The sequence below is a fragment of the Kallipyga massiliensis ph2 genome (genome assembly GCF_000311985.1).
Taxonomy (GTDB): Bacteria; Bacillota; Clostridia; order Tissierellales; family Peptoniphilaceae; genus Kallipyga; species Kallipyga massiliensis.
In genome coordinates this window covers 1-57671 of sequence record NZ_HE978585.1, presented here as the reverse complement: position 1 = coordinate 57671, position 57671 = coordinate 1, and the positions used below count along the sequence as shown (strand labels likewise).

General features: G+C 54.0%; 44 protein-coding genes, 1 tRNA gene, 1 rRNA gene and 1 other RNA gene (1 of these 47 running past the window's edge). 43 read left to right on the top strand and 4 right to left on the bottom strand.

Annotated features, from left to right (window positions below):
* From clpP to HGKM_RS00205, 6 genes are all read left to right on the top strand, one after another.
* Positions 1–272, top strand: partial view of an ATP-dependent Clp endopeptidase proteolytic subunit ClpP gene (clpP, locus tag HGKM_RS00230; protein ID WP_034578832.1) — the 3' portion only. The gene continues 310 nt to the left of window position 1, outside the view; only the last 272 of its 582 coding nucleotides appear in the window; its start codon lies off the left edge, out of view; it ends in the stop codon at positions 270–272.
* A 19-nt stretch (positions 273–291) separates the two neighbouring features.
* Positions 292–1563, top strand: coding sequence for an ATP-dependent Clp protease ATP-binding subunit ClpX (gene clpX / locus HGKM_RS00225; protein ID WP_019133291.1), 1272 nt, complete (start codon positions 292–294; stop codon positions 1561–1563).
* Positions 1564–1667: 104 nt separating this feature from the next.
* Positions 1668–4118: an endopeptidase La gene (lon, locus tag HGKM_RS00220; RefSeq protein WP_019133290.1), complete on the top strand. Its 2451-nt coding sequence runs from the start codon at positions 1668–1670 to the stop codon at positions 4116–4118.
* A gap of 35 nt (positions 4119–4153) precedes the next feature.
* A complete protein-coding gene (gene yihA / locus HGKM_RS00215; RefSeq protein ID WP_019133289.1) occupies positions 4154–4768 on the top strand; it encodes a ribosome biogenesis GTP-binding protein YihA/YsxC in 615 nt (204 codons plus the stop codon).
* Positions 4769–4780: 12 nt separating this feature from the next.
* Positions 4781–6100 (top strand): glycosyltransferase, encoded by a 1320-nt coding sequence (locus tag HGKM_RS00210; protein WP_019133288.1) that lies wholly within the window; start codon positions 4781–4783, stop codon positions 6098–6100.
* Complete coding sequence (locus HGKM_RS00205; RefSeq protein WP_019133287.1) at positions 6097–6825, top strand: TVP38/TMEM64 family protein; 729 nt, start codon at positions 6097–6099, stop codon at positions 6823–6825. Before HGKM_RS00210 ends, HGKM_RS00205 begins: the two co-directional genes overlap by 4 nt.
* A gap of 73 nt (positions 6826–6898) precedes the next feature.
* On the opposite strand, the gene rd is transcribed toward HGKM_RS00205, so the two are convergent.
* Entirely contained in the window at positions 6899–7060 is a 162-nt protein-coding gene (rd, locus tag HGKM_RS08400; RefSeq protein ID WP_019133286.1) for a rubredoxin, read from the bottom strand.
* Positions 7061–7347: 287 nt separating this feature from the next.
* Here rd and HGKM_RS00200 point away from each other — a divergent pair, with 287 nt between their 5' ends.
* From HGKM_RS00200 to HGKM_RS00085, 24 genes are all read left to right on the top strand, one after another.
* Entirely contained in the window at positions 7348–7743 is a 396-nt protein-coding gene (locus HGKM_RS00200; RefSeq protein WP_019133285.1) for an ATP-binding protein, read from the top strand.
* 144 nt (positions 7744–7887) lie between these two features.
* The gene (typA, locus tag HGKM_RS00195; RefSeq protein ID WP_019133284.1) at positions 7888–9711 is read left to right on the top strand and encodes a translational GTPase TypA; all 1824 of its coding nucleotides are present in this window, start codon (positions 7888–7890) and stop codon (positions 9709–9711) included.
* A 19-nt stretch (positions 9712–9730) separates the two neighbouring features.
* On the top strand, positions 9731–11212 hold the full coding sequence (gene cls / locus HGKM_RS00190; RefSeq protein WP_019133283.1) for a cardiolipin synthase: 1482 nt from the start codon (positions 9731–9733) through the stop codon (positions 11210–11212).
* A gap of 25 nt (positions 11213–11237) precedes the next feature.
* Positions 11238–11705 carry a hypothetical protein gene (locus HGKM_RS00185; RefSeq protein ID WP_019133282.1) on the top strand — a complete coding sequence of 156 codons (468 nt, stop codon included), beginning with the start codon at positions 11238–11240 and terminating at the stop codon, positions 11703–11705.
* Complete coding sequence (locus HGKM_RS00180) at positions 11702–12340, top strand: redox-sensing transcriptional repressor Rex (protein ID WP_019133281.1); 639 nt, start codon at positions 11702–11704, stop codon at positions 12338–12340. The genes HGKM_RS00185 and HGKM_RS00180 overlap by 4 nt, the downstream gene beginning before the upstream one ends.
* Positions 12341–12362: 22 nt before the next feature.
* Entirely contained in the window at positions 12363–14297 is a 1935-nt protein-coding gene (gene abc-f / locus HGKM_RS00175) for a ribosomal protection-like ABC-F family protein (protein WP_019133280.1), read from the top strand.
* Positions 14294–15229, top strand: a complete 936-nt coding sequence (locus HGKM_RS08100; protein ID WP_019133279.1) for a glycerophosphodiester phosphodiesterase — start codon at positions 14294–14296, stop codon at positions 15227–15229. The genes abc-f and HGKM_RS08100 overlap by 4 nt, the downstream gene beginning before the upstream one ends.
* Positions 15230–15407: 178 nt before the next feature.
* Positions 15408–16367, top strand: coding sequence for a DnaJ C-terminal domain-containing protein (locus HGKM_RS00165; protein WP_019133278.1), 960 nt, complete (start codon positions 15408–15410; stop codon positions 16365–16367).
* A 9-nt stretch (positions 16368–16376) separates the two neighbouring features.
* The gene (clpB, locus tag HGKM_RS00160) at positions 16377–18959 is read left to right on the top strand and encodes an ATP-dependent chaperone ClpB (protein ID WP_019133277.1); all 2583 of its coding nucleotides are present in this window, start codon (positions 16377–16379) and stop codon (positions 18957–18959) included.
* Positions 18960–19151: 192 nt separating this feature from the next.
* Positions 19152–20420: an MFS transporter gene (locus HGKM_RS00150; protein ID WP_019133275.1), complete on the top strand. Its 1269-nt coding sequence runs from the start codon at positions 19152–19154 to the stop codon at positions 20418–20420.
* A 46-nt stretch (positions 20421–20466) separates the two neighbouring features.
* On the top strand, positions 20467–21474 hold the full coding sequence (gene asnA / locus HGKM_RS00145) for an aspartate--ammonia ligase (RefSeq protein WP_019133274.1): 1008 nt from the start codon (positions 20467–20469) through the stop codon (positions 21472–21474).
* A gap of 11 nt (positions 21475–21485) precedes the next feature.
* Positions 21486–21971, top strand: a complete 486-nt coding sequence (locus HGKM_RS00140) for an LURP-one-related/scramblase family protein (protein WP_019133273.1) — start codon at positions 21486–21488, stop codon at positions 21969–21971.
* Between the two features lie 37 nt (positions 21972–22008).
* Complete coding sequence (locus HGKM_RS00135; protein ID WP_019133272.1) at positions 22009–23328, top strand: ABC transporter substrate-binding protein; 1320 nt, start codon at positions 22009–22011, stop codon at positions 23326–23328.
* 21 nt (positions 23329–23349) lie between these two features.
* Complete coding sequence (locus tag HGKM_RS00130; RefSeq protein WP_019133271.1) at positions 23350–24954, top strand: helix-turn-helix transcriptional regulator; 1605 nt, start codon at positions 23350–23352, stop codon at positions 24952–24954.
* Positions 24955–25171: 217 nt separating this feature from the next.
* Positions 25172–26707 carry a TFIIB-type zinc ribbon-containing protein gene (locus HGKM_RS00125; protein WP_154645887.1) on the top strand — a complete coding sequence of 512 codons (1536 nt, stop codon included), beginning with the start codon at positions 25172–25174 and terminating at the stop codon, positions 26705–26707.
* A gap of 36 nt (positions 26708–26743) precedes the next feature.
* The gene (locus HGKM_RS00120) at positions 26744–27127 is read left to right on the top strand and encodes a hypothetical protein (RefSeq protein ID WP_019133269.1); all 384 of its coding nucleotides are present in this window, start codon (positions 26744–26746) and stop codon (positions 27125–27127) included.
* A gap of 41 nt (positions 27128–27168) precedes the next feature.
* Positions 27169–28362, top strand: coding sequence for an SHOCT domain-containing protein (locus HGKM_RS00115; RefSeq protein WP_019133268.1), 1194 nt, complete (start codon positions 27169–27171; stop codon positions 28360–28362).
* A 16-nt stretch (positions 28363–28378) separates the two neighbouring features.
* Positions 28379–29875 carry a hypothetical protein gene (locus HGKM_RS00110; RefSeq protein ID WP_019133267.1) on the top strand — a complete coding sequence of 499 codons (1497 nt, stop codon included), beginning with the start codon at positions 28379–28381 and terminating at the stop codon, positions 29873–29875.
* Positions 29876–29905: 30 nt separating this feature from the next.
* Positions 29906–30430, top strand: a complete 525-nt coding sequence (locus tag HGKM_RS08095; RefSeq protein WP_019133266.1) for a hypothetical protein — start codon at positions 29906–29908, stop codon at positions 30428–30430.
* A gap of 28 nt (positions 30431–30458) precedes the next feature.
* Positions 30459–33065 carry a cell wall-binding repeat-containing protein gene (locus tag HGKM_RS08090; protein ID WP_081585051.1) on the top strand — a complete coding sequence of 869 codons (2607 nt, stop codon included), beginning with the start codon at positions 30459–30461 and terminating at the stop codon, positions 33063–33065.
* Positions 33066–33206: 141 nt separating this feature from the next.
* Positions 33207–33293, top strand: a tRNA-Ser gene (locus tag HGKM_RS00095).
* Positions 33291–33558, top strand: an RNA gene (gene ffs / locus HGKM_RS08395) — signal recognition particle sRNA large type. The genes HGKM_RS00095 and ffs overlap by 3 nt, the downstream gene beginning before the upstream one ends.
* 53 nt (positions 33559–33611) lie before the next feature.
* The gene (locus HGKM_RS00090; RefSeq protein WP_034579093.1) at positions 33612–35078 is read left to right on the top strand and encodes an alpha-amylase; all 1467 of its coding nucleotides are present in this window, start codon (positions 33612–33614) and stop codon (positions 35076–35078) included.
* A 20-nt stretch (positions 35079–35098) separates the two neighbouring features.
* The gene (locus HGKM_RS00085; RefSeq protein WP_019133263.1) at positions 35099–35722 is read left to right on the top strand and encodes a ribonuclease H1 domain-containing protein; all 624 of its coding nucleotides are present in this window, start codon (positions 35099–35101) and stop codon (positions 35720–35722) included.
* Positions 35723–35775: 53 nt separating this feature from the next.
* Here the strand turns inward: HGKM_RS00085 and mscL are convergent, their stop codons facing one another.
* Positions 35776–36180, bottom strand: a complete 405-nt coding sequence (gene mscL / locus HGKM_RS00080; protein ID WP_019133262.1) for a large conductance mechanosensitive channel protein MscL — start codon at positions 36178–36180, stop codon at positions 35776–35778.
* A gap of 277 nt (positions 36181–36457) precedes the next feature.
* On the opposite strand from mscL, the gene HGKM_RS00075 reads away from it, so the two are divergent.
* Positions 36458–38452 (top strand): sodium-translocating pyrophosphatase, encoded by a 1995-nt coding sequence (locus HGKM_RS00075; RefSeq protein ID WP_019133260.1) that lies wholly within the window; start codon positions 36458–36460, stop codon positions 38450–38452.
* 111 nt (positions 38453–38563) lie between these two features.
* Positions 38564–39952, top strand: a complete 1389-nt coding sequence (locus HGKM_RS00070; RefSeq protein WP_019133259.1) for an alanine/glycine:cation symporter family protein — start codon at positions 38564–38566, stop codon at positions 39950–39952.
* A gap of 58 nt (positions 39953–40010) precedes the next feature.
* Here the strand turns inward: HGKM_RS00070 and ychF are convergent, their stop codons facing one another.
* Positions 40011–41105: a redox-regulated ATPase YchF gene (gene ychF / locus HGKM_RS00065; protein WP_019133258.1), complete on the bottom strand. Its 1095-nt coding sequence runs from the start codon at positions 41103–41105 to the stop codon at positions 40011–40013.
* Between the two features lie 226 nt (positions 41106–41331).
* On the opposite strand from ychF, the gene mgtE (HGKM_RS00060) reads away from it, so the two are divergent.
* From mgtE (HGKM_RS00060) to whiA, 10 genes are all read left to right on the top strand, one after another.
* Positions 41332–42660 (top strand): magnesium transporter, encoded by a 1329-nt coding sequence (mgtE, locus tag HGKM_RS00060; protein WP_019133257.1) that lies wholly within the window; start codon positions 41332–41334, stop codon positions 42658–42660.
* Between the two features lie 74 nt (positions 42661–42734).
* Complete coding sequence (mgtE, locus tag HGKM_RS00055) at positions 42735–44081, top strand: magnesium transporter (protein ID WP_019133256.1); 1347 nt, start codon at positions 42735–42737, stop codon at positions 44079–44081.
* A gap of 94 nt (positions 44082–44175) precedes the next feature.
* The gene (locus tag HGKM_RS00050) at positions 44176–45966 is read left to right on the top strand and encodes a M24 family metallopeptidase (RefSeq protein ID WP_034579086.1); all 1791 of its coding nucleotides are present in this window, start codon (positions 44176–44178) and stop codon (positions 45964–45966) included.
* A gap of 18 nt (positions 45967–45984) precedes the next feature.
* Positions 45985–47850: an excinuclease ABC subunit UvrC gene (gene uvrC / locus HGKM_RS00045; RefSeq protein WP_019133254.1), complete on the top strand. Its 1866-nt coding sequence runs from the start codon at positions 45985–45987 to the stop codon at positions 47848–47850.
* Positions 47850–48794, top strand: a complete 945-nt coding sequence (hprK, locus tag HGKM_RS00040; RefSeq protein ID WP_019133253.1) for an HPr(Ser) kinase/phosphatase — start codon at positions 47850–47852, stop codon at positions 48792–48794. The genes uvrC and hprK overlap by 1 nt, the downstream gene beginning before the upstream one ends.
* 159 nt (positions 48795–48953) lie before the next feature.
* Complete coding sequence (nifJ, locus tag HGKM_RS00035; protein ID WP_019133252.1) at positions 48954–52487, top strand: pyruvate:ferredoxin (flavodoxin) oxidoreductase; 3534 nt, start codon at positions 48954–48956, stop codon at positions 52485–52487.
* Between the two features lie 110 nt (positions 52488–52597).
* On the top strand, positions 52598–53521 hold the full coding sequence (gene murB / locus HGKM_RS00030; RefSeq protein WP_034578827.1) for a UDP-N-acetylmuramate dehydrogenase: 924 nt from the start codon (positions 52598–52600) through the stop codon (positions 53519–53521).
* Positions 53522–53533: 12 nt separating this feature from the next.
* On the top strand, positions 53534–54403 hold the full coding sequence (rapZ, locus tag HGKM_RS00025; RefSeq protein ID WP_019133250.1) for an RNase adapter RapZ: 870 nt from the start codon (positions 53534–53536) through the stop codon (positions 54401–54403).
* Positions 54404–54445: 42 nt separating this feature from the next.
* On the top strand, positions 54446–54844 hold the full coding sequence (locus HGKM_RS00020) for an NUDIX hydrolase (protein WP_034578825.1): 399 nt from the start codon (positions 54446–54448) through the stop codon (positions 54842–54844).
* The gene (gene whiA / locus HGKM_RS08085) at positions 54841–55788 is read left to right on the top strand and encodes a DNA-binding protein WhiA (RefSeq protein ID WP_019133248.1); all 948 of its coding nucleotides are present in this window, start codon (positions 54841–54843) and stop codon (positions 55786–55788) included. The genes HGKM_RS00020 and whiA overlap by 4 nt, the downstream gene beginning before the upstream one ends.
* A 58-nt stretch (positions 55789–55846) precedes the next feature.
* Here whiA and HGKM_RS00010 read toward each other — a convergent pair whose 3' ends face one another.
* The gene (locus tag HGKM_RS00010) at positions 55847–56890 is read right to left on the bottom strand and encodes a hypothetical protein (protein ID WP_154645886.1); all 1044 of its coding nucleotides are present in this window, start codon (positions 56888–56890) and stop codon (positions 55847–55849) included.
* Between the two features lie 630 nt (positions 56891–57520).
* On the opposite strand from HGKM_RS00010, the gene HGKM_RS00005 reads away from it, so the two are divergent.
* Positions 57521–57671: ribosomal RNA gene (locus HGKM_RS00005) — 16S ribosomal RNA — on the top strand; the annotation flags it as partial.

Below are 57671 nucleotides of genomic sequence, written 5' to 3'. Positions count from 1 at the left end.
TGGCCGCCGGTGAGAAGGGGAAGCGGTTCGCCCTCCCCAATTCGGACGTCATGATCCACCAGCCTTCGGGCGGAGCCCAGGGAATGGCTTCGGATGTCGAGATCACGGTCAAGAAGATTTTGGAAACCAAGAAGATCCTGAACAAGATCCTTTCGGATCGGACGGGTCAGCCCCTAAAGAAAGTGGAAAGGGATACCGACCGTGACCGCTGGCTGACCGCCAAGGAGGCCAAGGAATACGGCTTGATCGACGACGTGATTGAGTCCATGTGAGTTAGGGATCGGAGGAAAAATGGCCGATTACCATGATGAAACGATCCACTGCTCTTTTTGCGGAAAGAGTTCGGATGAAGTTGAAAAGATGATCGCCGGACCGGAGGGAAGCTTCATTTGCGATGAATGCATTGCCCTCTGCGGAGAGATTATCGAAGAAGAAAAGGCAGACCGCTATCCGGCCCGGGATTCGGGAATCCAGCTTCCCACACCCAAGGAAATCAAGGCCGTCCTGGACGACTATGTCATTGACCAGGAGGAGGCAAAAAAGACCCTCTCCGTAGCGGTCTACAACCACTATAAGCGGATTTACCGGGGTCATGAGACGGAGGTGGACATTCAAAAGTCCAACATCTGCCTGATCGGACCGACAGGTTCCGGGAAGACCCTCCTGGCCCAGACCTTGGCAAAGACCCTCCGGGTTCCCTTCGCCATTGCCGATGCCACCACTTTGACGGAAGCCGGCTATGTGGGCGAGGATGTGGAGAACATCATCCTCCGCCTCCTCCAAGCTGCCGATTTCGACGTGGAGTTGGCTGAGCATGGGATCATTTATATTGACGAAATTGATAAAATCGCCCGGAAGTCGGAGAACCCCTCCATCACCCGGGATGTTTCCGGAGAGGGGGTCCAGCAGGCCCTCCTTAAGCTGATCGAAGGGACGGTGGCCGGTGTCCCGCCCCAGGGCGGCCGCAAGCATCCCCGCCAGGAGATGATCCAGGTGGATACCAGCAACATCCTCTTCATCGTGGGCGGAGCCTTCGACGGAATCGAAAAAGTGGTGGAAAAGAGGAAGGGGGAGAACCCCATCGGCTTCAACCAGGAGAAGGTGGACCACTCCCAGGAATCCCTATCCGACACCCTTAAAGATGTGATACCCGAGGACCTGATGAAGTTCGGTCTAATTCCGGAACTCATCGGCCGTCTCCCGGTCCTGGTCGCTCTCCAGGAGCTTTCGGTGGATGCCCTCCAGCGGATCCTCCTGGAACCCAAGAACGCCCTGGTTAAGCAGTATAAGGAGCTCTTCCGCCTAGATGGGGTGGACCTCCTCTTTGACCAGGATGCCTTGGAGGCCATCGCCCGGGAATCCTTTGAACGAAAAATGGGGGCCCGAGGCCTCCGGTCAATCATGGAGAAGCTCCTCCGCCAACCCATGTTTGACATTCCCGACCTGGATGATATCCGGCAGTGCGTCATTACCAAGGATGTGGTAGAAGGGGAGGCCGAGCCCGACCTCCTCAGGCAGACGGAAATGGTCGGCCAGCAGTCCATGCCCTTGAATGTTCGCTGAATGGTAATTCGACAGCCGGCCCTGGCCGGCTGTCCTTTATTTCATAACCAACCGGTGGATGATCGTCCTTTGCTTGTCGCCAGGCCCAGGACACAGGAGGAAGTATGACGAAAAAATATTACCATGTCGAAAAAACGGTCTGTCCCGTTCTCTTAGCCCGCACGGAGATCGTCTTTCCCGGCGGGGCCCTGACCTTTGACCTGGAGAGTGAGCGGGAAGAAGCCGTTCTCGACCAAGCTGTAAAAAACAACCAGGAGGTCCTCCTCCTGGCTCTACAGGATCCTTCGGTGGATAATCCCGGCCTGGAGGACTACATGACCATGGGGACCATGGTGGCTGTCCGCCAGAACTTCCAGCTCCTGGGCGGGAATTCCAAGGTCATTGTGGAGGGACTCTGCCGGGCGGAGATCCAACGCTTTATCCGGACCTCCCCCTATGTGGAAGCGGAAGTGGTCAAGTACCACTACGACCCGGATGAGTTGGAGGAAAATGACAACCGGGCCCTTCTTGCCCGTCTGGTTTCTTCTTCCGCCCTCTCCTTCTTCCGGACCTCCATGGGGATCCCGGACTTTCTTCTCTTGCCCCGCCTCCAGTCGGACGACCCCGGGGCCCTGGCGGATGAGGTGGCTTCCCATTTGGACCTCAGCTATGAGGAGGCCCAGGATATCCTGACCGAGCTCAATGTCGATGAGCGCCTGGTCATGGTCCAGTCCGCCTTGGACCTCCAGGCCAAGCTGACCGTTCTGGAGCAACAGATTTCAGAAGAAGCCCAGGACCGGGTCAAGAAGAATCAGAAGGATTTCCTGATTCAAGAGCAGATCCAGATCCTCCGGGAGCAGATGGATGATGACGGGTCCGACCCCCTCTCCATCGCTGAAAGCTATGAGGAAAGGGTCAAGGCTCTGAAGATGCCGGAAGAAGCCCGGGAGGTGGTTCTCAAGGAGGTGGAAAAGCTCACCTATCTTTCGCCCATGTCGCCGGACGTCAATGTCTCCCGGACCTACCTGGATACCGTCCTGGCTCTTCCCTGGGGGAAATACACCAAGGACCGGAAGGACCTGGTCAAGAGCCAGGAAATTTTGGACCGGGACCACTATGGTCTTAAGGACGTCAAGGACCGGATCCTGGAATTTATGGCCGTCCGCCAACTCCGGGCTGACTCCAAAGGGTCTATCCTCTGCCTGGTTGGCCCTCCGGGCGTGGGGAAGACGTCCATAGTCCGGTCCATCGCCCGGGCCATCAAGCGGGAGTTTACCTCCATGCGACTGGGTGGAGTGACGGATGAGTCGGAAATTCGCGGCCACCGCAAGACCTACATCGGGGCCATGCCCGGTCGGGTTATTGCCCAGATGATGCGGTCCAAGTCCATGAACCCCGTCTTCCTTTTCGATGAGGTGGATAAGATCGGGTCCGACTTCCGGGGAGACCCGGCCTCCGCCCTCCTTGAAGTCCTGGATCCCGAGCAGAACTTTGAATTCCATGACCGCTATCTGGAGGTCCCCTTCGACCTCTCCCAGGTCATGTTTATTACCACAGCCAACACCACGACGACCATTCCCCGTCCCCTCCTGGACCGGATGGAAGTCATCCGGATTCCCGGCTACACGGAAGATGAGAAGCTGGAGATTGCCGCCCGCTACCTGGTGAAAAAGCAGAGGGAGGAGGCGGGACTCAAGGCGGCCAATTTGGCCATCCCCCGTCCCATCCTGACAACCATTATCCGGAGCTACACCCGGGAATCCGGAGTCCGGGAGCTGGAACGCCAAATTGGGAAGATTTGCCGGCGGTCAGCCCGGAAGATCGTGGAAGGGGCCGACAAGGTCCGGGTCAACCAGACCAACCTGTCGGACTTCCTGGGCCAGCCCAAGTACCTGGACGATGAGCGGACCAATACCCCCCAAATTGGGGTGGTCAACGGCTTGGCCTGGACCGAGGTGGGGGGAGAACTCCTCCTGATTGAAGCCAACAAGATGGCCGGTCGTGGGGGCCTACTCCTGACCGGGTCCATGGGGGAGGTAATGAAGGAATCCGCAGAGCTGGCCATCTCCTATATCCGGTCCAATGCCGGCCGCTATGGGATCTCCTCCTCCTTCTACACTTTTGAGGACATTCACATCCACATGCCCGAGGGGTCTGTCCCCAAGGACGGGCCATCGGCAGGGGTTTCCATCCTGACCGCCATCGTCTCCATCCTGACCCAGCGGCCCGTCCGCTCCGACGTGGCCATGACCGGGGAGATCACCCTGAACGGCCATGTCCTTCCCGTGGGCGGGATCCGGGAAAAGGTCCTGGCTGCCAAGCGCTACGGGATCGACACCGTCTTCCTTCCCAAGGAGAATATGCGGGACCTGGAAGAGGTGGAGAAGGCGTCCATCGAGGGGATGACCTTCATCCCTGTTGACCGGGTAGATGACCTCATCCAAAAAGCCCTCCTCAGCCCGGTGGAGAGGGAAGAAGAAATTATCTTTGAATCCGACAAAAAAGCGGGAACCATAGGATTTTCCCGGAACCATGAAGGAAAGGAAGAGGATGAGGCCAGACCCCGGGCCCACTAGGTCCATGACCCCTCTAGCCTCGGAAAGGAGGACTGATGAAGGTAAAAGACGCCTGCCTGGAGGCCATGGCCCAGGCTCCGGAGGGTTGGCCCCAGGCCCCCCTGCCGGAAATCGCCATGGTGGGTCGGTCCAATGTGGGCAAGTCCAGCTTCATCAACGCCCTCTGCAAGCGGAAGAAGCTGGCCTACACCTCCTCATCCCCTGGCAAGACCCGGACCATCAACTTCTATAACATTAACGGCCTCTTCCGCCTGGTTGACCTGCCGGGCTATGGCTATGCCCGGGTCTCCAAGAAGGACCGGGCCTCATGGGCCAAGTTCATCAACGACTACCTGGCCGACCGGGATAACCTGGTCGACGTCTTCCTCCTGGCCGACCTCCGCCATGAGCCCAACCTCATGGACCGGGAGATGTACGACTGGATCCTGGATGGCCAATTTTCAGGAACCGTCATCGGGACCAAGGCGGATAAGCTATCCAGAAACAAGCAGGGCCAGGCCGAGTCGGTCCTGGTCTCCAGCCTCCAAATTCCCGACCGGTCCCTCCTCATCCCCTTTTCCGCGGTCAAAGGAAGTGGGGTCCAAGAAGCCTGGTCCCGAATTGACAGCATCCTCGGCCAAAGCGAGTCGGTTGATCCCCAAGAACTTTAGAAGGAGAAAGCCATGAAAATCCTCCTGACTTCCGATTTAAATCCCTCCCAAGTCAATGGGGTCATTGTCTCTGTCCTCAACCTCATGAAAGAGCTGGAAAAGAAGGGGCACGATGTCCGTCTCCTTTGTCTTTCACCCAACCACAATTCCTACTCTTCCGGAAAGACCTATTATGTAGGTTCTATGCCCTTGAATATTTATCCGGATGTCCGGGCCTCCCTGATGATCAGCAGCAAGCTTTTAGACGAGGTCTGCTACTGGTGCCCGGACATCATCCATTCCCAATGTGAATTTTTCACCTATTCTTTTGTGGAGCGGATCGCCAAACGATGCAAGGCCCCTATCGTCCATACCTACCACACCCTCTATGAGCACTATGTTCAATACGTCCTTCCGGGACAGGTCATGCAGGACCTCATCGCCCCGGTCATGCGGGTCCGCCTCCGGACCGCTGACGTGGTCATCGCCCCCACCCGGAAGACCAAGCGCCTCCTTTTTCAGAAGGGGGTGGCGGACCATGTGGTGGTCATTCCCACAGGGATCGACCTGTCCAAGTATGAGGTCAGCCTGTCCGAAGAGGAGAGGAAGGCCATGGTCCGGAAGCTGGATATTCCTGAGGATGCCCTTATCTATGGGTCTGTCGGCCGGCTGGCGGAGGAGAAGAATTTGGATGAGGTCCTCCAGGCCCACAAGAGGCTCCTGGAGGAAAGGCCGGATGTTTACCTGGTCCTAGTCGGAGACGGGAAGTACCGGAAGCAATTGGAAGAAGAAGTGGACTCTTTGGAGATCCGGGACAGGGTCCGCTTTACCGGCATGGTTTCTCCCGACGAGGTGGGCAAGTATTATAGGCTCTTCTCTTTCTTTATCTCTGCTTCCGTTTCCGAGACCCAGGGCCTGACCTATATCGAGGCCTTGGCCAACGGACGCCCGGTCATCGCCCGAAGGGACGATGCGCCGGTGGAGGTCATCCAGGAAGGGGTGGACGGCTTTATCTTTGATACGATAGACCAGGCCGTCGACCGGATCAAAGCCCTGGTGGATGACCCCGACCGTTTGGCTGCCATGAGCCGGGCGGCCTGGGATAGCCGGGAGGCCTTTGGGACGGAACGATTCGGCGACCGGGTCAATGCTCTTTATGAGCGGGTTCTGGAAACCCCGGGAAAGAGCCAGCTGGAGAGGGAGCGGATCATGAGCAAGCTGGCTGACCAGTTTACCCTTTTGACGAACCGGTCCGATTATGGGAAGTTTTACGACATCATGCGGGCCAAGTGGTCCCGGGCCAGCTTCCGGATGAAGACCAAGAGCCTGGCGAAGAAGGGAACCCTGAAATGAAGGAGGACCTTCAACAACAGGAAGCCAAAGGGCCGGATCCGGAAAGCCAGGGGAAGAAAAAGGGGAGACTGTCCCGGATGGAAGACCGGCTGGACACTATGGAAGAGGCCTTGTCGGAAAAGACCATCCAAGGGAACCGGCGGATCATCCAGACCATCACCATCCTGGGGATTGTCCTCTCCATCCTTTTGGCCATCCTGGCCTACCGGGCCGGCCTTTTCACCAACAAGCAGGTCATGGTGGACTTTATCCAAGGCTTCGGGATCTGGGGACCCATTGTCTTCATCGCCATCCAGATCCTCCAGTGCATCGTCCCCATCATCCCGGGTGGGCTGACCCTGGTTATCGGGGTCTACCTCTTTGGGCCCCTGTGGGGCTTTATCTACAATTATGTTGGCATCATCCTGGGCTCCATCGGTGACTTCTTCCTGGCCCGGATCTTTGGAACCGTCTTTGTCCGGTCCATGGTCAAGGAAGAAACCTATGTCAAATACACCCGCTGGATGGAAAAGCATGAGAAGAAGGTCAACCGGGCCTTCGTCCTGATCATCCTCCTGCCTTTTGCCCCGGATGACTTTGTCTGCATGCTGGCCGGCCTGTCCAATATGAAGTTTTCTTATTTTCTTTTTCACCTACTTTGGGCCAAAATCCCCTCCATCCTGGCTTACTCCTTTTTCCTGGACTGGGGGATTAACAAGGGACTCCGCTTCCTGGAAGGTCTATAACATAAAAAAAGCCCGGTCGGGGCGGGCACTCCGCTCCAACCGGGCTTCTTTTATTTCAGGAATCGAGATTGGCTTATTCAACCACTGAAAACTGGTCTTTGCCGGCGCCACAGACAGGGCAAACCCAATCTTCAGGCAGGTCTTCAAAAGCAGTTCCGGCAGCGATATCGCTCATGGGATCGCCTTTTTCAGGATCATAGATATAGCCGCAAGCTTCACATTCATACTTTTTCATACTTTCCTCCTTGAGTTTTTCCCGGACATCCCCGGGATTCGATAAGGTACACTAAATATATACCATAGTCCGAGCAATCCAAACGATAAAGTGAAAGGATTTCGTCGGATTTTTTCTTTTGACTCCTTTTCCTTCTTCCGGCCCCTTTGGCCTCCCCGGCCTGATTACTTGTCAATTTCCAGGGGTATAAAAGGGCTGTGTGAGAATTAAAGAGAAAGAGCAAACTTAGGGATCAATCGGTAGACCCGCCTTCGGCTCATGGAGCCCGGCGTAGAAAGGAGGCTTTCGTGCTTTATCGGTATTCCGGTACCATCCCCAGCGAAATTTCCTCCATCTGCGACCACACCCTCCGGATCGTCCGAGAGATCGACCGCCACCTCCCCATGGACCGGTCCAGCCTCCAGGATATCCGCCTGGTGATCTCGGAGCTCATGATCAACGCCTGCGAGCATGGGAACCGGAACAATCCCGACAAGATTGTTTCGATCGATGTGACGGCGGATGATGAGGTCATTTCCATCTCCGTCCGAGATGAAGGCAGTGGGGTGACCTGGGAAGGGCCCTGTTTGGCACAGAAGATGAAGGCCTCCGGAAGGGGGCTCATGATCGTGGAAGCCTTGGTGGAAGAGCTGACGGTCAATAAAAGTGAGGTCCACTGCATCTATAAATTTCATCACTCCTAGGCCCTGGATCGCCATGAGGACTCCCTTCCAAGCACGGATGGATCGGGATTTCTCGGAGACAGGGTCTTTTTTTATGTTAAAATTAATAGGATAAGAAGGATCCGGCCAAACCGGTCCTTTATGGAATACAGTTAGGGAGTAAGAATGAAAAGACAAGATATACGAAATGTTGCGATTATCGCCCATGTTGACCATGGCAAGACCACCCTGGTGGATGGGCTCCTCCGGGTCTCCGGATCCATCCGACAGAACCAGGAAATCCAGGACCGGGTCATGGATTCCGGCGACCTAGAGCGGGAGCGGGGGATCACCATCCTCTCCAAGAACACTGCGGTCAACTACAAAGGGACGAAAATTAATATTATTGACACCCCGGGACACGCTGATTTCGGCGGCGAAGTGGAACGGGTGTTGAAAATGTGCGATGGAGTCATCCTCCTGGTGGACGCCTTCGAGGGCCCCATGCCCCAAACCAAGTTTGTCCTCCGGAAGGCCGTAGATCTGGGCCTACCCGCCATCCTCTGCATCAACAAGGTGGACCGGGCCGATGCCCGGGTCGATGAGGTCAAGGACGAACTTCTGGACCTCTTTATCGCCGTGGATGCGCCGGAGTCCTATCTGGATTCCCCCATCATCTATGCCTCCGCCCGGGAGGGATGGGCCAGCCGGGACCAGGACAAAAAAGGGACCGATATGGCCCCCATGATGGACATGATCCTGGAAGCCATCCCTTCCCCTGAAGGGGACAGCGAGGGCCCCTTCAAACTTCTCATCTCCACCTGCGACTACAATGACTATGTGGGCCGGATCGGGATCGGGAAGATCGGCCAGGGTCAGGTCAAGGTAGGGGACCACGTCACCATCAAAAACTACAATAATCCTGAAGTGGACCGGGAAGTCAAAATCACCAAGATCTTTGAATTCGACGGACTCAAGCGGGTCCCGGTCGAATCCTCCGGAGTCGGATCCATCATCGCCGTTTCCGGGGTGGAGGGGATCGAAGTGGGGGACACCCTCTGCGATCCGGAGGATCCCTCCCCCCTGCCTTTTGTCAAGATTTCAGAGCCCACCCTCCAGATGACTTTCTCGGTCAACGATTCCCCCTTTGCCGGTCAGTCAGGAAAATACGTTACCTCCCGCCACCTCCGGGCCCGCCTTTTCAAGGAGCTGGAAACGGATGTTTCCCTCCGGGTTGAGGAAGGGGAGGGGACGGATTCCTTCAAAGTCAGCGGCCGCGGTGAACTCCACCTTTCCGTCTTGATTGAGAAAATGAGGCGGGAATCCTATGAGTTCCAGGTCTCCAAGCCGGAAGTCCTCTTCCGGACCGATGAAAAAGGCCACAAGATGGAGCCCATCGAAGAGGTGGTCGTGGACATCGACCAGGAATTCTCCGGAGCCGTCATCCAGGCCCTTGGCCGGCGGAAGGGAGAACTCCAGGAAATCAAGACCACCCCATCCGGCTACACCCGGCTCATCTTCAACATTCCTGCCCGGGGCCTGATCGGTTACCGCCAGCAGCTTTTGACGGATACCCGGGGGACCGGGGTCCTCAACAACGAGTTTTTGGAATATGCCCCCTATAAAGGGGAGATCCCCCGCCGGCCAACCGGGTCCCTGATCGCCTTTGAAACCGGGGAAGCCACAGGCTATGGGCTCTTTGCCGCCCAGGATCGGGGTCAACTCTTTATTGAACCCGGCGTGGAAGTGTATGAAGGTCAGGTGGTGGGGGCCAACCCCAAGGGTCTGGATATCGAGGTCAACGTCTGCAAGAAAAAGGCCCTGACCAACATCCGGTCCGCCGCCTCCGACGAAGCCCTCAAGCTCTCTCCTCCCCTTAAGCTCAGCCTGGAGCAGATGATGGAGTTTGTGGAAGAGGATGAGCTCATCGAAGTCACCCCGGATGCCCTCCGCCTCCGCAAGGCCATCCTGGACACCAACAAGCGCTATAAGTCCAAGAAATATTCATAAGACCATCTAGGAGCTGACCATGGACCTCTTTGTAAAGATTTTTCTCACAATCTATACCTTTCTTTATGAAAATTATTGGTGGATCAACCTGGTCCTGGTCTTGACCATCATCTATTGGGGCCGGGAAAGACCTGCCCGGTCCACCCTCATGTGGATCCTGGTCATGACCCTCCTCCCGATTGTCGGCTTTTTCCCCTACCTCCTCCTGGGCCAGGATACCCGCCGGACCAACATGTTCCGGATAAAGGCCGAGCAGGACCGGTTCATCCGGGAGGAGAGCGAGATCCAGGAGAAGATGCTGGGAGACCTGCCGGATATTTTCGATGACTTTGAGGAAAGGGCCACCATGGGGGAGGTGGGGGAACTGGCCACCTTAAACCTTAGACTCAACCAGTCCGTCCTTTCTGCCGACAATGATGTCCGGGTCTTTACGGACGGTCAGGAAAAGTTTAATGCTCTGATTAAAGATATTGACCAGGCCCAACACTCCATCGAAGTCCAATACTATATTTTCAAGTCGGATGGTCTGGGCACCCGATTGATCAACCACCTGGTTCAGGCGGCGGGACGAGGAGTCCGGGTCCGCCTCCTCACCGACGGGATTGGCTGCCGCTTCATTTCCAAGCGGGAGTTTCGTCGAATGAAGGAGTCCGGCATTGAGGTGGGGATCTTCTTTCCTTCCTTCCTCCGGGTCATCAACCTCCGGATGAACTACCGGAACCACCGGAAGCTGGTCGTCATCGACGATGCCATCTCCTATATTGGTGGATTTAACGTCGGAGATGAATACCTGGGCTTGAATGATAGATTCGGTTACTGGAGGGATACCCACCTGAGAATCCAAGGGTCTGCAGCCCATGCCATTAAGGTCCGCTTTATCCAGGACTGGTATTATGCGACAGGTCTTGACCCCGCCCTGGAGCCGGATATCCGCCCCATGGAGGGGACCGGTTCCATCCTCTGTCAAATGGTTTCGTCCGGACCGGACACCAAGATGAAAAACATCAAACTGGCCATGATCAAGATGATTAACCAGGCCGACAAGCGGATCGACATCCACACCCCCTATTACATACCGGACTCTTCATTCCAGGAGGCCTTGACCATCGCCCTCCAGCAGGGGGTGGAAGTCAACATTATGATTCCCGACAAGCCCGACCACCCCGTGGTCTATCCGGCAACCCTGTCTTTCACCAAAGCCATTGCCAAGAACGGGGCCAATATCTACCGCTACGACAACGGCTTTCTCCATTCCAAGGTCCTCATCGTCGACGATGTCTTTTCCATGGTGGGGTCGGCCAACATCGATGAGCGTTCCTTCTCCTTGAATTTTGAAGCCTCGGAAATCGTCTATTCGGCGGAAGTCAACCAAGAGCTCCGCCGGGCCTTTGATGAGGATATCGAGAAATCCACCCTCCTGACCCAGGAGTGGTGGAAGACTATGCCACTCCGTTACAAGATCCTGAGCCCGATTTGCCGGCTCTTTGCCCCCATTCTATAAAGGTGGGGAGAGAAAGAGGTTACCCATGAACGAGGTCAAAAAATCCACAAGGAGGATCGGCCGACTGGCCTTTGTCCTGGTCGCCGTCCACCTCCTCTTTTCCCTGGCCATCGACTATATGCTATCTTCAGGAACCATGAAGGATCCCACCCTCTTCATTACCATGGAGCGGATTTCCTATGTTCTCCTGGTCCTGTCTCTTGCTTTTGCCGCCCTTCATGGCCTGGCCATTTTCCTGGACCCCAATATCGACGGCTTCCAGGTCTTCATCGGCCTGGTTGAAGCGGCCTATTTTTGCGGAGGGATTCTGCCGGCCATCTTTATTTTCCAGGGGCTTTTCGTCGATCCAGGTGTCTACCAGAAAATCCTAGCTAATTCCACCATGACCTTCCTCATGTCCCTGGGCCTATTATTAGGCGTCCTGGTGGTCTTTCTCCACCTGGTCCACTTTTTCTTTTTCAAGGATGACGAGCCTAGGAAGGAGTCCCAATGAAAAAAATATCCAAGGCGGTGGTTCGGCGTTTGCCGAAATACTACCGCTATCTAACGATTCTTGCTGAAAAGGGAGAGGAGCGAGTCTCTTCCGCCGCATTGAGCGAAATTACCGGCTTTACCGCCTCCCAGATCCGCCAGGACCTTAACCACTTCGGCGGCTTTGGCCAACAGGGTTTCGGCTACCGGGTCGACAGCCTCCGGGACCAGGTGGGAAGGATCATCGGGGTGGAATCCGGACAAAAGGTCGGCATTGTGGGCATCGGCCATCTGGGCGAGGCCATCGCCAACTCCAAGCTCTTCTCCAACACCAACTACGAGCTCAAGGCCCTCTTTGATGCGGATCCGGAAAAAGTGGGCACCAAGTTCAGTGGACGGGTCATCCATTCCATCGATAAGCTGGAGGCCATCATTCAAAAAGAAGGCCTGGACATCATCACCATCACCACACCCTCTCGGGTAGCCCAGGAAATCGCCGACCGGGCCAGCCAAGCAGGCATTAAGGGGATCTGGAACTTTGCCCTCTATGACATCCGCTTGCAGGAGGGGGTCGTTTTGGAAAATGTCTACCTGGAGGAATCCCTCCATACCCTTACCTACTACATCCACCACCCGGATGACTACCAGGGGGCCTAGAAGATAAAGGAAAGAACCACATATGGCAGTAATCAGTGTACAAGACCTAAAAAAATCCTATGGGATCAAGCCGATCCTGAAGGGGATCTCCTTCCAGGTCAACCAAGGGGACAAGATCGGGATCATCGGGGGAAACGGGGTGGGGAAGACCACCCTTTTCCGCCTCCTGACCTCTATCGAAGATCCGGACTCCGGAAAAATCTCCATGAAGGGGGACCTCCGCCTGGGCTACCTGGCCCAGAACGTCCACATCGAATCGGACAACTCCCTTTTTGAGGAGTGCAAGAAGGCCTATTGGCGAGCCTTCCAGGTGGAGGACAAGCTCCGGGATTTGGAAAAGCAGATGGGGGAGGACCTGACCAAAGAGGAACTTTCTCGGGTCATGTCCTCCTACCAGGTCCTGACCGAACGCTTCGAGGAGGAGGGAGGCCTTTCCTACATCTCTGAAATTCGGGGGATCCTCAAGGGTATGGGCTTTGGGGAGGACCGGTTTGACGACCCGGTCAACGTCCTCTCCGGCGGGGAGAAGTCCCGCCTGGAGCTGGCCCGGATGCTGTCGGGTCGGCCGGATATCCTTCTTTTGGATGAACCCACCAACCACCTGGATATCCAGGCCATCCGCTTCCTGGAATCCTTCCTGGTGGATTTCAAGGGAGCCGTCCTCCTCATCTCCCATGATCGGTACTTCCTGGACCGGATCTGCCAGCGGATCTTCCTCATCGAAAAGGGCAGGCTCTTTGCCTATAACTGCGGCTACCGGGAATACACTCAAAGGCGGGCCAAGGACCTGGAAGTCCTCCGCCACGCCTATGAGAACCAGCAGGCGGAAATCGCCCGTCAACAGGAGATCATCGACCGCCTGTCCAAGCAGGGAGGGTCCCTCCGCAAGCGGGGGATTGCCCAGTCCCGGTCCCGGCAGAAGCTCCTGGACAAGATGGTCCTGGTGGAGGCGCCACCGGACCAGGACCCCCATATGCGGTTCAAGCTGACTCCCCGCTATGAGTCGGGTCGGGATGTCTTGGAGGTGGAGGACCTGGCCAAGTCCTTCGACGGTCGTCCTCTTTTTCAAGGGGTCAGCTTCTACCTGGGAAAGGGATGGAAGGTGGGCCTGGTCGGGGAGAACGGGGTGGGCAAGACCACCCTCTTCCGGATCCTCCTGGATAAGATGAGTGGAGACATGGGGAGGGTCAGCTTCGGGTCTGCGGTGAAAACGGCCTATTTTGACCAGGAGCAGGCCAACCTGGATGATGACAAGACGGTGATCGATGAGTTTTGGGATGCCTACCCCCAGATGGACCACTACCGGGTCCGGTCCAACCTGGCCAAGTTCCAATTCGTTGGCGATGATATTTTCCAGGTGGTTGGGGACCTGTCGGGGGGCGAAAAATCCCGCCTGGCCCTCCTCAAGCTCATGCTCTCCAATGCCAACCTCCTTCTCCTGGATGAGCCGACCAACCACCTGGACATTGAAAGTCGGGAAATCCTGGAGGAGGCCTTGATCGACTATGAGGGGACGGTCCTGGTCATCTCCCATGACCGCTACTTCCTCAACCACGTCTGCGACCACATCTTCCAGCTGACGCCGGAAGGGATGGTGACCAGCCTGGGGAATTACGATGACTTCCTGGCCGGTCAAGAGGCGGACGGCAAAGAAGAGGAGGCCGGGGAAGGCCTGACCCAGACCCAGAAGAAGAAAATCCAGAAGAAGAAGCGGATGAAGAAGGAGGAGGTCCGAAAGGCCCGGGCCCAGATCCAGGACCTGGACCGGGAGATCCAAGACCTCCAGGCCCAGGCTGAAGTCCTCCAGGCCCAAGCCCTGGACCCGGCGATTTATGAGGACTATGAAGAGGCCATGGTGGTCCATGACCAGCTGGAGACCATTCAAAAGAAGATTGAGGAAGCCAGTGACCGCTGGCTCTCCCTATCGATGGAACTGGAAGGAGAGGAAGAGGAATGAAGATCATAGCCTACCGCGGTGTGGATAAGAATGCACCGGAAAATACCATGCCGGCCTTCCGGGAAGCCATCCTGGAGGGGGCAACCGCCATCCAATTGGACGTCCACTTTTCCAGGGACAAGGAATTGGTCGTCTTTCACGATGATTCCGAATCCCGGATGATTGACGGGGTGGGCTTTGTCCGCCACCACACCCTGGAAGAACTCCAGTCCTATTCCTTCAAAATCTACCGGGATCGGACCGACCTCCACATTCCTTCTTTGAGGGAATACTTGGAATGGGCCAAGGACCTCCCCCATACCACCATCATCCACATGAAGAACAACCACTTCCTTTATCCCGGCATGGAGGAGGCGGTTCTTGACCTGGTTGAGGAGTTTGATCTTTTGGACCGGGTCATTCTGGCTTCCACCCGGGCCTCCTCCCTCCGGATCCTCAGGGACCTCCACCAGGACATCCGACTGGCCATCTTGGCGGATAGCCTGGAAGAGGACCTCTTCGAGGAGCTTGCCTCCCTGGAATTGGAGGCTATCCTCCCCAACCGGATCCTGGTCAACGAAAAGCTGGTCAGCCAGGCCAGGGGGATGGGGCTGGAAGTTTGGCCCTTTGCCGTCAATCGCCTTTCCGCCTTCCGCCGACTGGAGACCTTTGACATCCAGGGGATCTTAACCCGGGATGTGGAGGGGATGAGGGAAGCCCTGGGCGAAAAAAATCCCTATGATAAGGTGATTTTGAAAAAGGCCACTGAACTTCCTGATGAGGAGGAAGAAGAGGAGGAAGGCAAGTCAAAGACCCGCTTCCCCCTGGGACGAAAGAAGAAGGAAAAGACGAAAGGAGGCTTTGTTGGTATCCTGGTGTCCATGGCCATCTCCGTGGGCCTGTCCGCCCTGGCCGCCCTCCTGGTCATGAAGCTCTTGGAGCGGATGATCTAAAGACAAGTAGTGAAAACAGAGCCGGGTTTCCCTGACTTAGTCAAGGGGACCCGGTCTTTTTTTATACAGAATTATCAATCGAAGTGGAAGAGTGCTAAAACTTCGCCTAAACCCTTGAAATCTCCGGCTGAAAAGCGTATACTAGTAATAGTCAAAGATGGTCAAAAAGGAGGAGCAAGTGAAATATAAAGACTACTACGAGACGCTCGGGGTCGACCGGTCGGCCAGTCAGGAGGCCATCAAAAAGGCCTATCGAAAACTGGCCAAGAAATACCATCCCGACTTGCACCCCGACGACCGCTCGAACGATGAGAAATTTAAAGAAGTCAACGAAGCCTATGAAGTTCTGGGCGATAAAGAAAAGAGACAGAAATACGATACCTTCGGTTCCAACTACAATTTCCAGGCCGGGCAGAATTTTGATCCCAGTGATTTTGGATTCTCCGGCTTCCGGAATGGCGGAGGGACCTACACCTATTCAACCTCCGGAGGGGCCGGCGGTTTTTCGGATTTCTTCGACCTGATTTTCGGAGGAGGCCAAGGGGCCGGAACGGGAAGTTTTTCCGGGTCGGGTGGTAGAGGATCCTCTCCCTTTGGCAACCTGGGCGACCTCTTTCACCAAGGAGGTCGGACCAAGGCAAAGAGGCAGTCGCCCGCCTATCAGAGCGATTTACCCCTATCTCTGGAAGAGGCCTTTGGAGGGGGAAGCCGGACTTTGGCTTTTACCATCCAAGGCGTCCACAAGGATATCTTGGTTAAGTGGCCGGCCGGAATCAAGGAAGGACAAAAGATCAAGGTGAATGGAGAAAAACAGGGCTTGGATGGGGACCTCCTTTTGAAGGTTCACATCCAAACCCCCTACGAATTAGAGGGCTTGGATATCACCATGGACCTGGAGGTTCTCCCCTGGGAGGCCTACTTCGGAGGGAAAAAGACCATCGACACCCTCCATGGCAAGCTCAAGGTCAAGCTGCCGGCCAAGTCCCGGTCGGGACAGAAGATCCGAATTCCCGGCAAGGGCTACCAGGACCGGAAGAAGAACAAAGGCGACCTCTACCTCCGCATCATGATCAAAAACCCGGACCGCCTATCCCCGGAGATGGAAAAGCAATACAAAGACGCCATGAAGGGCGTCTAGGAGGACACTATGCAGGAAAAATTCACACAAAAATCCTTGGAAGCCATCCAAGATGCCCAAAAAGCGGCGGTAAAAAATGGCAACCCGGAGGTCACGGACCTCCATTTGCATTTGGCCTTGACCATGGATAGCGATGGGCTGGTAGCCCGGGTCCTCAAGGCCATGAACATCGACATCAGACTCTACCAAACGGACCTTAGCCGGGCGGTAGATAACCTCCCCGTCCAGGAAGGCCAGAGCCAGGTCTACCCTAATGCCATCTTCCAGCGGGTCCTCCTTAAAGCGGAGGATGAGGCCAAGGAGATGGGGGATGATTACATCTCTGTGGACCACCTCTTTTTGGCCCTCCTGGATGAGAAAAACATCCCCTCTCGTCGGATTTTCGACCAATATGGGGTGGACAAGAAGACTTTTAAAGAGAAACTCCTTTCCATCCGGGGGTCCCGGAAGGTGACCTCGGACAATCCCGAAGAGACCGAGGATGTCTTGGAAAAATACGGCCGGGACCTGACGGCCCAAGCCCGAGAGGGCAAGGGAGACCCCATTATCGGCCGGGATGAGGAGATCCGCAATGTTATCCGGATTCTCACCCGGCGGACCAAGAACAACCCCGTCCTCATCGGTGAGCCCGGGGTGGGGAAGACGGCCGTGGTCGAGGGCCTGGCCCAGCGAATCGTCAACGGCGACGTTCCCTCTTCCTTGAAGGAAACTATGATCTACGAGTTGGACCTGGGCCTCCTATTGGCCGGAGCCAAATACCGGGGCCAATTCGAGGAAAGGCTTAAGGCCGTCCTCAAGGAAGTGGAGGAGAGCCAGGGTCAAATTATCATGTTCGTCGATGAGCTCCACCTCATTGTCGGAGCCGGACGGACAGACGGGGCCATGGATGCCTCCAACCTCATGAAACCCGCCCTCTCCCGGGGGAAGATCCATGTGATCGGGGCGACCACCCTGAACGAATACCGGGAGTATATTGAAAAAGATGGGGCCCTGGAGCGCCGTTTCCAGAAGGTCATGGTGGATGAGCCCTCCTTGGAGGACACCGTGTCCATCCTTCGGGGGATCAAGCCCAAGTACGAACTCCACCACGGCCTCCGCATTTCCGATGGGGCGGTCATTGCGGCGGCCACCCTCTCCGACCGCTATATCACCGACCGCTTCCTCCCGGATAAGGCCATTGACCTCATGGATGAGGCGGCGGCCATGGTCCGGACCGACCTGGACTCCATGCCCCAGGAACTGGATGACCAGAGGCGGCGGATCCTCCAGCTGGAGATTGAAAAGGTGGCTCTGACCAAGGAAAGTGACGAAGCCTCCAAACGCCGTTTGGAGGAGCTGGAAGAGGAGATGGCCCAGGTCAAAGAGGAATACAATGCCGGCTATATTGCCTGGGAAAACTCCAAGAAGGCCCTGGAGGAGACCACCGACCTCAAGGAAGAAATGGACCGGGTCAACCATGAGATTGAAGAGGCGGAGAGAAACTACGACTACGAAAAAGCCTCCGCCCTCCGCTACGGCAAGCTCAACGACCTTAAGGTCCAATTGGACCGGGCCAACAAGAAGTTGGATGAGGATGAATCCGCCGTCAAGGAAGAAGTGGGGGAAGAGGAAGTCGCTGAAGTGGTCTCCAAATGGACCGGGATCCCGGTCGCCAAGCTGACCCAAAGCGAAAAGGACAAGATCCTGGACCTCCCCCTCCGACTCAAGGAAAGGGTGGTCGGCCAGGACACCGCAGTTCAGGCGGTTTCGGATGCCATCATTCGGTCCTCTTCCGGCTTAAAAGATGCCAGCCGGCCCATCGGGTCTTTCATCTTTCTGGGCCCCACGGGGGTGGGGAAGACGGAATTGGCCAAGGCCCTCACCCAATCCATGTTCGACGATGAAAGAAATATGGTCCGGATCGATATGTCCGAGTACATGGAAAAGTATTCGGTCTCCCGCCTGATCGGGTCGGCCCCGGGCTATGTGGGCTATGAGGAAGGGGGCCAGCTGACGGAGGCGGTCCGCCGCCACCCCTACAGCGTGGTCCTCTTTGATGAAATTGAAAAGGCCCACCCTGATGTCTTCAACATCCTCCTCCAGGTCCTGGATGACGGCCGTTTGACCGACAACCAGGGGCGGACGGTGGATTTCAAAAACACCGTCATTATCATGACCTCCAACATCGGCTCGGAATATATCCTGGAGGGCATGGGGGAGGACGGGGAGATCAGCTCGGAGGCCAAGGAAAGAGTGAATGAAGACCTCCGCCGGGTCTTCCGGCCCGAGCTCCTCAACCGGATCGATGACATCATCCTCTTCCGGGCCCTGGGTAAGAAAGAGGTGGAAGCCATCATCGACCTGGAGATCGAAAAGATCGATGACCGCCTGGCCGACCTGGGAATCGGCCTCCATGCCGACGACAAGGCCAAGGACCTCATCCTAAAAGAAGCCTACTCCCCCCAATTCGGCGCCCGTCCGGTCAAGCGCTATCTCCAGAAGCATGTGGAGACCTCCCTGGGACGGAAGCTCCTGGAGGGGACCATCCTTCCTGACCAGGAAGTGACCATGACTGTGGAAGATGGCCAGCTGGCCTTCCGAGCCCAAGAATAAGCAAATCGCAACCAAAGTTGTCCGACTCTCCGGAGTCGGGCGACTTTTTTTATCCCATGAAGAGGGTGAATCCGCTTGGGGGGAGGTAAAGTCCCTCGCTTTGGGTTATAATTTTTTTAGATCATTCACTAAGGCGGGCAAGGAGGATGCCTGCCGACAGTATAAAAAACACATATCCCAAGGGGGACCAAAATGACAGATAAAGCAAGGAAATCCAAGTATCCACTGACCAAGTTGGAGAAGGCCTGGATCGGTTACGACATCGGAAATTCCGCCTTCACCCTCCTGGTCTCCACCATCTTCCCCATTTACTTTAATTCCCTGGCCGAGGGCGGGGGACTGGCTCCCCACATGGCCCTGGCCTACTGGGGCTACGCCACCGCCATCACCACCCTCATTGTCGCCATCCTGGGCCCGATTTTCGGGGCCATGGCCGATGTCCGGGGGAAGAAAAAGAAGCTTTTCGCCATGACCGTGGCAGTTGGAGTCCTGACCATGATGGCCCTCATGCTCCCCCTTTCCTGGTTCCAGTTCCTGGCCTTTTTTATCATTGCCCGGGTGGGCTACCAGGCCAGCCTGGTCCTCTATGATGCCATGCTGACGGACATCACCGAGCCGGAACGGATGAGCCGAGTCTCCTCCTACGGCTATGCCCTGGGCTACATCGGCTCCACCGTCCCCTTCATCCTCTCTCTAATCCTCATCCTCATGGGGGAAAAGATCGGTTTGTCCATGCAGTTCCGCATGGGCGGGGCCATCATCATCAACGCCATTTGGTGGCTGGCCTTCACCATCCCCCTCTACAAGAATTTTGAACAGAAATACTACGCTTCCGAGACCATAGGGTCCCTGGGCCAGGTCTTCCGGGGCCTGGGAAAAACTATCCTGGACCTCCGCCACTTCAAAAAAGCCTTCCTTTTCCTGATCGCCTTTTTCTTCTATATCGATGGCGTCTACACCATCATCGACATGGCTGTGGCCTACGGGGGTTCCCTGGGCTTGGATTCCACCCAGCTCCTCTTGGCCCTCCTTTTGACCCAGTTTGTGGCCTTCCCCTTTGCCCTCCTCTTCGGCAAGCTCTCCAACAAGTATGACAACGGCCTCTTGATCAAGGTCTGCATTGTGGCCTATGCCCTCATCACCCTCTTCGCCGTCCAGCTGGACAAGGTCTGGGAATTTTGGTTCCTGGCCGTTTGCGTGGGCATGTTCCAGGGCGGGGTCCAGGCCCTGTCCCGATCTTATTTCGCCCAGTCCATCCCCAAAGAGAAGTCCGGCGAATACTTCGGCATCTATGATATTTTCGGAAAAGGAGCCTCGATCACCGGAACTCTGATGGTTTCGGCCATTTCCCAGGCCACAGGCCGGCAGAACCTGGGCATCCTGGCCCTGGTCATCCTCTTCATCTTCGGCTTCTACTTCTTTGCCAAGGCGGACAAGGTTGGCCGGGAGGTCATCGTTTAAGTCCTTTTTTTCACCCTTCCTTTTTCTCCACAGAAAGCAGGCACTCATGTCCCCGATTTTCATTCCCCAAAACTACCGGCCCAAGCTAGATGCTTATGAGATCCAGCGGGCCATTGACTATATCAAGCAGACCTTTCAATCCGAATTCTCCACCACCATGAACCTCCAGCGGGTTTCGGCCCCTCTCTTCGTCGCCCAGGACAGCGGCCTTAACGACAACCTTTCGGGCAAGGAACGTCCTGTTGCCTTCGACATCCCCGCCCTGGATAAGGAAGGGGAGGTGGTCCACTCCCTGGCCAAGTGGAAGCGGGAAGCCTTGGGTCGCTACGGATTCTCCACTTATGAGGGCCTCCTCACCGACATGAACGCCATCCGGCGGGATGAGGACCTGGACAACATCCACTCCATCTATGTTGACCAGTGGGATTGGGAGGAGGTCATCCGGGAGGAGGACCGGAACACCGACTTCCTCCGGGAGACGGTCCAAAGGATTGTGGATTCCATTTGCAATGTCAACCACCTTCTCAAGTCCCGCTTTCCCTCTCTGGACACGGAGATTGTCCGCCAGGTTACCTTCATCACCGGCCAGGAATTGGAGGACCTCTACCCCGACCTGACCGCTAAGGAAAGGGAGCGGGCTATCTGCCGGGAGAAAAAGACGGTCTTTATCCAAGGGATTGGCGGTCCCCTTCGTTCGGGCAAACCCCATGACGGCCGGGCCCCCGACTATGATGACTGGGACCTCAACGGCGATATTCTTTTTTACAATGAGATCTTGGACGATGCCTTTGAAGTTTCTTCTATGGGGATCCGGGTCAACCCCCAAAGCCTGGACCGCCAGCTCCGTCTGGCCGGGGCGGAGGAGAGAAGAAGCCTTCCTTATCACAAAAACCTCTTCGCCGGCAACTACCCCCAGACCATCGGCGGGGGGATCGGCCAGTCCCGTCTCTGCATGTATATGATCGGGACCGCCCACATCGGCGAGGTCCAGGCCAGCCTTTGGGATGAGGAAACCAGGAGGGCTTGCAAGGCGGCGGGAATCCGCCTGTTATAAGGAGAAGGGCCATGTATAAGCTCTATGCTAAGCAAAAAGTTTTTAAGATCGTCGATGACTACCAAATTTTTGATGAGGATAAAAATCCGGTCTACCAGGTGGACCAGGACTTCACCTTCATTGGCCACCGGGTGGAGGTGAAAAAACTCAACTCCGACCTCTCCTTTCTTATCGAGAAGGTGGTGCCCACCCTCCTGGCCAGCTACACCGTGGATTTTTCCGACGGGACGGGCTTCCGGGTGGAGCAGGAATTCAGTCTCTTTCGTCAGCGAATTGCTGTCATCTCGGACTACTACCAACTCCGCCTGGTGGGAGAAGTCTTCAGCTTAGACTTTGATATTTTCAATGGGGAGGACCTGGTGGGTCATATCGAACGGGAGTGGCTGGCCTGGGGTGACACCTTCACAATCATCGTATATGACCCTGTGTTTGAAGAAGAATTGGTTGCCCTCATGATTGTGGTGGACCACCTGATTGATATGGCCGAAAGTCGCTAGAATAAGAGCTTTCTTTTATCTTTTTGGAGGTGAAAAAATGAAAACCCATCGATGGAAGAGCTTATCTTTTCTCTTGTCTTTCCTTTTTCTTTCCTGTCTCCTCCTGACCGCCTGCGGCGACAAAAACCGTGAGCCGGTATCTTTAACCATGTGGCATGTTTATGGGGAACAGGCAACCACCCCCATGGATGACCTGGTGGATGAATTCAATGAGACGGTCGGCAAGGAAAAGGGGATCGTAATCAATGTGACTGCCTATTCCAATTCCGCGGAAATCGGGAATTCCCTCTTGGATGCCCAGGCCGATAATTCCGGATCCAAGACCATGCCTGATCTCTTCTTCTGCCATATCGGAAATGCGGATGATTTGGGCATTGAGAACCTGGTCGACTGGAAGGACTATTTTTCTCCGGAGGAATTGGATGACTTCGTTCCTGATTTTTTGAACGATGGGATGAGGGAGGAGCGTTTAGTTATCCTACCATTTTCCAAGTCCACCCATATGTTTTATATTAATGGAAGCATGTTCGACCGCTTTTCCAAGGCCACCGGTGTGGACTATGATCAACTGAAAACCTGGGATGGATTTTTTGATGCCGCTGAAAAGTTCTATACCTGGTCCGGGGGCAAGCCCTTTTGTGCCCTGGACTATATCTTGAGAGATGTAGAACTGGCCTGCTTATCCAAATATCCCGGCTTGAAAATCCATAACAACGAGGGCTGGTATGATCCGGGTAACCAAGAATTCCATGAGACTCTGGACCGGTTCTTGTCCAGCCTGGTCAAGGGACACATTGTCGTTTCCGACCTCTACGCCAACACCCAGATGATGACCGGGGAGACCATGGCCGGCATCAGCTCCAGCGCGGCCATCCTCTACTACAACGATGTCGTCACCTATCCGGACAACACCTCGGAAGACATGGACTTGCAGGTCCTTCCCCTTCCCATAAGCCCTGGCGGAAAAGGGATTGATACCCTGGCAGGAACTGGCCTATGTGCCTATAAAACAACAGAGGTCAAGGCCAAGGCGGCGGCGATTTTTGCCAAGTGGATTACCGAAGGGGAGAGAAACCTGAAATTTGTGGCCGAAACAGGCTATATGCCCATTCGAAAGGAAGCTTTCCAGAAAATATCCGATTTTTCCTTCAAAAATCAAAGCTACCAACGACAATATCAGGCCATGTCAGAAATGAAAGAGACCTATGCCTTTTTGCCGGAGACCTATGATTACAACAAGGTCCAAAGCTTCTATGATTTTATCAAGCTCCACCAAAAAGATTGGGAAAAGAGATATACTCAAGGAGAAGAGGCCAAGACCCTGGTGGAAGAATGCCGGGAAGGCTTGAGCAAATAAAGAAGAACAAGGAGTTGTCCTTTGTTTAAAGTCATCAAAAAACGTAATAAGAATTCCATGTACCGGAAGCTCTTCGAATACTTACTCATGTTCGCAGGGATGCTCCTGGTTTATATTCTTGTTGCCATGACCCTCATCGGACAATTCAAGGACGTCGGATACAATTACGAAAAAAACCTCGACTTGCAGAGCTCCGTGATGAAAAAAGAGATCAAGGGATATTTCGGGAAGGCCGCCATTTCCGCCATGGACCTCTCCAAGACAGCCAGTCAGAAGATGGAAGACTTGTTGGAAAAAGAGGGGATTCCATTTCAGGACCTGAAGGACCGCCAGGCCCTCCTGGCCCAGGCCCAGGATGCGATTTTTGAAGATATCAAAAATTCCATGTATGCGGCCGATGTTTCCGGTGCTTTCGTCTTATGGAATACTACCGTCAATTCCAAGTTGGACAGGAAGGGAAATTTCAAGAGTGGTCTCTACCTGGAGATTGACTCCAGAAGCATCAGAGAATCCTCCATTATTACCTACCGAGGGGATGTCGATGTGGCCAGGAAACACCATTCCATGCCCCATAGAAAGTGGAAATTGGAATACGATGTTTCCGGCCAACCCAATTTTTTTGGACTGGACCGAGGCCATGCCCCCCTCTATGAATCCTACCGGATGACCCCGGTCTTCACCCTACCGGGAACGGATCAAAAGGTCATCCTCATCACCTTGCCCATTATCGGAAGGGATGGGAGTTTTTACGGCATTTGCGGATTTGAGGTGGAGCAGTTATTCTTCAAAGAAAAGCTGGCCCAACCCAGCAAGTTTGAAAGAGTGACCAATTTGTTCTTCCCAAATTCCATCCAGGGAGAGAAGGTTGATGCCAACATGGCCCTGGGGAGCGGGACGGAAAAGGGCTACTACTATATGCCCAAAACGCCCTTAACCATGAAAACAAAGGGGTCGGGTTTGACGGAGTTTTCCGGTCAAGGGGGAAATTATTTGGGTTTGGTGAGGGAGCTTCCCTTGTTGAAAAATGGACAACCCTCCCAGCTTCTCGTTATGGTCCCTAAAGAGGATTATGATCAGGATTTCCGGGAGAATCTGGTGACCATTATTGTCACCGTCATTTTATTCCTCTTCTTCTCCATCGGGGGCGGTTTGATCTTCACCAAACGATACATTACCCCTATCACCGAAGGCTTGGCTATGATCGAAAACCAGGAGAATCTATTTATAAAGGATTCCGACCCGAAGTCGGGGACCATCGGCTTCTATGAAATCGACGAATTGATCCGAAAACTCAGGGAGAATGTGAAGTCGGAAAACTATGACCGGATTCCTGACTATCTCTCCAAGAAATTCAGGGACTTTATCCAGGCCACCGAAAATCTGACGCCGGCGGAAATGAATGTCCTCACCCTTCTGATCCAGGGGAATAGTGTGGACGAATTGCCGGACATCCTTTTTATCAGTAAGAGTACGGCCAAGCACCATATTTTAAGGATCTACAAAAAATTGAATGTTTCTTCCCGGGGAGAATTGCTCCTCTATTTGGATATGATTAAAGGTTGTGGGATGATCGATCACATTGTCGGCCCTAATGATGACGATGAGGTAGATAAGCCGCAAAACTGACCTTTAAATGATCATATTCCACCAAAGCCTGATTAAATCACGGTTTAGCTCAGCTAAACCGTGATTTTTTTCATATAGACCAAAGGTCTATTTTCATGAATTTGCCTAAAAATACACCTGAGGCCAATTTCTTTCTCCTTTTCGACGTGGTTCAATGGAGTCAGATAAGCAGGAAAAGTCTTCGCATAGGGGACCGGAAATCCTCAGGAGGTGGATGATGGGTGAAGACAATAGGGAAGTCAAGATTGTAGAAAATGAAGATCGTCAAAGTGATGGTCAGATTAAATGTCCTAAGTGCGGGTCCACGGACATCCAATCTAATCCAAAAACGGGTAAGCTCCGCTGCAACTTTTGCCGTCATGAATTTGAATTGGATTTAGCCCAGGAAGATGAAGACATCTCCAGCCTCCATGGAACCACGATTCGAAGCGGGGCCCAGGATATCGATAAGAATAGCGATGACCTGGTTACCCTCAAGTGTGAAAGCTGTGGCGCAGAGGTGGTGATCGACACCAAGTCCTCCACCCAGGCCCGTTGCCATTGGTGTCGGAACACCCTGTCCCTGAACAATCAGGTACCCAACGGGGCCGTGCCGGACGTCCTCCTTCCCTTCAGCGTGACCAAGGAGGATGCGGAGGAGGAAATTGCCAAATTTGTTCAGAAGAGACGGTTTTTTGCCCACCCCACCTTTACCCGGCAATTCTCCACCGAAAATATTTGCGGAGTCTACATCCCCTATATGCTCGTTGACGTGAATGCCCACATGAGCCTATCCGGCCAGGGGGAGATTCAAACCGCCAAAAGGGAAGTTGGAGACGAAAAGCATAAGCATTATGAGTATGATGCGGATCTTTACCGGGTCAAGAGGGACTTCGATATCTGTGTGGACGACCTTTCCATCGAATCCAGCACCGACAAGTTGGACTACTCCTCAAAAAGCAAGACCACCAATATCATCAATGCGGTCATGCCTTTTGATACGGAAAACTGTGTTCGGTTCAATGCCAACTATCTCAAGGGCTACACCTCGGAAAAAAGGGACACCAATATTGGGGTGCTTAAAGAAGTCGTCGATGCCCAAAGCTCCGATGTGGCCCGGATTGCCGCTAAGGATACCCTAGTCCAATATGACCGGGGGGTTCGTTGGGATGAAGAGGACTTTGAGGTCAAGGGAGATTCCTGGAAGTCGGCCTACCTCCCCATCTGGCTCTACAGCTACATGGAAAAGAAGGGGAAAAGCCAGCTCTTGCACTATGTGGCGGTCAATGCCCGGACCCGGGAAACGATGGGGAGCGTGCCCATCAATTTCACCAAGCTCTTCTTCTTCGCCGTCCTGGTGGAGATTTTCTCCGGACTGTTGGCCTTTATCATCAATATGATCGCCGCCATGGACAGGTATAAGGGGACAGGATTTCAAGATAGCCGGCATTTTTTCTACCTTCTCCTGGTGTCCGGATTTATTTTTTACACCACCATGTACCTGAGATACCGGAATTCCAATGAGAGGCACCACTACGAGTTGGAAACGAAATATGAGATTTCCAACATGGTGAAGGTGGATGATTTCATCCAAAGCAATTACGGGATGACGAACCAGGAAATTGCGGGAGAAAATGCTTCTTCGCTAAAGGGCAACCGCCTGGACCTCCACAAGGATGAAGTCCTGGAGAAGGCCATGAAGAGGGGGAATTTGGACCAGGCAATTGAAAATAAGAAGAAGATGGAGGAAATGGACAAAAAGGACGAAAAATGATGGCTGTAGGAAAGAAAAATAATAAGGAGGAAGATCATGAAAAAATTAATGTTAAGCCAGATTCTCATCATTGTTTTTGCCGTATTGGTTTGTATTTCAACCTTTTTGCCGGCAGCAGAAATCCTGGGTTTCAAGGTCACTTTGATCAAGCCCGATGACAGCGTTGGGCCCGGCATCCTGCTCATCATCCTATCTGCCCTGACCCTTGCGATGGGCTTGTGGAAGAAAAAGATCCCCAGCCTCATTTTTGCAGGTATTAACCTTGCCTTGGCCGTCTATCAATACAGCTCCTTCGGCGAGTACATGGAGTTTGCAGCGATTGGCCTCTACCTGATGATGATTGCCAGCGTTCTTCTCTTTGCTGCCAGCATTTATCTCTTTATCCAATTGCCCAAAAAAGCACAATCAGGAATGAACTGAACTTTTACGAATAAAGGATGATAGATCCGGAGGAGAAGACGATGGGATTTATTCGAGCATTTACAGGGGCCTTGTCCGGAAGTCTTGCGGACCAATGGAAGGATTTTTACCTTCCTCCGGATGGCCTTCCTGCCACAGCCGGCCTATTCCCGGCCCGGCCCCAAGGACAGAATAATGGCAGGGGAGAAAACACCAAGGGAAGTTTGAACATCATCAGCAACGGAAGTAAGATCCTGGTCCCGGAAGGGACTGCCCTGATCACCATGCAGGATGGAGCAATCACAGGCATCATTGCTGAGCCCGGTGGCTTCATCTTCAGCTCAGACGATATCCATTCCCAGAGCATTTTTGAAGGAAACGGAGTGAACGCTTCCATCATCAAGTCCACCTGGGAGAAGGTGAAATTTGGCGGACAACCGGGCGCCCAGCAATTGGCCTTCTACGTCAATATGAAGGAGATCCCCAATAACCGCTTTGGAACACAAAGTGAAATCTATTGGGACGATGCCTTCTTCGGGACCCAGGTGGGAGCCGTCACCAGGGGGACCTACACCTTGAAGATCCTGGACCCCCTCCTCTTTGTTAAGAACTTTGTCCCCCAGAAGTACCTATTGCAGGATGCTCCTATCTTCGACTTCGGAGACATGGACAATCCCGCAGGGGAGCAGCTTTTCAATGAGGTGGTGAGCAGCTTGGCCGGCGCCTTCTCCAACTACACCAATGACCCGGCCAAGGGGAACCGGATGAGCCGGATCCAGGGCGACCAAATCGGCTTTGCCCAGTCCATGGCCCTGGCCGTGGAAGAGGCCTACCAATGGCGGTCGGATCGTGGACTGGCCATTGTGAAAACGGCCATCCTTGCCATCGAGTACGACGAGGACACCAAGGCCCTCATGTCCGATGTCAAGAAGGCAGACGCCCTTTCAGGAAGACGCGGCAATGCATTTATGCAGCAGTCTGTTGCAAGGGGCATGCAGGCAGCAGGAGAAAATGGAGGCGGCGGAGCCGGAATGGCCTTTATGGGTCTTGGCATGAATGCTGCCGGCGGAATGATGGGAGGACTCCAACAGGGAGATACAAACAGCACATATAATCCGAATTTCGGTGCCGTTCAAGCGAATCAGACACAGGAAGATCCGACAGATAAATTAATTAAGATGAAAAAACTGTTGGATGCCGGGGTTATTTCACAAGAGGAGTTCGATAAGGCTAAACATGATCTTTTAGGTTTATAGGTCAGGAGGGTTTGCCATGAAAAGTGGAAAATATAGGCTTCTGATAGTGGCCTTGGCCATAATTTTGGCGGCCTGTAGCGGGAAAGGCAAGACTTCGGAGGGCTCTGAAAGTCAGGGCCAATCAGGTGTCGGTCAGACTTCCCAAGCCTCTGCAACAACAGGCATATCCACTAATCTTGCAGCCGGAGGGATAAAGGATGCCAAGGCAAGGGGAAAGCTTGTTCAGGGTGCAAGTGCCGGGTCCATGTCGGACCATGTTGAGGATAGGGAAGTCTGGAAAGACTTCATAGAGCCCAAACATGAAAAAGCTGCAAAAAATCCATTTAACGGTGTCCATGTTCCACGAATTCTTCTGGATTCTGAGGATGCTCAAAGGGCCAATAAGCAAATTGAGGAAACAATTAATTTCTTAAAAGAGACCTACAATACTGTCAAGAATGATCTGGATCCTGATTATATAATGATAAATTCCACATTTTCAGTGTATGAAGATGATCAGATTCTTAGCATTCACCTGCAATATAAGGATGGCGGAGACGGAACCGGCTACACCCATAAGGTCTTTAACTTCACCCTGGATGACGGTAAATTCATCAAAGATGAGGACCTGCTTACATATTTAGGAATTGATAAAGAAGAGGCCATGAATCTTATGGAAGAAAGCATTGCCTATGACTATCAGAGAAGGGTGGACGCGATGGATTATCACACGGAGAACTACTACTATTTGGGCGATGTGACCCATTATGAAGGCATGGCTTTGCAAGATCTTTGGGAGGGCAAGGACCTACCTGAAAGAAGATTTTACCTGGATCCTACGGGAAGGCCAATGTTCATTTTCAACGCTTACTATATCTGGGGGGTGGGCCTATATCTAAATACCCTGGAACTCTATTCCAAAAAAGTGAACGACAGGGGCTATTCTCCGCAGTTCGTAAAAATGGCCAGGGCAATGGGTCTGGATCCCTACGACGAAAAGATCAAAGGATTGATATTGTATGTGGGCTATGCCAATGCGGAGAAGGAATTGGAAGACATGTTGGCCAGATTGGATCCCTGCCAGAACATTTTCAACGATTTTGTAGATCCCAGGCTCCTATTGGCAACCAGGGAGAATCAGAATTTTGAAAACAGCGAGCTCATAGGAGAGGACTATTATCTTGTAGTCCCGAAATGGGACAAGGCTACTGTCAGCTTGAAAGAGATAAAGACTGAGAAGGACGGGTCTGTAAAAGAGGTGGAGAACAATATTCTGGATACCATAGCTCAGAGGTCAACCACCCTGATCTGTCAGAGGCAGGAAAAGGGAACAACGAATATTAGAATCACGATCAGGTATAGGGATGAAAAGATCGAGATGAGTCCCATGATTAATGAGAAGAAAGAGATCATTAATTTGCCGGAGGGGATCATAGATGCCGGGAAGGCCGCTGATCTAGATGGGCTCAAGAAAAAAGGTTTTTATTCCATACCCCTATTCCAGAAGATATTATCGGTAATGGGAAGAGGATAATGTTGTGGGTGAACCCAGAAGGAGTACAAAATGAAGATTAAAAAATTAGTTCTTTGCTTAGTAGTTTTATTAGCTTTTACGGCTTGTGGAAGTAAAAAGCCTGACGCCGGCAAGGAAAAGTCGAAAGGGAACGAATTGGAACAATACCTTGGCCCGGGAGAAGAATGGGTGGTGGACGGAAAGTGGAAGCTGGTCATAAATTCCGTAAAGGTTCTTGATGGAAGAAACGAGTTTTCAGAGATGAAACCTAAACAGGTCGTATGCGTAGATTATAGCTATGAGAACATCGGCTGTACTGAGGAAGCCGACGGATTCTTCATAAGTCCTGACAGCGTCATTGATGAGCAGAGTGAGATGGGCTATTCATATCCTGCAGTAGAAGAGCTTAATTATCCACAATCAACTCCTGTCGGGGCCAAGATGAAGAATGCCCAGACAGCCTTTGGCTTGAATAACGAAAGTAAGAAGGTCAAGGTAACTTTTAGTAATTTATTGGTAGTCGATGGTAAGCTCCAAAACTACAAGGCGGTTATGGAGGCCAATGTAGAGAAATAAATTCCGGAGAGAAAGAAAGGAGAAAGAAATGAAAGGATTAAGACGACGGATGCTTGCCCTGGTCCTCGCCTTGGTCATGGTCCTGGGCTTCTTGCCCGGGACCCGAGTTGCCCAGGCGGAAGGCGGTATCGATATTACGGTTAAAACAGCCGAGGACCTAAGATTGGCCCTCCGGGAGATTCGGACAAAGGGTGAAAATGAACAGGAGAATATCATACGCTTAGGGGCGGATATCGATGACCTACCCGACGGAGAGCTCACCTTTGGAATTACAAAAAATACTATCCTTTTGGGTCAGGGCCATACCATAAACATGAAAAAGTTCTGTTTTGCCATCGTCAATGGTGCCACCCTGTCCCTGGGAAGGGAGAACCCCCAGGGAAACGAGAATGATTTGACGATCACTTCATCAGCTTCAAAAGATGACCCGCGAAAAATACCGGCTATTTTTGTGGGAGCCGGTGCGCCGGGTGGGGGAGGTTTAACCCCGGGTAATCTCAAGATGTATGATGGGGTGGAAATTAAAAATATGGTAACCAGCGGGGACTATTGGGCCTCAGCGGTCAATGTCACCTCCGGGACGTTTGATATGTATGGGGGGAAGATCCATAACAATCAAAGCCATCTTGACAAGCCTTATGCAGCGGGCAGTGTGATCTTTCTTAATGGACGGCCAAACGGAGTTGAGGAACAAGACGTGGCCTTCAATATGATGGGTGGTGAGGTTTCAGATAATATTGCTACAGTAAAGAATACTGATGTCCTCCTGAGTTCCGCAATTTATCTTGTCAATGGTCATCTAAACATCCAGGCCGGACGAATTATGAACAATAGGATGAAGCGCCTGGGGACAGAAGACCAGGGATTGCTCTACGGTACGGCTATCGGGGCCAGGGACAGCGAGCTGAATCTCAAGGGAGCCAACAGAGATTCCATCCTGATTTCCGGCAATACCGGGGCGGCCTCCGGTGGGGCCATTTCCTTACAGGATTCTACTTTCACCGCTGAAAATGCCACAATTGAAGGAAACAGCAGTAGTCTTTATGGTGGTGCCCTGACCACAAATGGCAAGGTGACCTTGAAAAATGTCCTGATCAAGAACAACAAGTCCAAGCAAGGTGGCGGTATTTTCCTGGATGATAATGCTGAGCTAATCTGCAACAATAATACGCTCTTCCAAGGCAACATGGCTACAGAAGATGGCGGAGCCATTTTTGATAAGAACAGCGTAGATCAATCCGATTTTAGCGGAGAAAACTACGAAGAACTGACTGCCAATACGGATTATTATCGTGGCATTACCATGGATAATACCACCGGTTTTGACCAAAACAAGGCGGAAGGAGGCCTCTTTGTTCCCCCGGCCAATTGGTCTGATTTTTCCAACTTGGGCTACAGCCAAGATCCCGCTTTCCATAACCCGACCGGCATTCCCAGCCCCCTCAATAACGACGACATCAATTATAAGAACGACTTTTTCTTCGTTGCTTACGATGGTAACGGAGCGGAAGGTTCTATGCCGACTTCGGCCTACAAGAATGGCCAGACCGTTACCGTGAAGCTTCCCGAAAACGGCTTCAAAGTGCCGGAAGGAAAGGTCTTTGACGGTTGGATGATCAACGGGGAAAAGAAGGCCGTTGACGAAGAAATAACAGTAGAGACAAATACCATGGTCGTGGCACAGTGGAAAACAGTACAGAAACCCAATCCCAAACCCGATCCTAAGCCGGACATCCCTCCGGAGACAGGTAAGGTTGAACAGGAACGGATTGCCGGAGAAGATCGGATTGAAACGGCCATTGCCCTCTCTAAGAAGAACTTTGACCATGCCGACTATGTTGTCTTGGCCCGGTCTGATAACTATGCCGACGCCCTGACGGCCGGTGTATTGGCTAAAGGCCTGAATGCACCCATTCTATTGACCAAAACCCGGTCTTTGGACGGGGGAGTAAAGACAGAGATCAGCCGTCTGGGCGTAAAAGAAGTCATCCTCATTGGCGGGGACAATGCCCTCTCCAAGGAAGTTGAGACTGCAGTAAAGACAAATTGCAAGTCCAGCCGAATCGGTGGGGCCGACCGTTATGAGACATCGGCTCTGATTGCCCGGAGAATAGCTAAGCTAAAGGGGAATCCGGAGAAGGTCATCCTGGCTACCGGACTCAACTATGCGGATGCCCTCTCTATTAGCCCCTACGCCGGGAAGATGGCCTATCCCATCCTCCTTACCAAGACCAATTCTTTACCGGATGTCATTGAAAAGACCATCCAAGATCTGAAGGTCTCTTCGGCCCTGGCCTTGGGCGGTAAAGCGGCCTTGACAGACGCTGTGGTGAGGGACCTACCCCAAAAGATCGAACGGATCGGTGGGGAAACTCGTTATGATACGTCAGCCATGATTGCCGAACGCTTCTTCCCCAAAGCCACCATGGCTTATCTCGCCTCCGGCGAAGATTTTGCCGATGCCTTGGCAGCCGGACCTGTTGCAGCAAAGGCGGACTGTCCGGTCCTACTGACGAAGATGGCCGGACTGCCTACGTCGATGGCCAAGCATATCCAAAAGGCAGCTTATGAGAAAATCATTATTGTTGGCGGTGTGAAAGCCGTAAGCCAGGCAGTTTTAGACGCAATAAAGTAGAAAATGACTGAGCGTTAAAAAATGGGCCGGACCCGAGGGAGGACTCCTTGGGGTCTGGCCCTTCTCTTTTTTTGCCACAAGTTCCATAATTCGGTTGACAAGGGGAGGGGTTGTCGGTTAGAATAGCAAGGTACTACCTAGGGAGAGTTGTCCGAGTGGTCGAAGGAGCATGATTGGAAATCATGTATACGCTACAGCGTATCGAGGGTTCGAATCCCTCACTCTCCGTGCACTATACGGGGAGTTAGCGGTGCCCTGAACCTGCAATCCGCTATAGCAGGGTAGAATTCCCGGCCTCGGGGTTTGGTGAGCGGACGTAAGTCTTGGCAAGTGGTGTTGACTACACGGTCTCAGGCAATGGAGAGCCATGAACCATGTCAGGTCCGGAAGGAAGCAGCATTAAGTGGTCCACCTTCATGTGTACTGAGGCAGCCGTGTACGAGCAAACTACCTGGAAAGAAACCTGCTCCTGGCTTCAAAGCCGGGTGTGCGGTCTTATGGAGAAGCCCAATGGGCTTCTTTTTTTTAGAGATAGGGAGAAAAAAGATGAAAGAAAATGGAGTAATGTATCAGGCCTTTTATTGGGACTATCCGGAGGATCGCTTATATAAAGAGTTGGCGGAAAAGGCCGGGGACCTGGCCGCCCTGGGGATCTCCGGGGTATGGATGCCTCCGGCTGCCAAGGGAACCAGCCCCCAGGATGTGGGCTACGGATCCTATGACTATTGGGATCTGGGCGAGTTCGATCAGAAGGGAACCATCCGGACCCGCTACGGGACCCGGGAGGAATTGGAGAAGGCCATCCAAGCCCTCCATGATCAAGGCCTCCAGGTCTATGCGGACATGGTCTTCAACCATAAGAACGGGGCGGACGAAAGCGAAGTCTTCCAGGCCGTCATGGTGGACCAAAATGACCGGTCCAAGGACGTCTCGGAAGCCTATGATATTGAAGGTTGGACCAAGTTCACCTTCCCGGGACGAAAGGGGAAGTATTCGGATTTCACCTGGCATTACTATCACTTTAATGGGATTGACTTTGACCAGAAGACCGGGACAAAGGCCATCTACCGGATCCTGGGGGAAGGCAAGTATTGGAACGAGGGGACGGACCTGGAGAAGGGGAATTTTGACTACCTTATGGCGGCCGATATCGACCATGACCATCCCGATGTGGTGGAGGAGCTTACCCGGGTGGCCGACTTCATGGTCAACAAGATGGGCTATGACGGTTTCCGCTATGATGCCCTTAAGCACATCTCTTCCCATTTCATCGATGTGCTCTCTGCCCACATTCTGGAGGAGAAGCCGGATTTCTATTTCGTCGGCGAGTATTGGAAGAACAATGAAGGGGTCATGGGCCACTACCTCAATGAAACGGCCTACAATGTGGACCTCTTTGATGTTCCCCTCCACTTCAATTTTGCTCAAGCCGCCTCGGATCCTTCTTATGATATCCGGAAGATTTTTGACGGTTCCCTGGTCCAAGACAAGCCTTTGGCAGCCGTCACCTTTGTGGACAACCATGACTCCCAGCTCGGCCAGTCTCTGGAGTCCTGGGTGGGGGACTGGTTCAAGGAAATTGCCTATGCTCTCATTTTATTCCGTAAAGACGGTTACCCTTGCGTATTTGCCGGCGACCTCCTGGGCATCCCTGATGTAGACTATCCGGGCATGGGTGACCGGCTCAGTACCATGCTCAAGCTCCGTCAACAAGCGGCCTACGGGGACCAGGATGACTACATGGTCACACCGACCAAGATGGCCTGGGTCCGCCGGGGGACGGAGGACCATCCCAACCCCCTGGCCGTCCTGATTTCGACCGGGGACATGGACCAGGAGAGACTCTTTGTGGGACAAGAGGAAGCCGGTCGGGTCTATAAGGATTGGTCGGGGAAGAATGAGGAAATCACCATTGATGAAGAAGGCTTCGGGACCTTTACCGTGGCACCGGGATCGGTGACCTATTGGACCCGGGAGGACCTGGACCTGGATGGGGGCCGGACTCAGGAATAAGAGAAGACCGGGAGGATGGAATGAAATTTTATGCGGTAAAAGAAGGGCGGGTCCCCGGCATCTATGAGTCCTGGGAGGCTTGCAAGGCTCAGGTCATGGGCCACAAGGGGGCCGTTTACAAGAAGTTCTCCAGCCGGGAGGAAGCCCTGGCCTTCATGGAGGGAGAGGGCGGAAGGAAGGCTCCTGATAAGGGAGTGGTGGACACGGACCGTCTGCCACCTGGTGTTTTCGTGGCCTATGTGGATGGGTCCTACCAAGCGAAGAAAAAGCGGGCCGGCTACGGGGTGGTTCTTTTTTCGGACCGGGGAAAGGAGACCTTTTGCGGCCCTGTTTCCGGGGCGGACATCAAGTCGCGGAATGTGGTGGGGGAGGTCATGGCTGCCAAGGTCGCCATGAAGGAGGCCCAAAAAAGAGGAGCCAAGTCCCTGACTATCCACTATGACTATGCCGGCATCCGCCACTGGGCCTTAGGGGAATGGAAGGCCAACCTCCCTTTAACCCAAGACTACCGGTCCTTCGCCCAAAAGATGGGGGAGGTCATGGATCTCTCCTTTGTCAAGGTAGAGGCCCATACCGGGGTCAAGTACAATGAAGAGGCTGACCTCCTGGCCAAAAAAGGCGCCGATATGGAGCTTGACCAATAAAAAAGCCCCCGTCCGAAGGGATGGGGGTTTCTTCTCTTTTCTTTTGATACAAGCTACTCCAGAGCGCTGGTGCAGTGGGGGCAGCGGGTGGCCTCGATGTCAATTTCCGACTTGCAGTAGGGGCAGACCTTGGTGGTTGCTTCTTCAGCGACCTCTTCCTTTGTGCCCTTGAGACTCCTTGCCTTATTCATCGCCTTGATAATGAAGAAGAGGACCAGGGCGATGACCAGGAAGGAGATGACCTGGTTGATGAAGTTTCCGATACCGAATTCTACAGGGCCGGCCTTGATCACCCAGTCCTGGAAGTTGACGTCCTCCAAAAAGACATTGAGGAGGGGGGTGATAATATCGGCGACCAGGGAGTCAATAATGGCCTTGAAGGCGGCGGCAAGAATGACCCCAACCGCCATATCCATGACATTGCCACGGGAAATAAATTCCTTAAATTCTTTAATCATTAATCTTTCCTTTCATTTGGGCCCTTTGCATGAGAAATCGGAAAAAATAGGGCCCCTGGATTCATTGATCAATTATCTCTCCTTCACTTATACCATTAAAGGGAAAAAATCAACAAAAAAGGGGGAAGAAATCCGTGAAAAGGACTCGGGGATCAATTGTGAAATCCTTTGACCCGTGTTAATATGTGGTAAAGAAATGGACGCCGCATCCCCTCCTTTTTGGAGCCGAAAGCGGAAGGTCCGAAAACATTTTTTAACTTATTTTATGGAGGCTCTTATGTTTACAAAGATCTTTTTTGGTGTCCTCTCCATTATTGTCGGAGGGGCTGCCATCTTCCTGTCTATCCAAAAGATGCGGAAGATCCAGCTCCTGCCCACCGGCAATGAGAGGATGACCTACCTCGCCGGACTGATCCGTGATGGTGCCTTTGCCTTCCTCCGCCGGGAATACATATCCATCGCTGTCTTTGTCGGCGTCCTCTTCTTCCTGATCGGCCTGCTCCTAGGTCAGTGGATGACCGCCCTCTGCTTCCTTTTCGGGGCCCTATCCTCCATGGTGGCCGGATTTATCGGGATGAACTCGGCGACAGCAGCCAATGTCCGTACGACCAATGCCGCTGCCCGGGGAGGGATGAGCCATGCTCTGAAGGTGGCCTTCAGCTCCGGATCCGTCATGGGCCTGATCGTTGTGGGCCTGGGTGCCTGCGGCATGGGCCTCTTTTATTTGATTTTCCAGGATGTCCAAATCATTACCGGCTACTCCCTTGGGGCATCTTCCGTCGCCCTCTTTGCCCGTGTAGGCGGTGGGATCTATACCAAGGCCGCTGACGTCGGCGCTGACCTGGTCGGCAAGGTTGAAGCCGGCATTCCCGAAGACGACCCCAGAAACCCTGCTGTTATCGCGGATAACGTCGGCGATAACGTGGGTGACGTGGCCGGGATGGGGGCTGACCTCTTTGAATCCTATGTCGGGGCCATCCTTTCCGCCCTGACCCTGGGCTTCCTGGCTTTCCAAGACACCGGAATTTCCTACTCCTTTGCCATCATTGCCTCCGGGATTGTTGCCTCGGTAGTGGGCATTGAATCGGTCCGCGGAGAGTCCGAGGATCCCCAAAAGTCTCTTAACATGGGGACTCTGATCTCCTCAGGGGTTATGCTGATCGCCTCTTTGGTCTTCTCCTTCATCTTCTTCCAAGACTACAAGCCCTTCCTCCCCGTCATCGTCGGCGTGGCTGTTGGACTCATCATTTCCAAACTGACCGAAATCTACACCTCGGATTCCTACCCTTTCGTCCAGAAGATTGCGGAGGAGTCCCAGACCGGTGCAGCCACCAACATCATTGCCGGCCTGGCTGCCGGTATGCAGTCCACCGCTGCTCCCCTGATCTTCATTGCTCTGGGTATCATCTTCTCCTATGCCTCCATGGCCTCCATGGGGGAAGCCGCAGGTCTCTTTGGCCTGTCCCTGGCTGCCCTGGGCATGCTCTCCACCTGTGCCATGACCATTGCTGTTGATGCCTACGGTCCTGTCGCCGACAATGCCGGTGGCATTGCCGAGATGGCCAGTCTGCCCGAATCCGTCCGGGACATCACCGACCACCTGGACTCCGTGGGCAACACTACCGCTGCCATCGGAAAGGGCTTCGCCATCGGGTCTGCCGCCCTGACCGCCCTCTCTCTCTTCGCCTCATTCACCCAGACTGCCCGCTTGGAGGGCCTGGATATCACCAGCCCCCAAGTCATTGCCGGCGCCTTTATCGGCGGCATGCTCCCCTTCCTCTTCTCTGCCCTCACCATGACGGCGGTGGGCGATGCGGCTAACCATATGGTTGAAGAAGTTCGCCACCAGTTCCAATCCGACCCCGGCATCATGCAGGGGACTTCCCAGCCGGATTACGGCCGCTGCATTGACATCTCCACCCAGGCCTCCCTGCGGAAGATGATTCTCCCGGGCGCTATCGCCATCATCGCCCCGGTTGTGGTCGGCTTCCTCCTGGGCGTTTCCGCCCTGGGCGGCCTCCTGGTCGGAGCCCTGATCACCGGCGTCCTCATGGCCATCTTCATGTCCAACGCCGGCGGCGCTTGGGACAATGCCAAGAAGTATATCGAAAGCGGACAATACGGTGGCAAGGGATCCGATGCCCATAAGGCCGGTGTCATCGGCGATACTGTCGGCGACCCCCTTAAGGACACCTCCGGTCCATCTATCAACATTTTGATCAAACTCATGACCACGGTCTCCCTGATCTTCGTTCCGCTCTTTTTGGGATAATTTTTCCAAAGAAAAGACGGTTTGGAGGGGAAATTCCCCTTCAAGCCGTCTTTTTTTTTGTTATAATTAATCCATTATTTTTTATTTTTATTGAGAACAAAGGAGGCCGGTTTGGAAGCCATCTTAAAGACCATTGAAGATTTTGTCTGGGGACCACCCCTCATCTTCCTCATCCTTGGGGCGGGGACCCTCTATACCTTCCGCTTGGGGGCCCTCCAGTTCCGAAAGTTCCCCTTTATCATGAAGAATACCTTTCTCCGGATGTTTGAGAAGGTGGGGACGGAGGAGGGGGCGGTCAGTCCCTTCCAAGCCCTGTCCACCGCCCTGGCAGCCACGGTAGGCACCGGGAACATCGTGGGCGTCTCTACCGCCATCCTGACCGGGGGTCCCGGAGCGGTCTTTTGGATGTGGCTGGCGGCTTTCCTGGGCATGGCTACCAAATACGCCGAGGTCACCCTGGCCCTGGCCTATCGGGAGAAGAACGCCAAAGGGGAGTATGTGGGCGGGCCCATGTACTACCTCCAGAAGGGCCTGGGTTTCACCCACCTGGCCGGCCTCTTTGCCCTTTTTGCCGCCTTTGCTGCCTTCGGCATCGGAAACATGACCCAGGCCAACGCCATTGCTGGGGTCCTGGAAGGGAATTTCGGCTTTCCCCGGATCGCCTTGGGGATCCTCCTCCCTGTCCTCGTTTCCTTCGTTATTTTAGGGGGGATCCGGTCCATCTCCCGGGTAACGGAAAAGCTGGTTCCCTTCATGTCCCTCTTTTATATCCTGGGCGGCCTGGCCCTCCTGGTCATTCACGCTGAAAATATCCCCGCCGCCCTGGCTGCCATCTTCACCTCGGCCTTCTCCTCCCGGGCCGCCCTGGGCGGGGCCGCCGGCTTTGGCTTCATGCAGGCCATCCGGTCCGGGATCTCCCGGGGGGTCTTCACCAATGAGGCCGGCCTCGGCTCATCGCCCATCGCCCAGGCCACGGCCCAGGTGGACCACCCCTGTCGTCAGGGGATCTGGGGGGTCTTTGAAGTCTTTGTGGACACCATCCTGGTCTGCACCATCACCGCCCTGGTCATTTTGACCGCTGGGCTGACGGACTTTGGGACCGATGCCTCCACCCTGGCCTCCCGGGCTTTCTCCACCGGCTTCCCCCTGGGATCCTCTATCGTTACCATCGGATTGGTCCTCTTTGCTTTCTCCACCATCCTGGGCTGGGAATACTACGGAGAGACAGCGGCGGCCTATGTCTTCGGCGACCGGGTCCGCCGTCCCTATAAGGCCCTCTATGTCATCCTCGTGGGCCTGGGCGCCGTCATTAGTCTGGACCTGGTCTGGGCCCTGGCCAACATCCTCAACGCCCTCATGGCCTTCCCCAACCTCATCGGCCTCCTTGGCCTTTCGGGCGTTGTCGTCCGGCTCAGCAGGGACTTCTTTAAGGACCCGGACCGGGTCAGGGAGGATCCCCGGGAATACCTGGACCTGGTTACCCTACGGGAGAAAAAATGAGAAAAGAAAAAGCTCCGGCTTAGGCCGAAGCTTTTTTTATGGACACGATGGAGATGGATCAGATGTTAAAGCGGAAGTGGACGATGTCGCCATCCTGCATGATGTAGTCTTTTCCTTCCAGCCGAACCTTACCGGCCTCCCGGACGGCGTTCATGGATCCGTAGTCAACCAGGTCATCGTAGGAGACGATTTCGGCCCGGATGAAGCCCCTTTGGATGTCGGTATGGATCTTGCCGGCCGCCTCCAGGGCGGGGGTCCCTTTTTTGATGGTCCAGGCCCGGGTTTCATCTTCTCCTGTGGTCAGGAAGGACATGAGGCCCAGGAGATCGTAGGAAGCCACAATCAAGCGGTCCAGACCCGAGCTTTCCACCCCCAGCATGTCCAGGAATTCCTTTTTTTCCTCATCGGGGAGGAGGGCAATTTCCTGCTCGGCCTTGGCGGAGATGGCCAGGACCCGGGCCTCTTCCCCTTGGGCAAAGTCTTTGATCTTTTGAACGTGGGGATTGGACTCTCCCTGTTCACTGATTTCTTCCTCGCCGATGTTGGCCACATAGATGATGGGCTTGAGGGAGAGGAGTTGGTAGTTCCGGAGGTATTTCTCCTCTTCATCGTTGAGGTCCAGGACCCTGGCCGATTTGCCTTCAGATAGAACTTCATCCAAACGGCGGAGGAGGTCCAGCTCGGGCCGGGCCGACTTATCCGCCTTGGCCACCTTCTCCTGCTTGGCCAGGAGGCGTTCGATCTGCTCCAGGTCGGCTAAGATCAGCTCTAAGTTAATGGTTTCAATGTCCCGGAGGGGGTCCACCTGGCCATCCACATGGGTGACGTTGGGGTCCTCGAAGCAGCGGAGGACTTCAACGATGGCATCGGTGGACCGGATGTTTTCCAGGAACTTGTTGCCCAAGCCCTCTCCCTTGGAAGCCCCCCGGACCAGTCCGGCGATATCCACAAATTCCACAGCGGCCGGGATGGTCTTTTTGGAGTGGAACATCTCCGTCAGGGTGGGGAGGCGGTCATCCGGCACTTCGACCAGGCCCACGTTGGGGTCGATGGTGCAGAAGGGGTAATTTTCGGCCGGGGCCGCGGACTTGGTGATAGCATTAAATAAAGTGGACTTGCCCACGTTGGGCAGGCCGACAATTCCGAGTTTCATAAAGGCTCCTTTTTCTGTCAGGGTCTGTTTTTGAAAATAGTCCCCTCCATTGTACCACTAAGTTGATTTTGCAAGGGAGGACCGTCGGAAAAAGGGATGAAAATCCTCCTTGCAAATTCGTCATAGGGGCCGGGTCAGGCTCGGGGACGTGGTATAATAAAAATGACGTGCTTTGACTTTGACGACCGAATTTCACGGTCGCTTTCCCTATAGAAAGGAGGAGCCCATGAGTCTGGAGACCTTAAAAAAGCCCAACCTCCATGAGACGGACTATGGGGCCCTCATGGACAAGCCGGCGGAAGATATTGCGGAAGCCATCCGCGATTGGGAGCCGGAAGAACGGGTCCTTTTCCTCAACCGCTTGGACAAGGAACGCTTCGCCGACGTCTTCTTCCTTTCCGACCGCGACATCAAGTCCTCGATCTTGGGCACACTGACCAACCCGGAGATGGTTGAACTTCTGGATGAACTGGCCTCCGACGAGTTGGTGGACACCCTCCAGGAGATGCCGGCTAATGTTGTGACGGCCCTTCTGAAAAAGATCGAACCCGACCGACGAAAAATCACCAACCACCTCCTCCGCTATCCGGAGGAATCGGTAGGATCCCTGATGTCCGTGGATTTCGTCAAGGTTCCCCCGGGATCAAGCCGGAGCCAAATCCGAAAGAGCCTGTTAAATATTAATTTTGATGCCGAGCACCTGGTAGACATTTACATCGTCGACAAGGCGGAGAGGATCCAGGGGATCATCTCCCTGGGTGACTGGGTCCAGGACAACCGGGAGGATGTGGACGACCTGATTCGAACCGACTTCATCACCGTAGGCGCCAAAGAAGACCAGGAAGTGGCGGCCGACCTTTTTACCAAATACCACCGCCTGGTCCTGCCTGTGGTCGATTCAGAGGACCGGATGGTAGGGATTGTGACCGCCGATGATATCTTTGAAGTCATGGAAGACGAATTCTATGAGGACTTCACCAGGGTACAAGGAATTACCGACCAGGAAGAGGAGGACTACTTGGATACTCCGGTAAAATCCTTCGTCAAGAACCGGATCGTCTGGCTCCTCATCCTCATGGTTTCCGCCTCCCTGACCGGCATGGTCATCTCCCGCTTCGAAAGCGTCCTGGCGGCCAATGTCCTCCTGGCCACCTTCATCCCCATGCTCATGGGGTCGTCCGGGAATGCCGGCAACCAGGCCTCATCCACCGTCATCCGGGCGGTTTCCCTCCAGGAAATTGAACCCAAAGACAGCCTGGAGGTGGTCTGGAAGGAGCTCCGGGTGGGCTTGGTCTGCGGCCTGGTTTTGGGCTTGGTCAACTTCCTCCGCCTGGTCCTTTTCATGAAGGTTGACCTCATGACCTCCCTTGCCGTCTCCCTGACCCTGGTCGGCTGTGTCACCATCGCCAAAATAATCGGAGGGGGACTCCCCCTGATCGCCACCAAGCTGGGCCAAGACCCCGCCGTCATGGCCGGTCCTCTCTTGACCACGGTCGCCGACACCTTGACCCTCCTCCTCTTTTTCACCATTTCCTCTTCCCTGATCGGCTTATAAATAGCCCCGGCCCCGGGTTGGATGCCGGGGACGCTGCCTTTCAGGTTCAATAACCCATTAGAAATGAGCAAGGTATGTCCTTAAAAACACAAAACCCAGGACCTACAACAAGTTCAAAACGCCTCCTTAGCGAAGAAGACCGGGAATTACTCAACAAGCCCGCAGAGGATATTGCGGAGGTATTGGAGGACTGGGATCCCCAGGACCGGGTTTTCTTCCTCAACCTCCTGGACAAGGAAAAATTTGCCGACGTCTTCTATCTTTGCTCCAAGGAGATGAAAAGCTCCATCCTGGCCACCATGAGCCAGCCTGAGACGGTGGACCTTTTGGATGAGTTGGCTTCGGATGAGCTGGTTGACACCCTCCAGGAAATGCCGGCAAATGTCGTCACCGGCTTGCTCAAGTACATCCCCGGTGACCGGAGGCAGGTCACCAACCGTCTCCTCAAGTACCCGGAAGAATCCGTCGGCTCCCTCATGTCCGTGGATTACGTCAAGGTTCGTCCGGGGGCCCGCCGGTCGGAGGTCCGGAACAAGCTCCTTACCGTCAATGTGGACCCCGAGCACCTGGTGGAAATCTATGTTGTGGATGAAGCCCGAAAGCTTTTGGGGACCATCCCCCTGGGCGACCTGGTCCAGGACGATGATGAGGACATTGACAAACACATCAAGAGGGACTTCGTTACCGTCCGGGCCACGGAAGACCAGGAAGTGGCGGGTGACCTCTTCGGTAAATACCACCGCCTGGTCCTCCCGGTTGTGGACTCGGAAGACCGGATGGTGGGCATCATCACCGCCGACGATATCTTCGACGTCCTCTCGGACGAGTTCTTTGAAGACTTCACCCGGGTTCAAGGTATTACTGACCAGGAGGAAGAGGACTACCTGGACACCCCCGTCTTCTCCTTTTTCAAAAACCGGATCGTCTGGCTCCTTATCCTCATGGTATCGGCCTCCATTACCGGCATGGTCATCTCCCACTTCGAGGAGGTCCTGGCAGCCAACGTCCTCCTGACCGCCTTTATCCCCATGCTCATGGACTCTTCCGGAAATGCCGGCAGCCAGTCCTCCTCCACCGTCATTCGGGCCCTTTCCTTGGAGGAGGTCGACCCCGCCCACACCATGGGGGTCGTCTGGAAGGAGTTCCGGATCGGAATTGTCTGTGGCCTGGTTATGGCCATCGTCAACTTCCTCCGCCTGATTATCTTCACCTCGACGGCGGTACCGGTTGCCTTGGCCGTTTCCCTGACCCTGATCGCCTGCATCACCATCGCTAAGGTCATTGGAGGCGTTCTCCCCCTCCTGGCCGTCAAGATCAGACAGGACCCCGCTGTCATGGCCGGTCCACTCCTGACCACCATCGCCGACACCCTGACGTTGATCCTTTTCTTCACCATCTGTAAGGCCTTCCTGGGCATTTAACCGGGGGCCATGAATATAACCCAAGCATTCGGGGGAGGCCCCGGATTAGTCATCGGGGAGCCCGCTCCCTAATCGTAGAAATTGCGAGGTAATGATGAACATTCAAGAACGCGTAGAAAAACTCAGAGAGAAGATGGCGGCAAGAGACCTGGACGCCTACATCGTCCTGACCTCCGACCCCCATTCTTCGGAATATGTCCCTGAATACTATAAGGAACGGGAATTCATCACCGGCTTTACCGGGTCGGCCGGAACCGCCGTCATCACCAAGAACAAGGCCGGACTCTGGACGGATTCCCGCTATTTCCTCCAGGCCGAGGAGGAGTTGAAGGGGACCCCCTTCAAGCTCTACCGGATGTACACCAACGATGGCGATCCAACCTGGCAGGAATTCCTCTTGGCGGAAACCTCTGAATTTGCCAAGATCGGCTTCGACGGTTTTACCATGCCCACCTCGATTTACCGCCAGCTTTCCCAGTCCATGGGCAACCGCCTCTTGGTGACCGACGTAGACTTTATCAGCGAGATCTGGGAGAACCGCCCCTCCCTGCCCAAGCGGCCGGCCTTCTACTATCCCGTAGAACATTCCGGGGCCTCCATGGAAGAGAAGATCAAAATCCTCCGCTTCATGATGAGGGAGAGGGAAGTCGACTACACCTTCTTGGGTTCTCTCGATGACGTCTGCTATCTCTTTAACATCCGTGGCTTTGACGTGGAAGACACCCCGGTGGTCCTCTCTTTTGCCCTGGTTTCCCAGGACAAGGTCATGGTCTTCATCCAGCCGGAGAAGCTCTCCGATGAGATCCGCCGCCCCCTCGACAAGGCCGGCGTGGAAATCTATGCCTATGACGACATCGCCAACAAGCTCTCCGCCATCCCGCCCCAGAAGACCGTCTATCTGGATCCCAACTACACCAACATCTCCCTCTACCAGGCCATCCCGGATAATGTCCGGATTGAAAAAGGGATCAACCTGACCACCCTCATGAAGGCGATCAAAAACGAGACCGAGATCGACAACATCCGCCAGGCCTTCATCAAAGACGGGGTCGCCCTGATGAAGTTCTTCAACTGGGTGGAAACCGGCGCCAAGACCGGGTCTGTCTCTGAGCGGGCCGCCGCTAAGCGCCTCAACGAATTCCGGGCGGAGGGTGAGGACTTCCTCATGGACTCCTTCCCCGCCATCATCGGCTATGATGCCAACGGGGCCATCGTCCACTACAACCCCATGCACTCCGACCATCCGGCCACTATCCAAAACAGGGGCCTCCTCTTGGTGGACTCCGGTGGCCAATACCTCCAGGGGACCACGGACATTACCCGGACCTACGCCATGGGGGAGACCACGGAGGAGGAGAAAACCGACTATACCTTGGTGCTGAAGGCCCACATTGCCGGCATGGCGGCCAAATTCCCTGAAGGAACAACGGGCTCCTATATCCATGATGTGGTCCGCTACCCCCTCAACCAGGCGGGCAAGGATTTCAACCATGGGACCGGCCACGGGGTCGGCATGCTCCTCTCCTGCCATGAGGGTCCCCAGACCTTCTCTTCCAAAGACCGGGGGGTCAAGATCGTCCCCGGCATGGTCACCTCGGTCGAGCCCGGCCTTTATGTCACCGGAAAGCACGGGATCCGGACCGAATCCATCACCCTCTGCGTGGAAGGGGAGAAGACGGACTTCGGGACCTTCTATGAATTCGAGTCCCTGACCTGGGTCCCCATCGACACCCGGCCCATCGACATCGACCTCCTGACCGACTTCGAACTGGATTGGGTCAATGCCTATAACCGGACCTGCTATGAGAAGTTAGCTGACCACCTGGATGGGGAAGTCCTGGCCTATCTCAAGGAGAGAACCCGGGCCATTGAAAGACCCCAATAAGCGAGAAGCGGTTTTGGAATGAAGGATTTCACCAACCAACTCAAGGAACTCCCCCACAAGCCCGGCGTCTACCTCATGTTCAATGCGGACAATGAGGTGATCTATGTCGGCAAGGCCATCGACCTTTTTCGCCGGGTCCACTCCTACTTCACCCCCTCTCAAAAGGGAAAGTCCCCCAAGGTGGTGGCCATGGTGGAGAAGGTGGACCGGTTTGAATACATCGTGGTGGAAAATGAGGTGGAGGCCCTGGTCCTGGAATCCAACTTCATCAAAGAACATGACCCCTACTACAATATCCTCCTCCGGGATGACAAGCAGTATCCCTATATCCATATCCCCAAGGAGGCTTTTCCCCGGATCCTCAAGGTCCGACAGGTGGGGGAGGACGGGGGGGACTATTTTGGCCCCTTCCCCAATGCCTACGCGGTCAATGACATCATCCGCCTCCTCCAACGGGTCTTCAAAATTCGGACCTGCCGGCTGGACCTGGGTGGAGGCCAGCGACTCAAACGCCCCTGCCTGAACCACTTCATCGACCAGTGCCCGGCCCCTTGTGTAGACAAGGCGGATGAGGCCAAGTACATGGAGGCCATCGAGGAAGTCCGGAACTTCCTCAAGGGCAAGGACGGAGAAATCCGGGCCTATCTTCAATCGGAGATGGAGTCGGCGGCGGCGGACTTGAACTTTGAGCGGGCCGCCCGCTTCCGGGATGACCTCTTCCACCTGGACGACCTTCAGGAGCGGCAGAAGGTCACCTTCACCCGGAGGAAGGATGCCGACGTGGTGGCCTTCGCCAGGGGGGTCCACCAGATCACCATCCAGGTCTTCTTTGTTCGGGACGGGAAGCTGGTGGACCGGGAGCATTTTGAAATGAAAGAAGCCTTCCAGGAAGAAGGGGGGGAGATCATCTCCTCCTTCCTCAAGCAGTTTTACCTCCAGGCCACCTACGTGCCTTCGGAGGTTTTGGTGGCTACTCTTCCGGCCGACCAAAGGGCCATTGAAGAATTTCTGACCGACCGCCGGGGGACCAAGGTTTCCATCCTGGTCCCCCAAAGAGGGGACAAGCGGGCCCTCCTCCAGATGGCCCAGAAAAATGCAGAGGAGGAACTGGTCAAGCTTGAACGCAGGGCCCAGCGGAAGAACCGGTCCAAGGACCGAGGGATCAAGGAACTGGAAGCCCTCCTGGGCCTGGAAAACCTGGGTCGGGTGGAGGCCTATGATATCTCCAACATTTCCGGGGTCCAAAATGTGGGCTCCATGGTGGTTTTCCAAAGGGAGAAGAAGGTTCCCAAGGAATACCGGAAATTCAAGATCAGGACAGTGGAGGGGCCTGATGAATACGCCTCCCAGCGGGAGATGGTCTCCCGCCGCTTCGACCACGGTCTGAAGGATCGGGCGGAGGGGAGGTCCCAAAAGACCGGATTCGGGGCCTTTCCCGACCTCATCCTTATGGACGGGGGCCTGGGCCAGGTCCACCTGGTCGAAGAGATCCTCAGGGACCGGGACCTGTCCATCCCTGTGGTGGGCATGGTCAAGGACGACAAGCACGTCACCCGGGCCCTGGTTTACCGGGACCGGGAGTACAAGCTTGCTTTTACTTCCTCCCTGTATAAGTACCTCTATGCTGTTCAGGAGGAGGTCCACCGCTTCGCTATCAATTACCACCGGAAACTCCGGTCCAAGGACATGGTCCAATCAGTCCTGGATGAGATTCCGGGGATCGGCCCGGTCCGGCGCCAGACCCTCCTCCGGGAGTTCGGGTCGGTGGAGAAGATCAAAGAAGCCTCCCTGGAAAGCCTGGTTGGGCTAGGGGGGATGGACCGGCGGTCGGCCCAAAATGTCTATGACTATTTTCACCCTGAAGAAGTAGAGAAGGAGGAATGATGAAGGAAGTGCAGAAATCAGTTCCCTTATCGGAACTAGTGGAATCGGTAGGTTTGGAAGTCGTTCACCGGTCCTCCGACTACGATCAGATTCAAATTACTGAAGTTGACGTCAACCGACCGGGCCTCCAACTTTCCGGCTTTATGCACAATTTTGCCTGGAAACGGCTCCAGCTCATCGGCCGGGTGGAATACGTCTACTATATGCAGATGGAACCCGGTCTCCGCTATGAACGCTTCCGGGGGATTTTTTCCTACCCCCTCCCGGCCCTGATCTACGCCTACAACCAGTCCATCACCCGGGACATCCTGGACTTGGCCGACTATTACGATAAGACGGTCCTCCGGACCCCCTGGCCAACCACCCGGCTGATCGCCAAGCTCAACACGGCCCTGGAAAGCTACATGGCTCCGGAAACCACCATCCACGCCGGCCTGATGGATGTCTTCGGCATGGGGGTCCTGGTTCGGGGAAAGTCCTCCGTCGGGAAGTCGGAGACCTGCCTGGACCTGGTCATCCGCGGCCACCGCTTGGTCGCTGACGATGTGGTCCACATCAAAAAGCTGGACCAGAGCCTCCTGGGAGAGGCACCGGAGAACATCCGTCACTTCATGGAAATCCGGGGCCTGGGCATTCTGGATATCCGGAGGCTCTACGGGATCGGTTCAGTCAAGGAGGCGGCCGAGGTGGAGATGGTCATCGAACTGGAGGATTGGAACGATGATGTGGAATATGACCGCCTGGGCATCACCGACCACTACACGGAAATTCTCGGCGTCCGGATTCCCTCCATTACCGTCCCGGTCAAACCCGGCCGGAATATCGCCATGATCATCGAGGTGGCGGTCAGGAATACCCGTCAAAAAGAGATGGGTTATAATGCGGCCATCGAGCTCAATGAGAAGTTGATCCGGGAAGCTAACGAACAAAATCAAAAATCTTGACCGGGAAAAGCTTGTCCGTTTGACGGGCTTTTCATGAAAGCTTATACTTTTATAAGGAATGCTTTGAATTCCTTTTTTTTGAATGGCAAGTCCGTACATAAAGGTCCTTTCCTTTATCTGTGCGATTCATTGTTTCTATCTTTTTTAATAGGAGGCAATATGGCTAAAATGTTCAAAACGATGGATGGTAACGAAGCGGCCGCATACGTCTCGTATGCCTTTACTGAAGTCGCGACCATTTACCCCATCACCCCATCATCCCCCATGCCGGAGCATGTGGACACCTGGTCCGCTAACGGCAAGAAAAACCTCTTCGGCGAATCCGTCCATGTGGTGGAGATGCAGTCGGAAGCGGGTGCAGCCGGCGCCATGCATGGTGCTCTAGCATCCGGTGCCCTGGCCAGTACATATACCGCATCCCAGGGTCTCCTGCTCATGATCCCCGACATGTACAAGATTGCCGGCGAGCAGCTCCCCGGTGTCTTCCACGTCGCCGCCCGTGCTGTGGCATCCCATGCCCTGTCCATTTACGGTGACCACTCCGACATCAACTCCGCCCGGATGACCGGCCTGGCCTTCCTGGCTTCCGGTTCTGTCCAGGAAGCCATGGACCTGGGCGCTGTGGCCCATCTGGCAGCGATTGAATCCAGCCTGCCCTTCTGCCACTTCTTCGATGGCTTCCGGACCTCTCACGAAATCAACAAGATTGACGTCTGGGACTTCGATGACCTGGCCGAAATGGTCAACCAGAAGGCCATCGACGAATTCAAGGCTCGCTCCCTGAATCCCCACCGTCCCCACACCATGGGTACAGCTCAGGATCCTTCCATCTTCTTCCAGAACCTGGAAGCCTCCAACCAGTCCTACATCGATGTCGTTCCCGTTGTCGAGAAGTACATGGAGAAGGTTTCTGAAAAAACCGGTCGCTCCTACCACCTCTTCGACTACTACGGCGATCCCGATGCGGAAGATGTCGTCGTCCTCATGGGCTCCGTTGGCGAAGCCATGGAAGAAGTCATCGACTGGATGAAGGTCAACCGTCCCGAACAGAAGGTCGGCATGATCAAGGTCCGTCTCTACCGTCCATTCGCCACCGAGAAGTTCCTGGAAGTGGTCCCCAAGACCGTCAAGAGAATTGCTGTTCTTGACCGGACCAAGGAGAAGGGCGCTATCGGCGAACCTCTCTATATGGATGTTCAGTCCGCCTTCTACAACGCCGACCGTCATCCTCTGGTTATCGGCGGCCGCTACGGCATGGGCTCCTCGGACGTGACTCCCACCGCCCTCCTGTCCGTCTGGAACAACCTTAAGCAGGCCGAACCCAAGAACCACTTCACCATCGGCATTGTTGATGATGTGACCCATACCTCCCTGGATATGTCCGAGGACCTCTTCATCCGTGAAGAAGGAACCACCCGTTGCAAGTTCTGGGGCTTCGGATCCGACGGTACGGTCGGCGCGAATAAGCAGGCCATCAAGATCATCGGCGACAACACCGACATGTACGCCCAGGGTTACTTCGACTATGACTCCAAGAAGTCCGGCGGCTTGACCGTTTCCCACCTCCGTTTCGGGAAGAACCCCATTCGGTCCACCTACCTCTTGGATGAATCCGACTTTATCTCCTGCTCCAAGCAGGCTTATGTCCACCAATATGACCTCCTGGAAGGCCTGAGAAAGGGTGGCCGCTTCCTCCTCAACTGCATCTGGGATGAGGATGAGCTGGATTCCCACCTGCCCGCATCCATGAAGCGCTACATGGCCCAGAACGACATTGAGTTCTACACCATCAACGCTTCCAAGATTGCCCAGGAAATCGGCCTGGGGAACCGGACCAACATGATCATCCAGTCCGCCTTCTTTAAACTCTCCGGCGTTCTGCCCATCGAAGAAGCCACCGCCCACCTCAAGGACTCCATCGTCAAGGCCTATGGCCACAAGGGCGATGACATTGTCAACATGAACAACCAGGCCGTCGATGCCGGCATCAATGCTCTGGTGAAGATTGACATTCCTGCAGAATGGGCCAATGCGGAAGATGAGCCTGTGGACAATAAAGACGTCCCCGAGTTCATTGAGAACGTGGTCTTCCCCATGCTCCGCCACCAGGGCGACAAGCTCCCCGTCTCCGCCTTTGCGGACCGTCCGGATGGACATTGGGACCAGGGAACCTCCGAATATGAGAAGAGAGGAATTGCTCTCTATGTTCCGGAATGGCAGCCTGACAACTGTATCCAGTGCAACCAGTGCTCCTACGTCTGCCCCCATGCCGTCATCCGTCCCTTCCTCCTGGATGAGGAAGAGGCCGCCAATGCTCCTGAAGGCATGACCCTCTTGGATGCCAGAGGCAAGGCCCTCGCCGGTCTCAAGTTCAAGATCCAGGTCTCCCAGCTCGACTGCACCGGCTGCGGCAACTGCGCTGATGTCTGCCCGGCTCCGGAAAAGGCCCTGGTCATGAAGCCCTTCGAGGAAGAATACGAGAAGGAAAAAGGCTATTGGGATTATGCCTTCAAGGAAGTCACCAACAAGCCCGACCTCATGGACCGGACCACCGTCAAGGGATCCCAGTTCGTCCAACCCCTGCTTGAATTCTCCGGCGCCTGCGCCGGTTGCGGGGAGACTCCCTATGCCCGCCTGGTCACCCAGCTCTATGGCGACCACATGCAGATTGCCAACGCCACCGGCTGCTCCTCCATCTGGGGTGCTTCCGCTCCGGCGACTCCCTACACCTGCAACAGCGAAGGCTGCGGTCCTTCTTGGGGGAACTCCCTCTTTGAAGACAACGCCGAGTATGGCTATGGTATGCTCCTGGCCAACGAAGCCAACCGAGACCTCATCTCCGGCAAGATGAAGGCCTTCCGCGACTTGGGCCTCGATTCCGAGTACAATGCCCTCTTCGAAGCTTGGGAAGAAGGCAAGGATGACTACAAGGAATCCAAGGCGGCCACTGCAGATATCCTCAGTGCCAAGGCTTCTGTTTCCGACAAGGAAGGCCAGAAGCTCCTGGATGAAATCCTGGAGCTCAAGGACTACATGATCAAGAAGTCCAACTGGATCTTCGGCGGTGACGGTTGGGCCTACGATATCGGATACGGCGGTCTGGACCACGTCCTGGCCTCCGGCAAGGACATCAACGTCCTGGTCATGAACACCGAGGTTTACTCCAACACCGGTGGTCAGTCCTCCAAGGCAACCCCGCTTGCTGCCGTTGCTCAGTTCGCTGCAGCCGGTAAGCGGATTCAGTCCAAGGACCTGGGCCTCATGCAGGCCACCTACGGCTACGTCTATGTCGCTCAGATCGCCATGGGCGCCAACCAGAACCAGACTATCAAGGCCATCAAGGAAGCCGAAGCCTACAAGGGACCCTCTCTGATTATCGCTTACGCTCCCTGCATCAACCACGGTATCCGCATCGGCATGGGCCGGTCCCAGTACCGCGAGAAGCAGGCCGTCGAAGCCGGTTATTGGCACCTCTGGAGATATGATCCCCGTCTGGCCGAGGAAGGCAAGAATCCCTTCCAGCTGGATTCCAAGGAGCCCACTGCGGACTTCCGCGAGTTCCTGGCCGGCGAGGTTCGTTACTCCTCCTTGCAGAGAAACTTCCCTGAAGAAGCCGAAGAACTCTATGCGGCGGCAGAGAAGATCGCACAGGATCGCTATAAGACCTACAAGAGATTGGCCGACCAAGACTAATCTTCCTTCGTTAAAAAGACCCCTCCTTTTGGAGGGGTCTTTTTTTGTCTGAAAAGGTGGTCAAAAGGGCGGACTGGGGTATAAAAAAGGCGAAGCGAGAGGAGATTTTTATGCTAAAAGCCTATCAGATTGACGAACTCACCAACGGGGCCTATGGTTTGACTAAGGAAAACGCCCCTTTATCCCACTATACCACCTTCCATATTGGGGGACCCTGTGACCTCTTGGTTGAACCCACCGGGGAGAAGGAACTCCTCCGCACCTATCGCTACCTTCGATCAGAAGAGATTCCCTACTATATAATAGGAAGAGGATCCAACCTCCTGATTCGGGATGGGGGGATTCCTGGCGTGGTCATCCTCCTCAACCGCCTTTATTCAGACGTCACTATCGAAGGAAGCAAGATCACGGCCCAAACGGGGGCCGGCCTTCGGGATGTCGCCCTTCTTTCTTTTGAGGCCGGCTTGACCGGGATGGAGGAAATCTCCGGGATCCCGGGATCCGTCGGCGGCGGTGTCTATATGAATGCGGGAGCCTATGGGGGAGAAATGAAGGACGTGGTGGAGTCCATTCATGCCGTCACCAAGGATGGACAATTGATTACCCTGACTATTGATGAGATGGAGATGGGCCACCGGACCTCCCGGATGATGACGGAAGGGATGCTGGTCACAGAAGTGGTCTTCCAACTCAAGGAAGGCGACCCCCAAAAGATCCGGGCGGCTTATGAGGACTTTACCCACCGGAGGACGACCAAGCAGCCCCTGGATGACTATTCCGCCGGCTCTGTCTTCAAGCGGCCCAAGGGAGGCTATGCTTCAGCCTTGATCGACCAGGCTGGTCTCCGTGGTCTTTCTGTGGGGGACGCCCAGGTGTCGGAGAAGCACTGTGGATTTATGATCAACCGGGGCCATGCCAAGGCATCGGATGTCCTGGTCTTGATCGAAAAAGTCCAAAAAGAAGTCAAGGATCAGTTCGGCATCAACCTGGAGCCGGAAGTCCGGATCATCGGTGTCGACAAGCGGGACGACTAGGGAGGGGGAGCCTTGAAGATTGTCATTATTACCGGCATGTCCGGGGCGGGAAAGTCCTCCGCCCTCCGGATCTTTGAAGACATGGGCTACTATTGCATGGACAATCTTCCACCCCAGCTCATGGACCCCTTTTTAGACCTGGCCCAAAAATCTTCCGACCCCATCTCCAAGGTGGCGGTTGGGGTGGATATCCGGGGGAGGGAGTTCTTCGACCAGTTGAGAAATATGCTGGATAAGCTGACCGACCGGGGCGCCGACCTATCGGTCCTCTACCTGGAGGCCAGGGATGAAATCCTCATCCGCCGCTACAAGGAGAAGCGTCGTCCCCATCCCCTGGATAAGATGGGGAATATCTACGACGGAATCCAGCGGGAGAAGGCAGTCCTGGTTCCCCTCCGCCGGCGGGCCGACCTCATCATCGATTCCTCGGACCTGACTCTAGGGGAGCTCAAGCGGAAAATTGACGGTCACTATCTGGAAATCAGGGAGGAGGCTTCCCTCCTCATCTCCGTCACCTCCTTTGGCTACAAACACGGGATCCTCCTGGATGCGGACCTGGTCATGGATGTCCGCTTCCTCCCCAACCCCTATTATGTTCCGGAGCTCAAGGGGAAAACGGGCCAAGACCCGGAGGTGGAGTCTTTTGTCATGGCCTCGGAAGAGGCCGGCATCTTTATCGAAAAGTTCACCGACCTTTTGGAATTTTTAATTCCTTATTATATAAAAGAAGGAAAGAGAACCCTGGTTGTCGGCATCGGCTGTACAGGGGGTCAACACCGGTCCGTGGCCCTTGCGGACCTGGTGGGGAAAATTTTGGAGAAGAAGGGCAAGAAGGTCAAGGTTTACCACCGGGACCGGATGTTCTGGAAGACCGACAAGTAAGGGATCCATTGGTCGGGGTTTTGGAAGATAGGGAGGCTATAAATGAAGGAGATATCTGCCGGCGGAGTAATTATGCATGACGGGTCCACCCTTCTCCTTCGGAGCTTCCGAGGGGATTGGGTTCTTCCCAAGGGAAGGGTGGAGGAGGGGGAAACCCTCCAGGAAACCGCTCTTCGTGAAGTCAAGGAAGAATCCGGCTTAGAATGCGAGATTATCAAGTACATCGGCTTTGTCCGCTATAATTTCCGCCTCCAAAATAAGGAGGTCGTTCATAAAAAAGTCCACTATTATTCCATGCGCTGGACCGGGGGCAAACCCCTTCCCCAGCAGGAAGAGGGCTTTTGCGTATCCGCCTTTATGCCCTGGAAGAAAGCGGAAAGCCTCCTCAAACACGATAGCGAGCGGTCCATGGTCCGGTCGGCTTTTAAGGAAGAGAGGTGACGGCCTTGACCTTCTCTTATGATGTGAAAGAGGAACTCTGCCACCTTAAGGTTCCTTCAAAAATCCAAGCTCTCCTGGAGCTTTCCGCCTTAGCCGGATTCAATGCAGCCGTGGCCCTGACAGCAGATGGTCCCCAGCTGCGTTTTTTTTCCGAGCATCCGGATGTGATTACCCGGGTCACCCTCCTGGTCCGCATCCTCTACCGACAGGACCTCCCGGTCGTCGTCCAACAAAACCAGGGCCTCCAACTGAAGCCCATCTACCTGACCCAGTTCGGCGACCCCATCCTCCAACCCTTCCTGGAAGAGTCCGGCTTTGACCTCATGGGCGGGGAAATGGAGACAACCGAGGATATCCTCTCCCGCCTATCCAATCCACAAAATGCCAAGGCCTATCTCCGAGGGGCCTTCCTGGCCGCCGGATCCATTGTCGACCCGGAGAAGTCCTACCACCTTGAAGTCCTGATCAGCCGGAATAAACAAATTGAGATCTTCCGTCACGTTGCCGGGGTCCAGGGGCTGGACTTCAAGTGGACGGACCGGAAAGATGACACCGTCTTCTATATGAAGAACTCGGACGATATCTCCGACTTTCTGGTCGACATCGGAGCAAACAAGGCCATGCTACGCCTGGAAAACGCCAAAGCCTTTAAAGAAGTCAACAATGCCATCAACCGCCAGGCCAATGCCGAAACCGCCAACTATGACAAGCTAGTGGAAGCCTCCGCCAAGCAGATCCATGCCATCGATCTCATCTCCAAAACGATCGGCCTGGATGCCCTGGACTTTCCCCTCCAGCAAGTGGCCATGGCTCGACTGAGAAATCCCGGAGCCTCTCTCAAAGAACTTGGGGAAAGCCTCCAGCCCAAGCTGGGGAAGTCGGGCGTCAACCACAGGATGAAGAAAATTTTGAAGATGGCAGAGGAATTGGATGCCGACAAGTAAAAAGGCCTGACCGGAAAACCGGCCAGGCCTGATTCATGAAAACCTGTAGTCATTTGTATTATTTATTAAGTAATGTCGAATCCTCAATGAAATGATTTTCACTTTCATCCGGAATTAAGCTTGCTGTGATGTCCAAGGGATCTTCACCGGTCTTTGCCCTATCTTCCAGGAAGAGGAGGTTTACAGCAAAGGACTCCATTTGATCCAAGAGTTCTTTATGATCTGTTGTGAAATAGAGTTCTAAGGGTTCATTTTTATCTAAATCAATGGTTACTTCTTCCTCAGTTGACTTCAGTGGATAAGACGAATGATCATCTTTCAGGTTGATCATTGCTGCCACCTTTGCCTTGATGTCTTTTGGGACAGAACCATCTTTAATAAGATCTTTCATGGCTTCCGGAATCTCAATAAGCATTTTAGCCACGAAGGTATCCTTGTCGGGATTATACCGGACCTCCTCTAAGGAAATTTGCGACACCAGACTTCTTACAGGAAAGGCACTGGGATCATCGGACGAGCTTGCCTGGCCTGATGGATTTTTTTCACTCCCGGATTCTTCAGACAACTTGGGAGCGCCATCGGTGGTATGGACCAAGTCAGCGATATAGTAGTAAGCATCCTTTAGGGGTTTCTCCAGGTTTTCCTCAAAATCGAATTTGATTTCAAAGAATCCTAGTTCATTCAGGGGGAAATCAGCTTCATCATTTTGAAAGGAAAGGTCGAAGGCTTTTTCTTCTGAGAAATCCAAGACAATGTTCTCTTCAGTGGGCTTGAGGATATAATCTTGATCCTTATTCTTTTCCCTCATTATACCGCTTACTTTAACTTTAAAACTTCCGTTGACCTTCCCGTCCCGGATCAACTTTTCCATAGCCTTCACCGGAATGGTTTCAACCGTAGCTTTGTAAGTTTTTCCCTCTTTATCTGTATTAACCTCCAAAATACGAATCTGTGAAACGATGGATTTTGCAGGGAGAGGAGCTCCAGGATTTTTTGAGGGGTCAACATTCCCTTGACCGGAAGGGCTAGATGTACATTTTACTAGAAAGGGCCCTCCCAATATCAGGAGAAGAGCTATGAGGAGTAGAGACTTTTTTTTCATGGTTTTCACCTCTTTATTTATACCATTCGGCAAACTGGCCTGTAGTAAGACTAATATTCACGCTCCGATAATTATTATTACATTCATTTTTGGCATAAACTGGGTTTGCAATGAAAATAGTCACAATCAAACAAGTGGAGAGTAGAAAAGCAAAGAATTTTTCATGGGAGTATCCCCTTTCTCCTTGAATGTTATCAAGGTTTCTTAGCGGGATCCGCATCTCTAATTTAATTGTACTCTAATTGAGGGGAATGTAAAGGATTTCATAAAATAATAATGACCATTATGTTAGGACGTTAATGACTTAATAACGAAAATACACGTCTGTTGCATTAGAAGTTACAATTTACAACAGTCAAAAAAAAATAAAAAAAGTTTGACAGGACCGAGATGGGGTGGTAGTATATACAAGTCGCGCTTATAGATCCCTCAAGTAAGGCATTTAAAGGACTGATGAAAATCAAGTAAATTAAATGTTAAAAAAGCTTGACAGAGATTAAGAAGCACGATACAATATACAACGATCACTTTAAAAGTGGTCACGAACCTTTTACAATCGAATACGTGAATGACTTTGAGTATCACATTTATATTAATCAACTTTTAGAGTCAGAATATGACTCTCGAATTTTATTTGAGAGTTTGATCCTGGCTCAGGATTAACGCTGGCGGCGTGCATAACACATGCATGTTGAACGAGAATCTCTTTGACAGATCCTTCGGGTGACGACAGAGAGAGGAAAGTAGCGGATGGGTGAGTAACACGTAAGGAACCTGCCAT

Excerpts from the sequence above, each read along its gene's own strand:
- clpX (WP_019133291.1), top strand. The coding sequence starts at position 292 with ATGGCCGATTACCATGATGAAACGATCCACTGCTCTTTTTGCGGAAAG.
- lon (WP_019133290.1), top strand. The coding sequence starts at position 1,668 with ATGACGAAAAAATATTACCATGTCGAAAAAACGGTCTGTCCCGTTCTC.
- yihA (WP_019133289.1), top strand. The coding sequence starts at position 4,154 with ATGAAGGTAAAAGACGCCTGCCTGGAGGCCATGGCCCAGGCTCCGGAG.
- HGKM_RS00210 (WP_019133288.1), top strand. The coding sequence starts at position 4,781 with ATGAAAATCCTCCTGACTTCCGATTTAAATCCCTCCCAAGTCAATGGG.
- HGKM_RS00205 (WP_019133287.1), top strand. The coding sequence starts at position 6,097 with ATGAAGGAGGACCTTCAACAACAGGAAGCCAAAGGGCCGGATCCGGAA.
- rd (WP_019133286.1), bottom strand. The coding sequence starts at position 7,060 with ATGAAAAAGTATGAATGTGAAGCTTGCGGCTATATCTATGATCCTGAA.
- typA (WP_019133284.1), top strand. The coding sequence starts at position 7,888 with ATGAAAAGACAAGATATACGAAATGTTGCGATTATCGCCCATGTTGAC.
- cls (WP_019133283.1), top strand. The coding sequence starts at position 9,731 with ATGGACCTCTTTGTAAAGATTTTTCTCACAATCTATACCTTTCTTTAT.
- HGKM_RS00185 (WP_019133282.1), top strand. The coding sequence starts at position 11,238 with ATGAACGAGGTCAAAAAATCCACAAGGAGGATCGGCCGACTGGCCTTT.
- HGKM_RS00180 (WP_019133281.1), top strand. The coding sequence starts at position 11,702 with ATGAAAAAAATATCCAAGGCGGTGGTTCGGCGTTTGCCGAAATACTAC.
- abc-f (WP_019133280.1), top strand. The coding sequence starts at position 12,363 with ATGGCAGTAATCAGTGTACAAGACCTAAAAAAATCCTATGGGATCAAG.
- HGKM_RS08100 (WP_019133279.1), top strand. The coding sequence starts at position 14,294 with ATGAAGATCATAGCCTACCGCGGTGTGGATAAGAATGCACCGGAAAAT.
- clpB (WP_019133277.1), top strand. The coding sequence starts at position 16,377 with ATGCAGGAAAAATTCACACAAAAATCCTTGGAAGCCATCCAAGATGCC.
- HGKM_RS00150 (WP_019133275.1), top strand. The coding sequence starts at position 19,152 with ATGACAGATAAAGCAAGGAAATCCAAGTATCCACTGACCAAGTTGGAG.
- asnA (WP_019133274.1), top strand. The coding sequence starts at position 20,467 with ATGTCCCCGATTTTCATTCCCCAAAACTACCGGCCCAAGCTAGATGCT.
- HGKM_RS00140 (WP_019133273.1), top strand. The coding sequence starts at position 21,486 with ATGTATAAGCTCTATGCTAAGCAAAAAGTTTTTAAGATCGTCGATGAC.
- HGKM_RS00135 (WP_019133272.1), top strand. The coding sequence starts at position 22,009 with ATGAAAACCCATCGATGGAAGAGCTTATCTTTTCTCTTGTCTTTCCTT.
- HGKM_RS00125 (WP_154645887.1), top strand. The coding sequence starts at position 25,172 with ATGGGTGAAGACAATAGGGAAGTCAAGATTGTAGAAAATGAAGATCGT.
- HGKM_RS00120 (WP_019133269.1), top strand. The coding sequence starts at position 26,744 with ATGAAAAAATTAATGTTAAGCCAGATTCTCATCATTGTTTTTGCCGTA.
- HGKM_RS00115 (WP_019133268.1), top strand. The coding sequence starts at position 27,169 with ATGGGATTTATTCGAGCATTTACAGGGGCCTTGTCCGGAAGTCTTGCG.
- HGKM_RS00110 (WP_019133267.1), top strand. The coding sequence starts at position 28,379 with ATGAAAAGTGGAAAATATAGGCTTCTGATAGTGGCCTTGGCCATAATT.
- HGKM_RS08095 (WP_019133266.1), top strand. The coding sequence starts at position 29,906 with ATGAAGATTAAAAAATTAGTTCTTTGCTTAGTAGTTTTATTAGCTTTT.
- HGKM_RS08090 (WP_081585051.1), top strand. The coding sequence starts at position 30,459 with ATGAAAGGATTAAGACGACGGATGCTTGCCCTGGTCCTCGCCTTGGTC.
- HGKM_RS00090 (WP_034579093.1), top strand. The coding sequence starts at position 33,612 with ATGAAAGAAAATGGAGTAATGTATCAGGCCTTTTATTGGGACTATCCG.
- HGKM_RS00085 (WP_019133263.1), top strand. The coding sequence starts at position 35,099 with ATGAAATTTTATGCGGTAAAAGAAGGGCGGGTCCCCGGCATCTATGAG.
- mscL (WP_019133262.1), bottom strand. The coding sequence starts at position 36,180 with ATGATTAAAGAATTTAAGGAATTTATTTCCCGTGGCAATGTCATGGAT.
- HGKM_RS00075 (WP_019133260.1), top strand. The coding sequence starts at position 36,458 with ATGTTTACAAAGATCTTTTTTGGTGTCCTCTCCATTATTGTCGGAGGG.
- ychF (WP_019133258.1), bottom strand. The coding sequence starts at position 41,105 with ATGAAACTCGGAATTGTCGGCCTGCCCAACGTGGGCAAGTCCACTTTA.
- mgtE (WP_019133257.1), top strand. The coding sequence starts at position 41,332 with ATGAGTCTGGAGACCTTAAAAAAGCCCAACCTCCATGAGACGGACTAT.
- mgtE (WP_019133256.1), top strand. The coding sequence starts at position 42,735 with ATGTCCTTAAAAACACAAAACCCAGGACCTACAACAAGTTCAAAACGC.
- HGKM_RS00050 (WP_034579086.1), top strand. The coding sequence starts at position 44,176 with ATGAACATTCAAGAACGCGTAGAAAAACTCAGAGAGAAGATGGCGGCA.
- uvrC (WP_019133254.1), top strand. The coding sequence starts at position 45,985 with ATGAAGGATTTCACCAACCAACTCAAGGAACTCCCCCACAAGCCCGGC.
- hprK (WP_019133253.1), top strand. The coding sequence starts at position 47,850 with ATGAAGGAAGTGCAGAAATCAGTTCCCTTATCGGAACTAGTGGAATCG.
- nifJ (WP_019133252.1), top strand. The coding sequence starts at position 48,954 with ATGGCTAAAATGTTCAAAACGATGGATGGTAACGAAGCGGCCGCATAC.
- murB (WP_034578827.1), top strand. The coding sequence starts at position 52,598 with ATGCTAAAAGCCTATCAGATTGACGAACTCACCAACGGGGCCTATGGT.
- HGKM_RS00020 (WP_034578825.1), top strand. The coding sequence starts at position 54,446 with ATGAAGGAGATATCTGCCGGCGGAGTAATTATGCATGACGGGTCCACC.
- HGKM_RS00010 (WP_154645886.1), bottom strand. The coding sequence starts at position 56,890 with ATGAAAAAAAAGTCTCTACTCCTCATAGCTCTTCTCCTGATATTGGGA.